Consider the following 48,637-nt stretch of genomic DNA (forward strand, 5'->3'; position numbering starts at 1 on the left):
GTAAACTCCTGCAACTTCTTTGCGGTCTCCGCACTAATCAGGTGCTCGGTCTTGCAGGCGTCGATCTCGGCCTGCTGTGGGCTGACCTTTAATATGTTCACGAGGAAGTTGTTAAGGATGTTTTTTCTCATGTGAATAGCACGCGCGATCACCTCGCCCTCTTCAGAGAGCACCAGAAACCTGTTCTCATCCTCGACCACAAGGTTCTTGGCCTTTAGCGCCTTCAGGTTAATGGAGGCGCTGCCGGTTGTGATGTTGAGGTCCCGAGCAACATCTGTCACGCGCGCATATCCACGCAGCTCCCGTAGCTCAAGGATCGCCTGGAGGTGGTGTGCGGCGCTATGGGTAATGTTGTTCTCTTCAAATTTCTTCCAGATATCCATCGAGATGTTCCTCGTAAGTAAGAGTCAGTGTTTGGTAGTAATACTAGTATTTTTTGCTCAACTACTGTTGCTAGACTACTAGCCCATGTTATGCATGTCAAACTTAAGTTTGTTTGGTCAAGTAAGTATATCTCGTAGGAAACATGCGTTATTTGCAAAGAGCACCATTTTAGCACATGCTTCTAGTAACGGAGCTTACCCAAACCTGCTATGTGGAATTTTAGTATTAGATATCAACTGGTTACGAGCGTCTGTCTAACTGCTATCTGCTTACTAGCGCCCCTGCATCAAGTTTACGCACTTGAAAAGCCCGGCGAGGTCCTTGAGAAGGATGTCGGAATATTTACCCAACTTGGTGTCAGGGTTGATCTAACTAGAGAATTTACCGATAGCTCCGGTGTTACCAAGAGCCTCAAGGAGTTTGCGCTCCCGGGCAAGCCGATTATAATAGCTCCTGTCTATTATAAATGTCCGCGACTGTGTGGTCTCCTGCTTGATGGGGTCTACAATCTGCTTAATGAGCTCACACTCAAGCTCTCGCTAGATTACACGCTATTGGTAATAGCGTTTGATCCATCGGAGAAACCGCAGGACGCCGTAAAGGTAATGGATAAGTTTAACTCACGCCTCGTTGGCGAGGCGGTCAGTAATACGAGTGGCGTGAAGTACTTGGTAGGGAGCGAGCAGAACGTTTCCGCCCTAATGGGGGAGCTTGGGTTTAAATATTTAAAAGAGGGGCAGGATTTTGCACATTCTGCCGCTCTTATGATATTGACGCCGGGTGGGGAGATCTCGCAATATTTCACCGGGATAATTTTTCCTGCATGGGATGTACGCCTCTCGCTGATTGAAGCCTCGCAAGGTGGGGTAGGAACTGCGATAGATCACCTACTACTATTTTGCTTCAGATTTGATTCGCTGCAAGGAAGATACACCTGGGCGGTGGTTACATTACTAAGGGTCGGCGGTGCGTTGACACTTCTAGGGCTCGGAGTGCTATTCTACTTTTACGGTAGAAAACGGACGCAGGCTGTATAGGTTATCTAGATAGATAGACGAAAGTTTTTAGGGTATTTGGGTTAGTAAAGTTATGTTGGGATTGCTAGGCGAACAGGGGTCAGATTTCGCGCATAAGATCGATTATGCCCACGACGTAGTTACCATCATCTCGGTGTTATGCACGGCTGCGATCTGCGGCGTGATGATCTATTTCGCCATCATCTATCGCCAAAGAGACGGCAAGGATCATGAGACCCCGGCCATTGAGGGTAATAACACCCTAGAGGTGATCTGGACCGTATTCCCTACGCTTGTGTGTATCTGGGTGGCGTGGCTTGGCTTTGACACCTTTGTTGATCTCCGTACACCACCAGCAGGTGCGATGGAGGTGAACGTGGTTGCCCAGAAATGGATCTGGAACTTCGAATACAAGAACGGCAAGCGCACAACGGGCGAGCTGGTTGTGCCGGTAGGCGAGCCGGTCAAGCTAATCATGACCTCAAAGGATGTTCTGCACTCATTCTTCGTTCCAGTGATGCGCACCAAGGCGGACGTTATTCCTGGGCGCTATACCTACGAGTGGTTCCGCCCGATCAAGACCGGAGACTTTCAGGTTTTCTGTACCGAGTATTGTGGAGATAGTCACTCCAAGATGCAGTCACGCTTGAAGGTTCTCCCGAAAGCTGAGTTCGAGCGTTGGCTCAATGATGACAGCGAGGCGCGCAAGCTTGCCTCACTTAAGCCATCCGACCTTGGTAAGGAGCTCTATGTTTCTAAGAACTGTATTGCCTGTCACAGTTTAGATGGTTCCCCGCGAGTTGGCCCGAGCTGGCTAAAGCTTTTCGGAAAAGAGGGCAAGCTTGCAGATGGCAGCAGCTACAAGGTTGATGAGAATTATATTAAGGAGTCTATCCTTCTTCCACAGGCCAAGAGCGTTGCAGGGTATCCAGCCATGGGCATGCCGAGCTACCAGGGGCAGATCTCAGATGACGAGATCTCAGGCATCATCGCCTTTATTAAAACCATCGATGGAACGAGTAAGGTTGATGTGGCACCAGCTATTGCTCCAAAAAAGAACGGAGCAGCGCTCGCTGGCCTAACTCCCGCTGAGCGTGGCAAGGCGATAGTTAACGACTCTAGCAACCTCTGCGCAACCTGTCACAGTATCGATGGCTCGAAGCTCGTCGGACCATCGTTCAAGGGGATCTGGGGACGCAAAGAGAAGATGGCTGATGGTAGTGAGGTTGTCGTTGATGCCGCATATATCAAGGAGTCGATCTTAAAGCCGCAGGCTAAGATTGTTGCGGGCTACGGCCCGGTGATGCCAGCTATGTATGAGGGCAAACTCAGCGAAGACAATATCAACGACATCATCGAATATTTAAAAACTTTGAACTAAGCGTAAGGGATAAGAAGTTATGGCGGCGCACGCTTCAGCAACTACAGGGCACGAAGAGGTAAATTACCTTAATTGGAAGACCGGTATATGGTCATGGCTTAGCTCCACAGATCATAAACGCATCTGCTTCCTCTATTTATTTGCGATCTCGATCTTCTTTTTAGCGGGCGGGACTGCCGCGCTCTTAATGCGTACGGAGCTTGCAACAGCTGGTCCGACTATCATTAAAGATCCGCACACCTATAACGTGCTCTTTACGATGCACGGGGTATTTATGATCTTTCTTTTCGTGGTGCCCGGTATTCCCGCGACCCTCGGAAACTTCCTTATCCCTCTTATGATTGGGGCCAAGGACGTAGCGTTTCCGCGCCTGAATCTGTTTAGTTTCTATCTATATGTTGTCGGAGCGCTGATCGGAGCCTATGCGATGCTACACCCCGTTGATACGGGCTGGACATTCTACGCCCCTTACAGCACTACTACCGACAGCTCTGTAAGTACGATGGTCTTTGCTGCCTTTGTGCTGGGGTTCTCCTCGATCGTTACTGGACTTAACTTCCTAGTTACTATTCATCAGTTGCGCGCCCCGGGCATGACCTGGATGAGGCTTCCTGTATTTATCTGGGCATCTTACGCAACTGCGGTCATTCAGACCGTTGCAACACCGGTAGTTGGGATGACGCTTCTGCTTATCATCGCGGAGCGCGTCTTTGGTGCTGGAATATTTGATCCAACCAAGGGCGGTGATCCGGTTCTGATGGAGCATCTTTTCTGGTTCTACTCGCACCCCGTAGTATACATCATGGTGCTTCCAGCGTTCGGAGTTGTGGGGGAGATTATCCCTGTTTTCTCCCGTAAGCCCCTATTTGGATATAGGATGGTTGTGCTCTCTACGATGATGATAGCAGCCGTTGGTTTCGTCGTATGGGCGCACCATCTCTTTCTAGCTGGTATCTCTGATTTTTCGGCGAAGCTATTCTCAATCATCACCTTCCTTGTGGCGGTACCAACAGCCATCAAGGTATTTAACTGGGTCAGCACGATGTACAAGGGGTCTATATCGTTTAGGACCCCGATGCTTTATGCCATGTCGTTCGTGTTTCTCTTTATGGTGGCTGGAACGACCGGTATATATCTCGCCATGCTAGGAGTTGATGTGTACTACCACGATACATATTTCGTAGTGGCGCACTTTCATTACACCATTCAGGGCGGAGCTGTAATCGGGCTTATTGCAGCGCTGCATATGTGGTTCCCAAAGATGACCGGTAAGATGTACAACGAAACCGTAGCCAAGAGCGCCTTTGCGTTTCTATTTATCGGCTTTAACCTGACCTTTATTCCACAGTTCATCTTAGGTATGAATGGAATGCCCCGTCGGTATTACGACTACCCACCGCAGTACGAGACCCTGCATTTCATCTCTACTATCGGAGCTTACACGAACGGACTGGGCTATCTGATGGTGATAGGAAGTCTGCTCTGGACTGCAAGGTATGGAAAGGTAAAGGCCCCACGTAATCCTTATAACTCGCTCAGTTTGGAGTGGCAGACAGCCTCACCTCCGATCCATGAGAACTTTGAGGAGACGCCGATAATCACTGAGGATCCGTATAACTACGGAGTTCACCGGCACACTTAGCTTTAATTTGAAGTAGATATCAGATAGGGACGTTATGAGTTCGAATGCAGCAGTAGCTGAGCACCACGTTGCTCCAGGGGATCCACCTCATATCCATCATATGGATAGCGCCACGGCTTACGGAGCTGCAAAGCTCGGTATGTGGCTCTTCCTTGCAACTGAGATCCTACTCTTTTCAGTGATGTTTTGTAGCTTCGCTGTCATGCGCTACTACCACTTAGCGGAGTTTGCTGATGCCAGTGAGCACTTAAACTGGAAGTTGGGCTGCTTGAATACAGCCGTGCTACTTATATCGAGTTGGACCGCGGCGGTTGCGGTAACGAAGGCTCAGCAGGGAGACAACAGGGCAGTTGCGCGCAACTTTGGATTCAGCATCTTTTGTGGTTTCTTGTTCCTTGTCATCAAGACCATTGAATACACCTCCAAGGCGCATCACGGCATGTTCCCAGTTGCTCCATGGAACCATGAGTTTTACGCATATAAGAACTTCCTTGGCATCTACTACTGCATGACCGGACTGCACGCACTGCACGTTATTATCGGAATGATTGTTATGTGGTGGGTTGTGTCCAAGGCGCGCCATAATCGCTTCTCTGCTCGCTACTATACGCCGGTTGAGCTTGGCGCTCTTTACTGGCACTTAGTCGACCTAATCTGGATCTACCTCTTCCCACTTCTATACCTAGTTGGATAATTTCGGAGCACCGTATGTCACATTCAGACTCAGCAGATCACGCGCAGCACGAGGCTCCTGGCCACGTAGTTCCTCTAGCTGTATTTAACAGGGTGTTGATAGCACTACTCGTACTGACTTTTTTAACGGTAGTGATATCCCGAATAGATCTTGGTCCTTGGAATATCGTGGGAGCGATGGTTATCGCCTCAATCAAGGCGAGTCTTGTGATCGCGTTCTTTATGCACGGCAAGTACGAGAATAGGATCATCTGGGCCTACATTATCCTGCCCTTTGTTCTGCTCGCTATCTTGATCGGCGGAGTGTTTACGGACGATCCGTTTAGAGGTGACTTACAGCCGATGCAGGTAGTGATCACCAAGTAAGAGCTGCCTCTGATATCAGGTAATGAGCAGGAGTTGCTAATCTGAAATCTCGACGAACTCAACTGTACCGCTCTCTGTTCTAAGAAAGGCGACAGTAAAGCGTTCTGCTGAGTAGAGCGCCCCTGGGTTTATCACCCTTGTTTTTCCGATAAGCTCGTTGCGCGCCTCGTGTGTATGTCCGTGTAGCACATAGTCGTAACGCTGAGATGCTGCTGCTTCAGTGATAATTCTAGCGCTTGTCCCATGATTAACAAAAAAACTCTTTCCGGCATGCGTAAAGGTCAGGGTGTCATCGATCTCGTTAAATCCTAGCTCCTGACACTTTTTCTTTAAGCCGGAGCGCTCGCCGTCGTTATTTCCGTAGACAGCACGCAGCGCTAGCCCGGCAAAACGCTCAAGCACAGGGGGAGAGATGATATCACCACAATGAATGACGAGCTCTGGGGCACGCTCTTTAAAGAGCGCAACTGCCCGCACGATCATCGGCACATCCTCATGGGTATCTGAAACTATTCCTATTAGGGCCATAATATTCTCGGTTCTCTGTAACTATTCACCCATAAGATAAGCGTCCCCGATTAGGAGACGGCAAGAAATGGTGTTTCCAGGTGGTTACCGCCGGACCAAATCTGTTTAACCAGTGGCAAGCTTATACTGGGCTGAATAGTTAGGACAATATGGGCAAAGACACCAAGGGACACCGACTAGAGTTCGTAGATCTAGTCGAATCCCTAGCTTCCTTGAAGCGCAAGTAATATAAGTGGGTACAGAGCGAAAGGAGTCACTAGCTTCCTATATACTAGGGAAGGTCGTGGCTGTTACGCATTCTTTTATGGGGCACCTTGATAAAGAATAGGATTCCGTACCTCTTGGTAATTATTGCGAGCTGTACAGGATGTGCGGTCGGCCCAGATTACGTCCCACCACAGACAACGGTGCCCGAGCAGTTTATGGGCTCAACCGTTCAGGGCATAAGCTCAGAGCAGGTACTTGAACGCTGGTGGTCTAACTTTAGCGACCAGCAGCTTAATAAACTCGTGAGCACAGCGGTTCATTCCAATATAGATCTACGCGCAGCAATCGCTAGGGTTAATCAGGCGCGCGCAATTCGGCAGGAGACCTTTCTGGATCTATTTCCAACCGTAGGCTCCGACGCAGTTTATACCCGTAACCGCACAGCGACCTCAACCTTTGCTGGAGGAGCGATTAAGAACGGTAGTAATTATATTAATAATGAATACTATGATGCCGGATTTGATGCGTTCTGGGAGCTCGATATATTTGGGCGTGTACGGCGCAGCGTTGAGGTAAAGGATGCAGAGAGTGAGGCCTCCGTCGCTGAGCTGCACGATGCTATCAGGATTCTGGTTAGCGAGGTTGCTAGAAATTATTTCGAACTACGTGGAACGCAGCTGCAAATATCCGTTAGCAACGAGAATGCAAGAACTCAGGAGCAGGTGGTAAGGGTCGCTACAGCGCTCTTTAAGGGTGGGCAGTCAACGGAGTTCGATCTTTTGCGCGCCCAGGCGCAACACTCCAGCACCCTTGCTACGATTCCGCCACTTGAGGCGCGTGCAAAGGCGGCCGTATACCGACTGGCGGTGCTGTGCGGCAAGCAGCCACAGGAGCTAGTGCTTGATGGGGCGCAGGCCTTTCCGATATATGTTGGCCCGGTCACCCTTGGAGACCCTGCCGGACTGTTGCAACGTAGACCCGATATTCGGGCGGTTGAAAGGCAGCTTGGTGCGGCAACCGCAGGGATAGGGGTAGCGCGGGGGGATCTCTTTCCCAAGGTTACGTTTATGGGTTCAGTTGGGTTTAAAGCCAACACCGTGCGCGAGCTCTCTTCAGGTAATAACGAAACCTACGGGATTGGCCCAAGTATCTCGTGGCCTGCGCTTAATATCGGCAGAGTGTTTGCCAATATCGACCAATCCGAAGCGGTTCAACAACAGGTGATTGCGCGCTATGAGCAGGCCGTTCTGCTGGCTCTTGAGGAGACGGAGCGAGCGCTGGTGCAGTTCTCGGCATCGAGACAACGGCGCGATTACCTTAAGGACGCAGTCGAGCATAGTAGTAAGGCCGTAGCGATAGCGCAAACTCAATACGAGAACGGACTGATTGATCTTCTACCGGTCCTTGACGCGCAGCGCAGCGCACTAACCTCACAACTGCAACTTGCAGAGAGTGAGACCGGGCTGCTTACAGCATTAGTAGCGCTCTTTAAGGCGCTAGGAGGTGGATGGGATGAGGCGATTACAGAGGCTAAGTTGGCAACGTAGCCTGAATCATAAACGGTGCTGCAAGGATCGATACACCGACAAAAACGAGCAGCACCACGACCATGTATGTGATAAAAAATGGGATACGTTGAGTAACAGGGATCTCAAGCATGCTTGGGAGGCCCTTGTAGAGAACGTATAATGCGTAGATTGAAAAGAGGATCGATAGTGGAGCTCCGATCGGTGGGAATATAGCGAGCATTGTCCCGACGAGCTGCGGAAGTGAGGCGTAAATAATCCAGCTATAGGCACTGTCGTAGTTAGCCTTGCCCTGAAAGAAGGGCGCTAGCTTTTCGATTAACCATGCCAATGCAAATGGCATAGCTGCTCCGATTATAATCTGAACCACCCCCTGACTAAGCGATCCAAAGAGGGATGGGCGCCATTGTCCTAGGAGCCCTGGCTGACCAAAGATCAGCAGCCCAAGTTGGCTACAAATGGTAGCAACCACCAAGGTTGGCAAGGCCAGGGAGATAAAGAGCTCTTTCGCCGTTTTATTCTCAGAGGAGATGGTGGTCCAACACTGCACTGGGGACGTAATTACAAGCTTGATGCGGTTGATGATTAAGTTAGGGCAGATCGTATTTGTGCTCATAACTTAAAGGCTACTGTAGGAGAGGTGGCTAATGGAAGTATATTTGTGCCATCAATATAACCATGGGTGTCGTAGATACGGCGTTATAAATCTGCGCCGTTGTGGTTTAAACAGTTATTCTAATCAGTTGAAGATAATAGAGCTAGTTTGGTAACTGGTCACCGTAGTTTAATGTTGCGATTCAAGCTACTCAGATTACGGCGAAGTTTCATAGGTAATTCGATTGGTCGTCCCCTGATTGGGGACGGCAGATTTTGTGACCAGTTAATGTTTTCACCCCCGATTTGCGGAGCAAATCGGCCCCTTAGGGGCTATTGAGTGTCATTACTGTATGCGAATATTTCTGAAATATGCTGACTAGTTACCTAGTTTGTATACCCATATACTAGGGTGTAAGTTCGTTCCTATATGAGATTTCTTTGTGCCTAGCCGATACTATGTTTATGGAACGACTCCTAGTCGCAACAGCGGCTTTAAATCAGACCCCGATCGATTGGGAGAATAACCTTCGTAATATTCGAGGGGCTATTGCGGCTGCGCGTAGAGCAGGGGCGCAGATCGTGTGTCTACCGGAGCTGTGCATTACGGGCTACGGCTGCGAAGATACCTTTCATTCCTCCGGGATCTTAGAGCAGGCGCTCCGCTATACCGTAGAGCTGGCCAAGGAGAGTAGGGGGATTGTCGTTAACGTTGGGTTACCCCTAGAGCTTAACGGTGCGGTGTACAACGTAGTCGCGCTGTTGGCCAATGGTGAGATAGCTGGTTTCGTTGCAAAGCAGCACCTAGCCGGCGATGGGATTCACTACGAGCCACGTTGGTTTAAGCCGTGGCCGCGCGGCGTTGTCTCGCATATTCAGCTTGGTAAACAAGCCGTGCCGGTTGGGGATATATTTTTTGAGGTTGATGGGGTCAGGATCGGATTTGAGATCTGCGAGGACGCGTGGGTCGCCGATCGACCGGGAATCGATCTCGCCCGTCACGGTGTGGATATCGTGCTTAATCCAAGCGCTAGTCACTTCTCATTCGGAAAACATGAGGTGAGAAAACGCTTCGTTCTTGAAGGCTCGCGCGCCTTCGGTGTTGCGTACCTCTATGCGAACCTGCTTGGGTGCGAGGCCGGACGGGTTATCTATGATGGAGACACCATAATCTGCTCACATGGAGAGATTGTAGCTCTGGGAGAGCGCTTCTCATTCGAGCAGCTACAGGTAGTAAGTGGCGTTATCGATCTGGAGCGCTCGCGCATGATTCGCCGCAGGCTCTCTAGCTTTCGTCCACAACACGACGCCGGAAACCGACTAGTTGTGATTACGGGGCTAAAGCTAAAACGGAGCACGAAAAGCTCTAAAGCCCAGAGTATAGCGTGGGAGGGATCTGAAACTATAAAGCATGAGGAGTTTACCCGTGCCGTATCGTTAGGGCTCCTTGACTACCTCCGTAAGAGTAGGAGCGAGGGTTTCGTTGTTTCATTAAGCGGCGGAGTTGATTCAAGTGCTGCGAGTTGTCTCGTTAGGCTGATGATAGAGGGCGCGCTTAAGGAGCTTGGACTGGCTGGGCTTAAAGCGAAGCTTTCATATATTCCCGGCATTAAGCGCATTAAGAACGTGAGGGAGCTCACAAAGCACTTACTAGCGTGTGTCTATCAGGGCAGCGATAATAGTTCAGAAACAACAGCTACCGCTGCTAGCACGCTTGCAAAGGAGCTTGGAGCAGAGTTCTTTAACCTCTCCATAGCGGAGCTAGTAGATAGTTATGAAAAGCTTATAAGCAAAGCAACTGGAGTGAAGCTCTCGTGGCAGGAGCACGATATCGCAAGGCAGAATATTCAGGCCCGTGTGCGATCGCCATCAGTCTGGCTTATTGCAAACCTGCGGCGGGCGTTATTATTAACTACCAGTAACCGCAGCGAGGCCGCGGTTGGATATACAACCATGGACGGCGATAGTAGTGGTGGGCTTAGCCCGTTAGGGGGCATTGATAAGGCTTTTTTACGGCAGTGGCTTAAGTGGCTTGAGCGCCAGGGTCCAGCTGGGCTTAGCTCTTTTCCCGCACTAGCACTTGTAAATGTGCAGGCCCCTACAGCGGAGCTTCGACCGGCACGCGATAAGCAAACCGATGAGAGAGATCTTATGCCCTATGAGGTGCTCGATATTATTGAGCGCTACGCAGTGCGGGATAAGCTTCTGCCACAGGGAGTTCTGGAGCTGCTACGGGAGGACTTCGCGGGGCGCTACTCATTAGCGGAGCTTAGCGCATGGACCGAGCGATTCTTTAAGCTCTGGAGCGCCAATCAATGGAAGCGCGAGCGCTATGCGCCATCCTTTCACCTCGATGATGAGAACCTAGATCCGAAGAGCTGGTGCCGATTTCCGATATTATCTGGTGGCTTTGCGCAGGAGCTTAAGGGGTTGCGTAGTAAGAAGGGGAGCAGATGAGTAGTGCGGCTGGTGGCCGAAGACGGCTAGCTCTTTATGGTGGGGCCTTTGATCCGATTCATAACGGGCACCTTGCAACGATAGCGCTAATCTTAAATAGCGGCGCGGCGGATGAGGTGCTCGTTATTCCTAGCGGCGACCGGCCCGATAAGCCCAACACAATAGCGGCGCAGCACCGCATGGAGCTCTCCCGTCTAGCCATTACCGAGGCCTTTGGCTCGGACTCAGCGATTACGGTCTCCGATCTTCAGGCCAGCGGCTCGCTTGGTTTTGCCTCGATAGAGCTCTTAGACTACTTTAAGAATAAGCAGCCAGATGCGGAGCTGCTACTGGTAGTTGGGGCCGAGCTGCTTAGGGACCTTGCGGGATGGGTAGAGGCCGAACGGCTTAAGCTTGAGGCGCACCTTCTTATAGTAGGGCGGCCGAGCGTTAAATCCTCTGCGCCGGAGCTGCAAGCAGAGTGGCAAACAGAGTGGCGATCTACGGTGCTCTCTGCCCCATACAAGGCTCAGGTGCTAGTGTCGAGCACAACCCTTAGGGAGCTAATACGAAGCGGGGCGCGCTGTGCTGGGCTAATGCCTAAATCGGTCTACGACTACTGCATTAAACATGCAGTTTATAGAGCATTTTAATATGAAGGATTTATCCTATGCAATCACTACCAACTATTCCGCAAATAACTCCAAGAGAGCTCAAGGCCAGACTCGATGCAGGTGACGCTCTCTTTCTGCTCGATGTGCGCGAGCTGCAGGAGCGCGAGATCTCTCATATTGGGGGCGAATTTATCCCGAAGGACACCGTAGTTCAGAACCTCGAGCGCATTCCACGCGACAGGGAGGTTATCGTCTACTGTCGAAGTGGGGGACGCAGTCAGTGGGTGGCGCAGGAGCTTAAGGGCAAGCACGGCTTTGAGCGGGTGCTAAACCTGTCCGGGGGCATGTTGGGGTGGGCTAAAGAGGTCGATGGCTCCGTTCGAGTGGGGTGAGCGGCATAGCCCAGACCAGGACACCAACATACCTGTCGGTATGAGTCGGTTTTAAAATATTATGCTAATCAGGCGCTAACTTTTCGTTGGACTTACTGAACATCTTCCTTTATTTTGGAATATAACGGTGAGGCTTTCATGTCTTTTCCTGCACAAAAAGGCAGGAGTTGGCCTGTATGCCACATCCCTTGCTCTTTTTCATTCTAATATGTGCATAAGCTGAGCTCTTATCGGAGTCTGGATAGATACGGATTGCGACGAGGGCTCACAAAGATCGAAATAATATGGTTTTCAAGGTAACTCCCTTGAGGTTGGCTCGTTAGAGCTGCTTCACGGGAGTTACCTTTGGATGGGTGATTCTAGTTTCATTTCTCAAGCAAGAGGAGAGACAGTATGTCTCAAACTGGAGTTCGTGTCGCGGCGTTGATCTCTGAGACCAACACCATCAGTACGACACAGCGCGAAGCCAAGCGGCTAGCCGAGAGGATCTTGTATCTTCTCGACAGGCCGAAGTACAGGGGCGGGCGCGAGTACAGTCAGGGTGGAAGTGGAATCAGGTTCTGTCGAGATAAGAACGGACTGCTCACCATTCGGTGTCAGCAGCAGGAAGTAACGGTTTCTCTGTCCCCGGACAAAGGAAACCGGCTCAAAAAGCGTACAAATATTTTACGCCTGAGTAAAAAGCTCCTGGTTAACGAACTCATCCTCAAATCGATGAGCTATCAGTTGTAAACCAAGGAAGGTAGGATGTCACAAATCGCGACACACTACCTTTTCCCAAAGGTTTTGTGTTTCGATCTTGTGATGTCCTCTTCTAAACTTTCCAATATCCGAGCGCCAATTTAGTTAACGGCCCTCTTCGTTGCCGCCCTCGTTATTGTCATCATCATTTGACGCATCATGCTCTGTATCTGGAGCTTTAGAGGGATCGGTTATCCCTCTGCGTAGCATCGAGGCCGCTCGCGGAGCTTCAAAACTAGCATTGCGCCACTGTATAGCCAGGACCGGAGCGATGCCCTCCCTAATCCATTTAATCGCCTCCTCTGGCGCAAAGTTAGCGCGGCGCCAGTTGGCGGCCAGTGGTGCGCCGCTAATTCCCAGTCTGCCCCACTCCATGTAGTCCTGCGGAGAGAATCCGTAGGCACGCCAGTATCCTGCGGCGACCGCTGGGATCTTATTATCGATCCACTGCTGAGCCTCATCACGTGGAATCTCTGCTAGCTCAAAGGTGAACTCCTTTGAGAAGACGTTGATTAGGATATTGGCATCATGCACATACGATCTTAAATCGCTCGGCACGAGTGAGGCCTCCTTGCGGAGTTTGTCGCACAGCTCAACGGAAAAGACGCTACCAGCTGAGAAGATCTCTACGATACTTTGGGCTATCGCCAGATACTCCTTAGCTCCATCGATTTCAAACGCGACGCGTTGCGCGTGGTCGTTAGCGCCTAGTCCTGAGAAGACGCCGTAGAGCGTTTCAATGTATGAGTTACGGGTAGCTGCCGAGCGAACTATCGAAGCAGCGAGTAGTTTTACAACGTCACGATTTTGAGAGAGGTTGGATGTTGAAAGAGCAGATTCGATCTGCGGCATGAGCCACAGGCAGTCACGTTTAAGCTCTCGCATAAAGCTCATGGCAGAGATCGCATCGAAGGTTTCAGGCGCAGACCAACTCGTTGCAAAGATAGGGAGCTCCTCAGAGAGGTCCTTCAACCAGCGGTCTAGCTTGTCGAAGGTCTTATGTGCGTTATCGAGGTATCCAGGGGGCAGGAGCGGACATTCAAGTTTAGTCATCGCCGCTTCAAAGAGGATCTGGCCGAAGAATCCAGCTTTAAGAAAGGTAAGGAACTCGGCTGAAAGGTGGAGGTCTTTATTTAGCTTAGCCATGCGTTCTCTTTGAATATACTAAAGTGGCACCACTAGTATCGGTTATGGAGTGATATTCCATTACTGTTGCATGCTAAAAAGTTGGCGGCAACTCAACTACTACGGAACTTAGGCAGGTTATACCCCCCGACTTGCTCCGCAAATCGGTTCCTGAATGGGTTAACTTATAGCTTAATTAAAGGAGCGTGTTTTGTGTGGCCAAGCTCTGCCCTGGCAGGGGGCATTACGAGCTCTCCAAATAGGGAGGGATCTCGACGATCTCGCTCGCGTAGTTCAGAGTGGATCTCGGCAGCGTGAGAGAGAGCATGCTTGAATTCATCCCTAAAAGTCTGCAGCGTCTCGCTCGAAAGATTATTAAAGGGGCGATCAAGCCCTTGCGTGGCTGCATCAAGGCCGATATCGGCACCAACCATAAGCGCGGTCTCAGGGACCTGCGGAGCGCCGCCCACTAGGGCAGAGATGACGGATTGTAGCGCCTGTCGAGCGGGTATAACCAGCTCCGACAGCGATCCCTCAATTGCGCTAGTCATGCTTTGAACCTGTTGGGCTATCTGAGGGAGGGTATTTAGTGAACTCATATCTCTTGTAAGTCTAGCATATTTAGAGCAACAACCGAGAGATTTCGGAGGCTAGTTAGGTGCTCGTTTTATAGCGATTTGCAACACCTCTGAGCGAAACAGATCGACCTAGTCTGACAGGCGCAAGCTGTCTAGCGCCGCAACGCACCAAGCTTGATAGTTACAGCGCGCTCCTCCCCGTTATTTATAAGCATTAGTTTGATCTTATCACCCGGTTGCTTATCATCTAAGACGCGGAAGAGGTCATCTCCATCCTCAACAGGGGTGTCATCTATCGATGTTATTATATCGCCTAGTTGGATAGCGCCGGTGGCGTCACGTTGCAGGGGAAGAATCCCAGCCTTATCAGCCGGGGAGCCAGGAAGTACGTTTGCAACTATAGCCCCAGGGATCCCCTCTGGGCGTAGGTATCTGCTCTCTAGTAATTGCACACCGAGCACCAGTTTCTTAACGGAGCCGAACTTAATAAGCTGCGGTACGATCCGATTAACCGTATCAACAGGGACCGCAAAGCCGAGTCCGGCATAGCTACCGGATGCGCTTACGATAGCCGTATTCATACCGATCAGATGCCCAGCGCTATCGAGAAGGGGGCCGCCGGAGTTGCCCGGATTGATCGCCGCATCGGTCTGAATAACTCCCTGAATAGGACGATCCGTTACGGCTGATTTAATCTCCCTTCCAAGCCCACTGATTACGCCAGTTGTGAGGGTGTGATCAAAACCAAACGGATTTCCGATCGCAAAAACCCCCTGTCCAACCCGCAAGTTTTTTGATGATCCCAGTAGAATTGGTGAAAGCTTTATATCTGGCGCGCTAATTTTAAGTACTGCGATATCCTTGTCCGGCTCAACACCTACAAGTTCAGCGTTATAGGTTGATTGATCTGATAGTGTAATACGAGCGACCTGCGCGTCCTTGAGCACATGAAAATTAGTGACGATATAACCCTGCTCATCCCAGATAAAACCGGAACCGGCGCCCTGCGGAACCTCAAAGGCGTTCATCGTAAATAGATCTCGCTCAACGGCGAGCGTTGTAATGTAGACAACCGAGGGGGCGGCTTGTTCAAAGAGGCGGATAGTTGCAAGTTCCTGCGGCGCCAGATCGCCGCGTGGAGTTATCTGGCGGGGCTGCGCCCTCTGTAGCGGAGCTGTGATGAAACGCTTGCCGAGCAAAAAGAGCGCTATAACCAAACCAGCCCCGATTAGAGCCGAGATTAGAATAGTAGGGAGAGCTCTTTTACCTGAATTAGATTGCATTGTACTACCATGCGATCCTCACAGGTTTTTTTCAAGGCTATCTGTTTTTTCAATGGTAGCTATTTTTAAAGCAGTGAGCGTTGCTTATTAAGCAGGCTCTGTAGCTCCTGATCTGAGAGTTTGATTAGATCTTCTACTCCTCGGTACGGATCTCCTGTAAGTCCAAGACACTGCGCCACAGCCGGCTCAGTCTTAACCCCAACTTCCTTAAGAGCCCGAATGGCGTTTCTAAATGGCGCGCCCCCGAATTGAAGGACACGTGAGGTTTGGCAGAGATGCAGGTAGGCGCATTGTTTTATAACAGGTAGTGGCTGGGCGTAGATCTCTATCTCCCACCCCGCAAAGCGGAAGAGGCAAACGGTGGCGCCTTCTAATGGAGTGATAGTAAAATCATCGAGATCTCGGTAGATAAGCGTAACCGCGCGGCAAAACTCAGCAGAGCAAGGCGCATGGCAGATGATATCTAGATCGCTCGTTGCGGTGTCGATATCGAGACAGACGGTGCTGACAAGGGTGGGTGAGAAGCTCTTAAGATCATCGAAGATGCCGAGCTTGTTAAGGCATAGAAATGCACTCTGTTGTGAAGGAGTGCCGTTTTTCAGGTATGAGATATCTTTCCATTCGTTCATGTTGGCGCTACTGAGTAGGATATGATCTCAATTAATGGTAGACCAGAGAGGGAATAACAAGCACGAAATATAAGGGGAATAGTAACTATTCACCTTAATCACCGACAAGTTTATACTGGGGTGAATAGTTAAGGGGAATATGCATGAATAGAATCAGAGCTGGTTTCATCAATGTGAGTTGCTTAGTTATTTTTAGCGCGGCAGGCTTATCTATAATTTCAGATAGTGTTGCTCAGGATGCTGATAATCCGGCCTTATTAGAGGCTGATGTTAATCGGAGTGAGGATCAGATCATTGATTCTATTGCAGAGGCTGGAGTTAATATTTCAAATGATGCAGAGCAGTCCGTTATAGGTGAGGGGAAAACAGATCTATCTTTGCTTGAAAAAGCACAGAGTCATACACCTCCAACAGCAACGCCAGATGATTCACTCGAGGCAATTAATGCAGAGGTTGAGCAATTAGAGGCGCAGAGTAGCGCTCTTAGATAGGGCGGCCCGTTACTCTCTTTCTCTTTTACTATCAAGATATTTTTGCAATGCGGGCTTTGTAGAACATCTCTTGAGAAACGAGATGCAAAAACAGACTATAATAAATTACATAATTATTTAAGCTAGTTACGGATTGCTGTTAAAGCGATTTTCGTTGAACCTGGCACTCGTTACTGCTATAGAAAGCCGTCTTGTTTTAGATCGCTTAGTTGTTCTTGGGTGTTAGCTAGCGAGCATTTTTTTTTTAATGCGTTGCGCACATTTCGTATAGACAACAACAAGCTATTGCTCGTACATATATATTGTAGTTGGTTGCTTTGGTTGCTACTACATATGGTAGTTATCTATCGGGTGATAGGTACCTACTAATAGGTAGATATAACGACCCAAATACTAATCTTCACATTAGGCGGTATGGCATAGGGTGTTTTTTGCGGTCGCTATAAAGCGAGCAGGACGAGTGTTGTCTGAAATCGGCGGCTAAAATGCTGCTTATGGGTATAGGGCTCAGTTATTAGGGGTTAAGTAGATTATGAGTAGCATCGCAGGCGAGCTGGAAGTAGCTAAAACAACAGCATTAAATGGAATACTTGCGGCGCAAGGAGCCCCGCACTCTCAAACTTACCCTCAAGCTACGGTAACCATAGATCTCGAGAACTTTGCGGTTGTTAAGCGCAACGGCACCCTGGTTCCATTTCGACGGGCCCGTATCTTCAGGGCGATTGAGCTCGCCATTCGCGCCACCCACACAGTCGCTCCAAGTGCCCCCCTACCGCAGGAGCTCTACAGTATCGCCCAGGGCATTACCGAAGAGGTCCTCCAGGCTGTCGCAGCCGAGGCCGCCAAGGGCGCCTGCGTTACGGTTGAAGGAATTCAGGATATCGTAGAGGTGCGCTTGATGCAGGGCGGCCACTACGAGGCGGCTCGTAACTATATTATCTACCGTGATGAGCATAAGAGTGCCCGTGATGACTCTCCCCGCAGCCTTAAGGTGACCCGACGCGACGGAAAGAGCGTTGTGCGCTTTAACCCGATGAAGATCGCCTCAGCTATTGAGCGCGCCTTCCGCGCATCCCTTAAGATCACCGGACAAACCTCGGATCATATCATAGCTTCCGTTAATCTACTGACAAATAAGGTAGTGGACCGCGCAGCACAGCTTTCACGCGAGGGCTCACAGCTACACGTTGAGTTTATCCAAGATGAAGTTGAGCGCCAGATGATGGCGGAGGGGTTCTATCAGGAAGCGAAGGATTTCATTATCTACCGCGCGCAGCGCGCCGCAAAGCGCGAGATGGAGGAGCCGCAGAGTGAAGAGGTTATAGAGACCAAGGTTGCAACCCAGGCTGAGACCCTAACCGCGAAAGGTAGCGGAGCGTCATTTAAGGCCGCAACTCCCGATGGCAAGAGCGTTACTGTAACTGAATTAGAGCTTAGAAAGAGGATTGAGCACGCCTGTAAGGGTCTTGAGAAGCTAGTTTCAAGCGAGATGGTGTTGGCGGAGTCTATCAAGAATTTCTACGAGGGGATTAAGCTCGAAGAGATCGACCAGGCCAATATAATGGCTGCGCGCTCCAAGATCGAGAAGGACCCGGCCTACTCAAGCGTAGCAGCACGCTTGCTCCTTGATGTTATTTACCGTGAGACGATGTCTGTAGCTGCCAATAGCAAGACCCTTGATAAGTCGCACCAGCAGTATTTTAAAGAGTGTCTTAAGAAGGGAGTGGAGACTGAGCACATGGAGCCTAAGCTGCTTGAGTTTGATCTCGAGAAGCTCGCCAAGGCTCTCAAGCTTGAGCGCGACCTTGAATTTGCCTACCTCGGGCTGCAAACTCTCTATGATCGTTACCTGATTCACCATGAAGATGTTCGTCTTGAGACTCCGCAGATCTTTTGGATGCGCGTTGCGATGGGGCTGAGCGTTAACGAGGGCCAGCATAAAAACGAGCGCGCGATTGAGTTCTATGACGTTCTTTCACAGTGTCTATTTACATCGAGCACGCCGACTCTCTTCAATGCCGGAACTCTGCATCCACAGCTTAGTTCCTGCTACCTAACAACGATTATGGACGACCTGCAGCATATCTTTAAGTGCGTATCTGATGATGCGCAGCTTTCAAAGTGGGCTGGTGGGCTCGGAAACGATTGGACCAATGTGCGCGCAACCGGCGCTCGCATTAAGGGCACTAATGGGCGTAGCCAGGGAGTTATACCGTTCCTTAAGGTCGCTAACGATACAGCCATAGCGGTCAATCAGGGTGGAAAGCGTAAGGGTGCGATGTGCGCCTACCTAGAGACATGGCATCTTGATATTGAGGACTTCCTTGAGCTGCGCAAGAATACTGGAGATGAGCGTCGCCGTACTCACGACATGAATACAGCTAACTGGATCCCAGATCTGTTCATGAAGCGCGTATCAGAGAGCGGTACTTGGACCCTCTTTAGTCCAAATGATGTGCCCGATCTGCACGATCTTTATGGAAAGAGGTTTGAACAACGCTACGTTGAATATGAGGGCAAGGTAGAGCGCGGCGAGATTAAGCTCTTTAAAAAGATCGAGGCAACCGTGCTTTGGCGCAAGATGCTTAGCCTATTATTTGAAACCGGACATCCATGGATCACATTTAAGGATCCATCGAACCTCCGCTCACCACAGGATCACGTTGGGGTTGTTCATAGCTCTAACCTCTGCACAGAGATCCTGCTTAACACCTCGGCCGAAGAGACCGCAGTTTGCAATCTCGGCTCGGTAAATCTTGTTAAGCACGTTGGCCCTAATGGAGTCAATCGTGAGCTGGTTGCCAAGACCGTAAAGACAGCCGTACGGATGTTAGATAACGTTATTGACATAAACTTCTATCCAACTATAGAGGCGAAAAACGCAAACTTAAGACACCGTCCGATCGGTCTCGGTATCATGGGATTCCAGGATGCTCTGTATGCGCAGAAGATAAGCTATGCAAGTCTAGAGGCGGTTAGGTTCGCCGATGAAAGCATGGAGATCATCTCGTACTATACGATCCTTGCATCGAGCGAGTTAGCGGCAGAGAAGGGGGCATACTCTACCTATAAGGGCTCGAAGTGGGATCGTGGATTATTGCCTATAGATACTTTGAAGATCTTGGCTGATGAGCGTGATGGCAATCTTGAGGTTGATACTACTACTACCCTTGATTGGGGTGTAGTTCGAGCAGCGCTTAAGAAGAACGGTATGCGCAACAGCAATACTATGGCGATTGCGCCGACAGCGACTATTTCGAACATAACGGGGGTCAGCCAGTCGATTGAGCCTAACTATAAGCACCTTTACGCAAAGTCCAATCTTTCAGGGGAGTTTATCGTGCACAATAACTACCTAGTTGATGACCTTAAGGGGCTCAATATCTGGGATGAGGATATGATCGACGATCTGAAGTACTTCGATGGGTCCATTCAGGAGATAGAGAGAATTCCTGAGAGTCTCAAGAAGATATATCTTACGGCGTTCGAGATTGAGCCTGCTTGGTTGATTGAGTGTGGAAGTCGTCGCCAGAAGTGGATCGACATGGGACAGTCGCTCAACCTCTATATCGCAGAGCCAAGCGGTAAGAAGCTGCATGATATGTACATGCATGCCTGGAGGAAGGGCCTTAAAACTACCTACTACCTCCGTTCACTAGGCGCTACGCAGATTGAGAAGTCCACGACCGATATTAACAAGCGTGGCCTACAGCCGCGATGGATGAAGAACGCATCAGCATCTAACGATATTGTAGTAGAACGCAACGTTGTAGTGGAGAGCACTCCTACAAACGCGGCTCTAAGCGAAAAGCCTGGCGTGCCGAAGGTCTGTGGACTAGATGGTGATTGTGAGAGTTGCCAGTAAAATTAGGCATGAAAAAATTAGGAATGAAAAAATTTAGTTATAGTGGGTTATAGGAGACATATAAAATGCTTACGTTTAATGATTTAGATGGTGCAGGTTCAACCGGTTCACAGGGAGATAACGATGATGGCAAGGAGAAGCGCGTAAGTGTTGCCGAAAAGCGCATCATCAACTGCGCTGCGGTTGACGTAAATCAACTTATGCCGCTCAAGTATAAGTGGGCCTGGGAGCACTATATCAATGGCTGCGCGAATAACTGGCTGCCAACCGAAGTGGCGATGGGCAAGGATATCGAACTTTGGAAGTCCGATCGCCTGAGCGCCGATGAGCGCCGCGTTATCATGCGTAACCTAGGATTCTTCAGTACGGCTGAGAGCCTCGTAGGTAACAACATCACACTCGCTATCTTTAAGCATGTGACCAATCCTGAGTGTCGTCAGTTCTTACTGCGACAGGCTTTTGAAGAGGCCGTTCACACCCACACCTTCCACTACATCGTTGAGTCCCTTTCGCTCGATCAGGGCGAGGTCTTCAATATGTACAACGAGGTGAACTCTATCAATGCTAAGGACATGTTCGAGATGAAGCTGACCGAAGAGGTGCTTGATCCGAACTTCTCAACGGCAAACTTTGAGGGCGCACAGAAGTTCCTTGAGAACCTGATCGGTTATTACGTAATCATGGAGGGCATCTTCTTCTATAGCGGATTCGTAATGATACTCTCATTCCACCGACAGAATAAGATGACTGGTGTCGGAGAGCAGTTCCAGTACATCCTGCGCGATGAGAGCATTCATCTTAACTTTGGTATCGACCTGATCAATACGATTAAGGCTGAGAATCCAGAGCTATGGACCCCTGAATTTCAGGAGCACATCACCAACAAGATTCGCCAAGCTGTAGAGCTTGAGTACAACTACGCGGCTGATTGTTTGCCACGTGGGATCCTTGGACTAACCGCTCCGATGTTCCGTGACTACGTGCAGTACGTAGCGGATCGTCGTCTTGAGCGCATCGGTTTAAAGACTCAGTACGGCTCTAAGAATCCCTTCCCATGGATGAGCGAGACGATAGATCTCGGCAAGGAGAAGAACTTCTTTGAGACCAGGGTTACTGAATATCAGACAGCGGCGTCGTTGACCTGGTAGTTAGATCGTAGGCGTCGAATCTGTCACGACCGGCCTCTTACGTTGAGGGGGGCTGGTCGGATTATCTAGATCGTTAGAGCTGAGAGCGTTAACCTCGCTTTCATACAGGGCCCTAAATTGGCCCGTCAGTATAGCTGTGCGCATACGGTGCATCAGGCGCCGGTAGAAGGTCAGGTTGTGAATACTTAACAGCGGCCCCGCCACCGACTCCTTTGACTTAATCAGGTGATGCAGGTACGCACGGCTAAAACGGAGGCAGGTAGAGCAGGGGCAAAGTGCGTCAAGCTGCATTTCCTGAAGCTTATAGATCCCGCGGCGCAGATCTATCTTGCCATGCGAGGTAAAGCACACACCCTGACTAGCTAGCGCAGTAGGAAGGATACAATCGAACATATCAATTCCGCGCCGTACCGCCTCCAGCAGGTCTATAGGTGTTCCAACCCCCATCAGATAGCGGGGCTTAGCGCTCGGCAGAAGCTGCGCCGCAAATTCGGTGGTATCTTCGCGCTCAGTTTTACTCTCACCTACGGCGAGTCCTCCAAGAGCGAAACCATCGAAGGGCATCTCAGTAATCTGTTCTGCGCTCTCACGCCGTAGCTGTTGAAAGCAACCACCCTGAACGATTCCAAAGAGCGCCTGCATTGAGTCTCCCCGCGCTAGTAGGCTACGCTTTGCCCAGCGGGTGGTTAGCTCTAGCGCCCCCCTCGTAGTTACTTCATCCGAGGTCGAACTTACGCAGTGGTCGAGTACCATCATAATATCGCTGCCGATAATACCTTGCATCTCAATGCTAAGCTCAGGGGTGAGGGCAATGCGCTTGCCGTCGGTATAGCTCCTGAAAGTTGCGCCCTCCTCACTTAGAGATAACTGCTTACTAAGCGAGAAGATCTGATAGCCCCCCGAGTCCGTCAGAACGCCCCTTTCCCACTGCATAAATGGGTGCAACCCCCCTACTTTAGATAAAACCTCGGCACCGGGACGCAGGAGTAGGTGGTAGGTATTGGCGAGTAGAACCTGGTAGTCCAGATCCTTAGCGACATTTAGGTCAACGTGACGCAGCGCGGCCTGTGTCGCCACCGGCATAAAGATCGGGGTCTCAACCGTCCCGTGTAGTGTACTTAAACGTAGCGCGCGGGCGTGTGACCACGGGTCGGTAGCTTCTAGTATGCAGGGGAGACGTTCTTTATCAGACATAGCTCGGATAGGTTACTGCAAGGGGATGGCGGGGTAAATGTTCTATAGGGTATCATAGCTCATGAGCTCTATTGGACAGGAACAGAAGCAGGAAGAGGTCGCGAACGAAAGAGCGCCGTTAGTGGGGTTTCTAGAGCGATTACGACGCTCTAAAGAGTTTGAAGCCGAGCGCCAGATGGTTCGAGTCGTGCCACACGGGCTCTTTGTAGATGAACGGGGGGTTTTATCAGTAATCAAGCAGTACCAGGACTGGATACTTGCTGAGAGCCAGGGGCTAGCCAATAAGAGTGTAGAGAAGGCGCACCAATGGCTCTTCGGGTTACATCCTGAGCGCCATTACCTCGTTGAGGGAAAAAACGTATTGGCTGGGTTCACTGTACCTATTCCGTTAAAGTCCCCCCAACAGTATGGGCTGCCCTATTATCTAGGCTCACTCCTTCCTACAGCAAATTATCTGCACCCAGGGGATGCGCAGCTTAAAGCTATTAAGGGAATTGAGATTAGGCCCGGACGGGCAGGAGTAGAGATACTCGTAGCTCGGCGAGATAAGCAGGTAGTTATCTCTGAGGTGGTGTTGCGTAGCTTCTTTAAATTAGCAGCTACCTCACGCTTCTTACAGAGGCGCTATCCAGAGGTCGATACGAGTCTCTCTGTTTGTTTAAAAGCTCTGGTCGCAATAACGCGACGTGCACGCGATGTGCCAAAAACATTTCCTATTATTGTTCCGCAAGGTGTTAAAACTTCAAAAACGAAACAGGTAAGAGCTGCAGGAAAATTTCTTTTTATAGAGGAGCGCGGAGAGCTTGTTAGGGTATATGAATTAAATGGGCGAAATTTAAGCACGCTACTGCGGGAGGAGCTGAATAGGGCCCCAAGCGAGAAATTAGGGTCGTTTAAACTAACCCCAAAACACAGAGATTTAATCGGGTTTTATCAGTCTTCTAGCCAGCATACGGCGGTCCATGCACGGGCCTTTAGTGAATTTGAGGAGTTAGTTCGGCGTGCGCGTGAGCCACGCGAAAAGTTTAATAGCTGGTTTACAGCAGCAGAGTGCTTTGAAAGATTCTCCTCGTTTTATCAACTCTCTCAGCCGATCGATCATAGTAAGATCTCAGGCGCGCTTGAGCGCTTCGGAGTTACAGGAGAGCGCTTTAGAATCTATGGCGGTTGGATCTTTGTGCTTTCACGCGACAGTGTTGTGTTACGCACGGTAGCAAAGCATATCAGGCTACCGGGGCATCAACGTACGCGTTAGGAAGGGGTGAATCCGAGGTAAAGAGGGGAGCTCTTTACGTCGGATCACATCATTTTAACCTTCTGTGGAGCTTTAAGTATTGCTACGACGTGCAATCCATAAGAGCTCTTGACGTGCCAACCTATCCTCAATCTGCACAATAAAGTTTTCCATGTCCTTTATTTGCATCTTAAAGATAGCCGCAATCTCCAATAGGCTGTACCGGTATCCATCCCCCAACCCGAAACGTAGCTTTGTTATCTCTCTTTCCTTATATGGAAGAGCGGCAACAAATTCGTTCAAGAGAGTTACTGGATCTGGAACGCCCATAGGGACATCGATATTGTCCATTACATAAACCTACCTTTCCCGTGGAAAAAACCTTGTGATATGTCACTCCCTGGGTAGAGGCTAGGGAAAATGCTGGGCATAATCAAGCTTTAAGTAGTCCTGCTTTAATAATTGGGCATGGTTATAGAGTGCAGTATAGTTGCAAAATCCTTGACTTAGTGGCTCTAGGGGCCATAGACTCTAAAGATATGTTGAGTTACAACTCCATCTTTACGCCACCAAGCTTATTGGATATCTCCTGGCGACACTCGATAGCTCTTTTCTGGGCATAGCCCAACCATACCCGCGCCTCTACTACTCTCGTTTTCCCAGTCCCGCATTCCTAATCCTTATACGCCAGCAATAATGGCTCTGCCTCAAGAGTTGTCATGAATAATACTTCCTTGAATATAAGAACAACCTGCCACACTGTTATAGCCGACCTTACATCCCCGATCGCGGTCTACGCTAGGCTACGTGATCGCTACTCTAGGGCGCTGTTACTTGAGAGCTCAGACTTCCATGGGGCGGATGATTGCAGGTCTTTTATCTGCTGCGATCCGCTAGCGGAGTTTAAGATAGAGAACGGAGAGCTACATCTTTCGTATCTTAACGAGAAGCAGCCCCCGAAGCCCATTAAGCATGCTACTGGATTTAGCGAAGAGCTCTCTATCTTTCTTAACTCATTTAAGATCGAATCCAGCGCCCTACCGAAGGGGGTAGTAAACGGAGCCTTTGGTTACGCTGCATGGGACTCTATAGAGCATATGGAGACCCTTACATTTACAAAAAAACCGGACCCAACTTACGCTATTCCAGCGGCAAGCTTCTCAGTTTATCGGTATGTGCTGGCCTTTAATCACTTTAGGAACGAGGTTCATATCCTTGAGAATATCGTAGGTGAGGAGGATACAGATGATAGCTATCAGGAGTTTGTTCGTGCAGCGTTTGATTCAAACGTACATCTACACCCATTTAGCATCGAAGGTGCTGAGGATTCGGTCTTATCTGATGAGGAATTTCTAAGCTTAGTTCGACTCTGCAAGGGACATATTGCGCGCGGAGATGTTTTTCAGATCGTTCCATCAAGGAGGTATCTACAAGCCTTTAAGGGCGATGATCTGCAGGTCTATCGGGCGCTGCGCTCGATTAATCCATCCCCCTATCTATTCTACGGAGATTTCGGCGGATATAATCTCTTTGGCTCATCGCCAGAGGCGCAGATAGTAGTACAGGAGAGAACCGCTGGAATATACCCTATCGCCGGAACCACCCCGCGTAGTGGTGATGCCAGCGAAGACAGAGTCAGGGTGGAGCGATTACTTGCGGATCCGAAGGAGAACGCAGAGCACTGTATGTTGGTCGACCTGGCGCGCAACCGTTATTCATCTGGTATCGAAAGTTGAAGGAACGCTCGCACAGGATGTAAGTGCAGCACAAATTATGAGCGATACATTTCCTGCGGGAACGCTCTCCGGTGCTCCTAAATATCGAGCGATGCAGATACTAGATGCACTTGAACCGATCCGGCGTGGGCACTACGGAGGAGCGATCGGATTCCTCGGTTTTAATGGGGATGCTGTGCTCGGCATAATGATTCGCTCCTTCCTTAGTATCAATAACACCCTGGTCTACCAGGCCGGGGGGGGAGTGGTATACGACTCCGATCCTGAGAATGAGATGCGAGAGGTTCATGCCAAGCTCGGGGCGTTACGGGCTGCCATTAAACGGGCCGAGGAGATATAGATGCAAATCCTGATGATCGATAACTACGACTCATTCACCTACAATCTGGTGCAGATCCTCGAGTCTTTTAGCGGAGTCTCGGTGACCGTTAAGAGAAACGACAAGCTTACCCTTAATGAGGTCTCTACATTTGAAAAGATAGTGCTTTCACCTGGCCCAGGCATCCCCTCAGAGGCTGGGATTATGATGGATATAGTGAGGAACTTTGCTGAAACAAAGAGCATCCTCGGCGTTTGTCTTGGACACCAATGCATCGGCGAGGTTTTCGGCTCACCGCTATTTAATATATTAACCCCTATTCACGGCAAGGCTACAGCACTGGAGGTAATAGACCCAGAGGAGCTGCTTTTTATGGGTCTCCCGAAGAGGTTCTCGGTTGGTAGGTATCACTCCTGGGTTGTGCAACGAACCGCAACGCCTAACGAGGAGCTTAAGATTACGGCAGTTGATGATAGCGGTGAGATTATGGCGCTTAGGCACTCGAGATTAAACGTGCGAGGTGTGCAGTTTCATCCCGAATCGATCCTCACGGAGCATGGCCGGACTATGATTGAAAACTGGGTGGCAGATGAAACAGCAGCTTGAAGAGATACTGAACGGAAAGAGGCTCTCTGTAGAAGAGGCGCGCGTCTTAATGCATCTAGCGCTACAGGAGAGCACTAATGGAGCACAGCTTGCCGCACTGCTTACGTTACTGCGTGCGCGCGCGGTCACATTAGATGAGCTAGATGGATTCTCACGAGCAGTGCTGGAGCTTGCAACGTTGCTAGACCTCTCGCCGTATAGCGTTATGGATCTATGCGGTACTGGGGGAGATAATCGTAATACCTTTAATATCTCAACCGCTACCGCGTTTGTATTAGCTGGAGCGGGGTATAAGGTTGCAAAACATGGCAACTACGGGGTCTCATCCATGTGCGGCTCCTCTAATGTACTTGAGGAGCTAGGGGTTAAGTTCTCAACGGACCGCGAGGTATTATTGCGTGCACTTGAGGCAACGAACGTCTGCTTTCTGCATGCACCGCTCTTTCATCCCATTCTAGGCAGGGCCCAAGCGGTACGGCGGGAGCTTGGATTTCGTACGGTCTTTAATATGCTAGGGCCCTTGGTGAATCCAGCGCAACCAGCCTTTCAGATAAATGGGGTCTATGACCGCCCGCTCTTAAGGCTATATGGATACCTCCTTGCGCGGCGCGGAGCGCACTTTGCAACTCTCTTTACTACGGATGGTTACGATGAGGTCACCCTAACAGCGCCCCTTGAAATAATAACCAGGGCAGGCAGACGACAATTGCAGCCAGAGGATTTTGGACTCTTTAAGGTAGCACACTCAGAGATTAAGGGGGGGGCATCTATCGCCGAATCGGCCAAGCTACTTGTGGCGATTCTTGAGGGGCGGGGCTCACCTGCGCAGCAGGCGGTTGTAACTGCAAGTGCGGGACTAGCTATGTGGTGCAGTGCGGAGCGGGGATTATTAATTGATCATGTTGAGCAGGCGCGCGAGACCATCAGCTCTGGCCGGGCGCTAAAAGTTTTAAAAGATAGCGTGGCATAAAGATATGAACATTTTAGGGGAGATAATAGCACATAAGCGCACCGAGGTAGCCGAGCGACGGGGGCTCTATCCAGCGAAGTTGCTGGAGAGTAGCCCATATTTTAAGGCTACGCCGCACTCCTTACGGAGCTGCCTTAAACGCGCAGAGGGGGTGGGAATTATCGCAGAGATTAAGCGCCGCTCCCCATCGAAGGGTGTCATAAATAATGAGATCTCAATAGAGCAACTCTCAAGGGGGTATATAGAGGCTGGGGCGTCAGCGCTCTCAATTCTAACGGATACGAGGTACTTTGGCGGTTCTCTTGAGGATCTAATAACAGCCCGTAGACTTAACTCCTGCCCAGTCCTGCGCAAGGATTTTATGATCGATCCGTATCAGGTAATCGAGGCAAAATCTGTTGGAGCTGACGTAGTACTTCTGATAGCTGCAGCTCTTAGTCCGGCAGAGGTAAGAAAACTTGGTAGCCTTGCCCGCTCACTGGGGCTTGAGGTGTTGCTTGAGGTGCATAATGAGCTAGAGCTTGAGTCGCATCTATGCCAAGAGGTCGATCTAGTTGGGGTTAATAACCGAGACCTGACAACCTTTGCGGTTGATATCGGCTGCTCAGAGCGGCTGGCCCCTAAGATTCCTAGTGAGTTTATTAAAATTACTGAGAGCGGCATCTCAGAGGCCGAGACGATTAGAGCGCTGAAGGGTTGCGGCTATCAGGGGTTTTTAATCGGGGAGGCCTTTATGAAGACATGCGCGCCTGATCTCGCCTGTCAAAAGTTAATCGAGCAGGTAAGAGAAGGATAGTTATGCGGCGACTTAAGTTAAAGGTTTGCGGGATGCAAGACCCGCACAATATTAGAGCTATCGGTGCGTTGCTACCTGATTTTATGGGCTTTATCTTCGCTCCAAGTTCACCACGCTGCGTTACGACGCAGCTAGATCTCTCACATCTGCCAGCCTCAATCTGTACGGTGGGTGTTTTTAGAGATCAATCAATTGAGTTTATTAAGGAGCGAGTTCAATCTTTTGGACTAAAAGCCGTACAGCTGCACGGCGTAGAGGATCTGCGCTACATGGAGCTGCTGCGCGCGGAGCTCCCCGATATTTTAATTATTAAGGCCGTTCAGGTCACAGGTATAAGAGATCTGGCTGAATTGAAAGCATTACAAGGAACGCCTAATGTGTATCTATTCGACAGCGCTAGCGCCGGGAGTGGTCAATCGTTTGAGTGGTCATGGCTCTCTTCGTATCGGGCCGGGGTGCCATTTATGCTTGCTGGTGGAGTAGGGGCGCACAATATAGATAAAGCTCTTAGTTTAGCGCAGGAGCTGCCAGATTTCTTTGCAATCGACGTTAACTCGAAGGTTGAGTCGGAGATCGGAGTTAAGGATGCAGCTAAGATTAACGAGCTGTTAGAGAGGATAGCGGTATGAAATTAGCGGTCAGTGAACGGGGATTTTTCGGTGAATTTGGTGGTGCCTATATCCCTGAGATGCTCTATCCCAACGTAAGAGAGCTACAGGAGAGGTATCTTGAGATATCGCAGGAGCCTGACTTTCAGATCGAATTAGATCAGTTGCTAAGGGATTTTGCTGGAAGGCCAACACCGCTCTTTAGGGCACAACGACTCTCAAAGGAGTATGGGTGTGAGGTGCTGCTTAAACGGGAGGACCTACTGCACACGGGCTCACACAAGATTAATAATACCTTAGGGCAGATCCTTATTGCTCGTAGACTTCGCAAGACGCGCATTATCGCAGAGACCGGAGCAGGGCAGCACGGCGTTGCCACAGCAACGGTCTGCGCTCTGATGGGGATCTCGTGTGTGGTCTATATGGGTGAGATCGATATGGAGCGCCAGTCTCTAAACGTAGCGCGCATGCGTCTACTAGGAGCTGAGGTGCGTAGCGTTACGAGTGGCAGTCGCACCCTTAAGGACGCAACGAACGAGGCGCTACGGGATTGGATCGCAAATCCCCATGATACTCACTATATTATCGGCTCGGTTGTTGGTCCGCACCCTTTTCCGGATATGGTAGCGCGATTTCAGTCGGTTATTAGCGCAGAGATTCGTGAGCAATGTTTAAAAGGTATTCAAGGAAAGCCGACACATATTATCGCCTGTGTTGGTGGTGGTAGTAACGCTATGGGGGCCTTTTTTCATTTTATAGAGGATAGCTCCGTTACTCTTATCGGAGTTGAAGCTGCTGGGTGTGGCGTTAGTAGTGGTCGATCGGCTGCTACAACGGCGCTAGGGAGCCCAGGAATTTTGCACGGTAGCCGCACCCTATTTATGCAGAGCGCAGATGGCCAGGTTGAGGAGGCGCACTCTATCTCAGCGGGGCTTGATTACCCAGGTATCGGGCCGCAACATGCGCATCTGCATAATGTAGGGAGGGTAGAGTACGTTAATGTAACTGACGATGAGGCGCTGCAGGCTGCCAAGCACCTGGCGCAAAGGGAGGGGATAATTCCGGCACTTGAGACGGCGCATGCTATGGCGCACCTAGAGCGCATAAAGTTTAAATCATCGGATAGAGTTGTTGTGGTTATATCCGGTCGTGGGGATAAGGATATGGGTACATATCTGAAGGCGTTTGCAGAGGAGATCGGCGATGATAGGTAATAGGTTCAAACAACTTCCAGAAAATCCAGCTCTTTCAATTTTCTTTACAGCTGGATACCCCCGCCTTAACGACACCATGCCTATTATTACAGCACTTCAGGCCAGCGGTGTTGATATGGTTGAGGTTGGATTTCCATTCTCTGATCCAGTAGCGGATGGCCCAACGATTCAGGAGAGTAACCTCGTAGCGCTCGCAAACGGCATGACTATTAAGCTGCTCTTTGAGCAGCTCTCCAAGCTCCGTAGCGGCTCAATTACGATGCCAGTACTTCTAATGGGGTACCTTAATCCCGTTGAGCGATACGGGTGTGAGCGCTTCTTTGAAGAGGCGGCACGCTGTGGTATAGATGCCCTGATACTTCCAGATATGCCCTTTGATGAATACCTTGCGCGTTATCGGCCGCTCTTTAAGAGAAATAGCATTCAGCCCGTATTCCTTATTACTACGCGTACGGAGGATGAGCGTATCAGGGAATTGGATGCCGAGGATCCAGCGTTTCTCTACGTAGTATCATCCGACGCTATTACTGGGGGCAGGGCTGAGGTCAGTCAGGAGCGCGAGAGATTCTTCAAGCATCTTATGGAGATGGGGCTTAAAAGCAGGCTTATTGTAGGCTTTGGAGTTTCCGATCAAGAGAGCTTTAACTTAGTAACAAAACACACGGATGGGGCCATTATCGGGAGCGCTTTTCTTCGCGCGATAGCCAAGATCGATCTAAAAACGACCGGTTCTACAAGCCCCAAGCAGGATATCTCAGGCTCCGTCTCCGATTTCATAAAACAGATTAGGCATGGCTAGACCCCGATAGAGCTGCGGCAGCAGAATTTTTTGAGTAGCGTAAAAAGCTTCGGTATACTATCTGATATAGTATTAACAGTTGTATCTCCGGAGAAAAAAATGGCAAGCATTACTAGCAATCAATTAGGACCCAATGCTCAGCTAGAGATCCTTAAAGACATTATAAAGCAGGGGGGGCGTGTCTACCTCTCGCTAGCGGGCCATGAGCTGATAGCCCAGGTGAAAATTGATAATGGGGAATACAAGCTTACAACTTCGCATAGAGAGCTTAACCCCCCGTACTGCTCAGAGCGCAAAAAGATCTTATTTTTAACAACCGGGGTGCTTGTTAGTGGTACAAAAATAGAGGGACACACTCCACCACAGAGGGACGAAAAATACGAAACTACTAGCAAAAGCTCAGAGCTTAGTTCCGCTGAGGTAAGAGATACTCTCCTAAATCTGAAAAAGATAATGAAGGACAACACTCCTACCACTAGAGATGGATTGGATAGCCTCCATTTGCCTAAGGCTTCTTAGCCTCCCTCAAGCTAGATTAGTCTTTATTCGCCTAACGGTGCCGCAACTGGATTCCTTAAGGCAGCAAGCTCTGGCACAAGGTATTCAATCTTTGCAGACTTACGGAGCTGGCTGATACGCTCCATTAGTAGTCTATCGTGCGCTTGAGCCATAACAAGGTAGCGCACCTTATCCTTAGATGTTTCGTAGTCAGGGCTGCCAGCAACCTGACGCTCCTCAACTTTAATAATATGGAATCCGTACTCCGATTGTACTGGGTCGCTGATATCACCTACTTTAAGTTCAAAGGCAGCTTGTTCAAATTCGGGTACCATCATGCCGCGCTGAAAGAAGCCGAGATCTCCACCCTCAAGTTTTGTGGCCTCATCGTCCGAACTTTCGCCAGCTAATTGTGCAAAATCAGCCCCTGGAGCAAGCGCCTTAGTGCGAATCTCAGAGATCTTTTTGCGGGCCGCTGCGATCTGTTCCGGTGTTGCTTTAGGATCGATCTTAATTAGGATATGACGGGCCTTAACCATCTCTGGTGTTGCATAGAGGTCGGGATTCTCTGTAAATGATTTTTTAAGGTCAGCCTCAGAAACCGTAAAGTTCTTGAGTATCTCCTGTTCAACGTAGCGTTCAATCAATAGCTTGTTGTTGATATCATCTGAGAATCGTTCCCAGGTGGTGCCATACGAAGAGAGCGTAGTATTAATGCTCTCTCGGCCACCCTGCTCAGCAACTAGTGCGTCAAAGGATTTTTGTAGCTCTGCAGGATCGTAACTTGGAGAGCTCTTGGCGGCCTTGACCAACAGATCCCTATCAATCTTAGAGGCGAGGATTGAGATCTTTAAGTTTATCAGGTTTGCAGGGTCATCCTTGATGGTCTCAACCATAGCTTGAAGCTCCGGTTGCTCAAGCTCGCGGTTAATATCTGCTACTGTAATCTTTTCTCCGTTGAGTGTAGCAACGATGGTGTTAGGATCGTTTAAGAGAGAGCTATTCTGCGCCGAAGAGAGCGGGGTAGCAGCGGCGATATGGATCACAGAGGCAGCGACAATTACGATCGTACAGGCGGCTTTAGATAGGTGCTTCATGGTATGTATCTCTTGGAACGTTAAAGCTAAATAGTTACTAGAGAGTAGTTTTCAATGCCGGGCGAAGCAAGGCTTTTTCCCTTCGAAATATTAGGGTGCAGGGCTCTATCTCTTGTGCAAAGCCAGCAGTTAGGACTAGTTTTATGCATGGCGGATATGTAGGAGGGGAGGAGATTGGACGAACAAATAAAGGCCTTACGCAAGGAGTATAAAAGCGGCACCCTCGATCAGTGGATCGTGGATTCCTCGCCGTATCTGCAGTTTCAGGCTTGGTTCGAAGCAGCGAAGCTCTCTGAGTCATCTGAAGCAAATGCCTGCGCGCTAGCAACCGTAGGCGTTGATCTAAAGCCATCGGTAAGGATGGTACTACTAAAGGGGTTAGACGAGCGGGGCTTTGTTTTCTTCACTAATTACGAGAGTAAAAAAGGGGTGCAGTTAGCGCAGAACTCGCAGGCGGCACTTCTTTTTTATTGGCCCTCCCTGGAGCGGCAGGTACGGATAGAGGGCACCGTAGAGCAGATTAGTGAGCAGGATTCAGACGCATACTTCCAAACGCGACCACGCAATGCCCAGCTGAGCGCCGCAGTATCACAGCAGAGCCGCGTGGCGGACTCCAGGGCCCAGATTGAGGGTGCCTATATAGATCTAGAACTTGCGACCGCAGGGGCTATCCTAGAGCGCCCCACGCAGTGGGGTGGATATCGAACTCTTCCGGCTACCTTTGAGTTCTGGCAGGGCAGGGAGGGTAGGCTACACGATCGAATTTTGTACTCCCTTAGCGCAGGTATCTGGAGGATAGATCGCTTATGGCCATAGAAGCCCCATACATAGCCCTTATGGGTGGGGGGTATACCCTGACTAAGGTAGCCCAGAGGTTAAAACCTGGTAGCTTTGTTATCACCTCGCGCTCTGCTGCGCAGTGCGCCGAGTGGCAAGCGCTGGGATGGGCCTCTCAGAGGCTCTCTCTGGAGGAGAGCGAGAGTGTGGTTAGTTTTTTTAAAGCATATCCGGAGCTCACTGTTCTAGTTGATAGTGTTCCGCCGCTACGAGAAGCAGTTGACCGGACAATGGGTGTAAAACGTGTTGTGCACGCCCTAGCGACCACTAAGATTACGAGGGTAATTTACCTAAGCACTACCGGAGTTTTTGGCGTAAGGGACGGCTCAATAGTTGATGAATCCACGGTGCCTGCGCCCTGGAATCCACAGGGCGAGGCGCGCTATCTCTCAGAGTTGGCGTACCGCAGTAGTGGTAAAATGGTAACCGCCCTAAGGTTGCCAGCGATCTATGGCCCCGGCCGTAGTATGGTAGATTCAGTTATAAACGGCACCTATCGCATGGTTGGAGACGGGGATAGTTGGAGCAACCGAATCCATGTTGAGGATCTAGTTTCGATTATTATTAGCGCAGTAGAAGCTTTGGAGCTTCCAGAGGTTCTGTGCGTTAGCGATGATCATCCCGCTCGAGTAAGGGATGTTCTCTCCTTTATCTGTGCACGGGAGGGGGTGCCGTTTCCCGCTTATATATCAGAGCAGGAGGCGCTGCGCGCAGGATCATATACACGGCTATCTAATCAGATTATAAAAAACGACTTAATGAAAAAGCTACTTGCGATTACTCTACGGTATCCCTCCTATCGTGAGGGGCTATAAGCTATGAAAGCTATCTCATACGATCATAAGCCCTATAAAACCTACGCGCGCAAAGAGTGCGATCCTAACCGCATGGGCGCTATAGCGCGGTTGTATGGAGTTGAAGCGGCCGCTCCTAATAGTTGCCGCTTGCTTGAGATCGGATGTGGAACTGGTGGAAATATTATCCCCCTTGCTGAGCGCTATCCAGGCAGTACCTTTCTCGGAATTGATCTCTCTTTAAGACATATCACAGAGGCCCGGCAGGTAACGGAATTACTCGGTTTGAAAAATATTGAATGGATCTGTGCTGACATTAAAGAGTACCGCCCTGAGCGTGCAGGCTTTGATTATATCGTTGCACACGGCATCTACTCCTGGATTTCAGATGAGCTACAGGGCAAGCTACTTGAGCTATGCAGTAGCGCCCTCTCTAAGAGCGGCGTGGCATTTGTAAGTTACAACGTACTTCCCGGCTGGAGACAGCGGGGCGCTGTAAGAGATGTAATGATGTTCGGCGCTAGTATCGCCGGGGGGCTCGACCCGGATGAGCAGCTCCGAGGGGGGCTTAAATTCCTTGAGCTTGTAGCTTCAACCCGTAACGATCCGAACGACCCCTACGGCAGCTACCTACAAGAGGCCCTCTGCCGTCTTAAGGGCTCTGAGAGCTCGTACCTGATGCATGAGTTCCTTGCAGAGTATAATTTACCCTGTCTCTTCTCTGATTTTATAAAACGCGCCGAGGGGGCGGGCGTACAGTTTCTTTCAGAGGCGCGGGTCTCGCTTATGTCGAGCGACGATCTAGGTCCAGATGTCGCCGATTTTTTTAGGGAGATAAGCTCAGATATTATCGCGCGCGAACAGGCCCTCGATATCTTTAGAAATAGGACGTTTAGAGAGAGCCTACTCTGTCATACGGGGCAGAGCTTGCAGCGCGATCTTAAAGCTAGCGTCTTTAGGCAGCTCTTCTTTAGCACAACCTACAGGCAAATAGGCGCTAATGGTGCTAACGAGAGCCGCTTTGTGGAGCTCGTTTCAGGGAGAGAGGTGCAAACTCCTTCTGGAATAATAGCGGAGATCCTGGGGGTTGTTGGAACTTATGGTAGTGTGGGCGCTACTCCAGAGGAGATTAGATTAAAAGCCGTTGCCGATCTTTCTGCAACATTAAACGAGGCCGATATTATAAGCTCCCTGGTAAGCCTATGGCGTTCCGGATTTATTGAGGTAACGTGCGATCGCCCTTTACTGGCGCTAGCCAGTGTAGGTAAGCCACGCGCACCTGAATACTCCCGCATGCAAGCACAGACCGGCGAGCTCGCCACATCACTAAGACACGAAGCACTGCAGCTCTCCCCTATCGAGCGCGAGATAATTATCCGCAGTAACGGCGAACAGGAGGCTACGGCAATTATTAACGAGCTCTCACGCGATCATCCCCGCGACACCGTTAAAGCCGCCTACGACCGGCTTGTTCAGCTTGGATTCCTACTCCTATAACTGCAAGCACTCCTAACCAACAGCTTCAATGGACTTGGCCGAATTAGCGTAGCGCTCCCACAAGCGAGAGAACTCTCCTTTCTTGCGCAGTAGCTCCATAAGTGATCCGCTCTCAGTAATCCTACCCTGCTCCATAACGATTATCTCGTCAAAGAGATCTAGTAGGTTAAACTTATGCACAGCCGATATAATTATGCGTGCGCCAAAGTGCTTTAGGATCGTTTCATAGATACGCCTTTCGTTCACGATATCAACGCTACTAGTTGATTCATCCAGTAAAACGATCTCGGAGTCCCGGTCTGCTGCAAAAAATATCCCCCTTGCTAGTGCAAGGCGCTGCTTCTCGCCCCCACTTAAGGAGACCCCCTTCTCTGCGATATTGGTCTCAAGCCCACGGGGCAAGCGCTCCAGCACGTTCGAGAACTGCGCCATAGAGAGCGCCCTATATACTGCCTCCGGCTCCTGTGGGATCAGGGTCGTATGGTGGGTAATTGCGGCCAGTCCCTCTGGCTGTAGCTCGCCGTCACAGATCACCGTGCCGTTGCTTGGCTGCTGTAACCCACGCAGAATAGCTAGCAGGGTTGATTTTCCGCTACCACTCTCTCCTACGATTGCGTAGCTCCTACCTTGAGTAAGCTTGAGATCCACACCGAAGAGACCGGCTGTTATACGGCCCTCACCCTGGTGCTGAAAGCAAACGTTATTTAGCTCAATGCTACGCCAGTCGTTCGGCAATTTAAGGAGTGCTGTGGGCCCCACCTCACGCAGGTGATCTGTGTGGATGTACTCTACAGCACGCAGCTTTGCGGCCGACTGCACGTAGTTTCCGTAGTGCGAGGTAAAGCTAAAAAAAGCCTGACCGATCGTTGATAGATACTCGTTAAGGGCATAGAGCGTTCCTATCTCTATTATCGCCTTGGTCTTAAAGACTGAGATGATGTAACACAGGAGCACCACAGCCCTCATCAGATCGATAAGTAAGCTGGCGCTAAACCACTTACTCTCCTGCATAACAGAGGTCCGTAGCGCAAGTGGGCGTATACGATCCATCTTGGCGTTTACCTCGCGCACCACACGATCCTCAAGTCTAAGGCTGATGACCGTAGTAATGTTAGTTAGGTAGTCCTGCACTGCGGCGGCAACCTTGCTTATCTTGCTGTTCGACTCGTCGTAGAGCGGGATTAACCACCTATCAAAGAGCAATATAGCAACGAGTATGACGCAGGTTGCTATGCCGATATAAAATCCAGCCACAGGCATAAAGAGGCTCAACATTATTATCGCGCCAACGTAGCGTGTAATAAGACCGAGTGCCTCAAAGCTCCCCTCGGCAAAGCTCCCGAGCGCAGCACTGGCGCGGGTAATACGGTCTATAGTCTCGCCGGAGTGGTGCGCCTTATGCCACGAGAGCGGCAGCTGCGAGACCTTTGTAAGGAGCTCTGATTGCAGATTTCTGCGAATACAGAACGCGCTCACCAATTCAATAACCCGGCTTGGTCCGTGAAAACACCATCCGATAACTCCCATAGTAACCATGGCGGCGAGTAGCCAGGCGCACTCTGCAAGTTGGCCAGCATATGCGGCGGCCTGTGCCGCGTTCATAAAACGAGCGATAATAAGGGGGGTCGAAAGCCAGAAGCCCATCGAGATGACTGAGAGTGTCAGGTGCAGCACTATCTGCGGGCGACGCCCTGCGCCACTACGCCACATCATGCATGCTAGGTATATCAGGGGATTTTTTAGTAACTTATCTTTCATACTGTTCTCTGTAATATTGAGCTTAGCGTGCCCCACGCATAGCGCAGAGCGGCCACAATTAGATTGGAAAAGCGGCGCGACACCCTTTCTGGGTGCTGGTAGAGCTTCTTGTATTGTTTATACGGAGGAAGTTTTGCCAGCCCAGAAAGGGTTGGCAACGCTGAGGCCAACCCTAATGCGATACGTAGGAGCTATCGAACGCAGCAGTGACTGCGTCCAAAATTCCTAGATCGATTATGTTCTCAAGCATTCTCATTTGAAGGATCTCCAAAGGTTAGTTTGTTAACTCTATAGAGCAGCTCTGCGGTAGTCAAACATAAAATGGAGCGATGATTCAGAAAAGGATTCAGAAGCCGCCAGCGTTTGAAGGGGGCGGAGAGTTTCTAGTAAGATCACGCAGTTCGGCGCTAATCTGGCCAGATAGCCTTAAAAGCTATCTGAGCATCCTGATCGTTAATCTCAGTGTTGGGCCCCGCTAGAAGGAGGTGATCCGGATATCCGGGTGAAATAAAGATAACCACTACCTCTAATTCTTTAACAGAAAAGATGATTCTCCAAGGACCGCATCCCATCTGAAGGAGTTCTTCGCTCCACCTCCGAATCCTTCTTGTGCGGTGAATACTTGGATCGCGTTGCAACACCTCAGCAGCTTTCTCAATGAAATCTACCCCACAGCTATTTCTAAGCCATTCGAGCTGCGTAGATGCCAGGGGTGAATAGCTGATTGAATATTTGGGTGGCTGCAAGAGCTGCTCCTCAACCTTTGCAAGCCATCCGAGGGAGGCCTCAGGAAAGGCATCCACCGTTGCAATGTAAGGCTTAATGTCGAGGATCGGTGTGCCATCAACGAGGTCTGTATTTCCAACGATAAGATTTAACCTCTCAATTCCTAGGAGCGGTACGGAGGTAATTCCGATCGGATTCGGTCGGTGCGGAGAGCGGGTCGCAAACACCCCGCGCTTTATCGCCTCTCCCCGTGGAGGAAGAACGAGGGGACGCCAGGTTGAATTTCTATGAAACCACCAAACGAGCCAGATCCTATCGAACTCAGCTAAGTTTCTCAGCGCAACGTGAAAGCCGTGGCCTGGATAAAGCTGAATAATATTTCTCTCCTCCTCTGAGTTCTTGGGTTGGTGAGGAGAGTCAAATTTAGTCCGCATCTTGGTGCGGATAACACCGATAGGCTGTAATGATAGGGTCGGGAGCGTAGGTACTGGCTGTGTCATAATATTAGGGGCATAATGTTATGTTGGAAGCATATTTACTAGATCGGCAGATATGGGGGCATATACTTATAGAAAGCCCCTATGTCAGCACAGCAGATATCAAATATAACCAAGGCCATTAATAGGTTAGATGCCGCCGTAGAGTCAGCCACAAGCTCACTTGGAACGGTATTACAGGGTGGTCAGGCTCTTACAGATCGAATGCTATCGTACAAAGAGGTAGTACGCCGCCAACGTATCCTGCTAGAGATGTTTTCAAAGGCTACCCTTTACGGCGAGGCGCTAGAGGCGGCTCGTCTTATAAGGCTCGTTCACGATGCCTCAATCATGATTAAACTCGATGCACACCATATCCTAAGCTCGCTCAGAGATCTTAAAGCGATGCATTCCTCTGTGACGTTTTAGATGTGCCGGGTCTCTTAAATTGCATAATCAAGCCAATTGAGATCGTTAGCAGCGCCATAAAGGCCCACTCATAAACATAGCCTAGATGTATATCCGGCGGTGGCGTTGTATCGAAGGTTGGAATCGGATAAGCGGCATCCGGAGAGTCCATTCCAAAGTTCTCTACATTAGACTTTCCGCTTAAATTCAAGATATCGTCCCGTCCAGCATCGCCCTTGCGTACGATCTTTGACACCAGTAGCGGATCGTTTGGGTTCTCCATCGTTTCTAGATAGACTGGAAGCAGCTCGTAGGGGAGCTGCTTCTTAATATTTGGAATATCAATTCTAAGCCATCCATCAACCCAGGGCTTGCCAGGAGCAACCTCAGGATCCTGCGGCGCAAAGAGCTTCTGTGGCATCGACCCCTTAATAAGCGCAAAGATCTCCGTGTGCTCGGGGTGTTGATATATTAGGCGTTGCTCGGCTTCTTCCCGTCCAAGTGGAAGGAAGCCGCGATCCACTAACACATAAAGCTCGCCAGGCCCGTCAAGTTTTAGAGGGGTGATAACATGGCTACCGGCACGCTTATTAAGGCTACGATTACGTAGCAGGATCTCGTGCTTAAAATCGAAAGTTCCGGAGAGACTTACCCGCCTAAAGGTAAGGTTAGCCCAATCCGGTTTCTGATTAACAAGCTCTCTAAGCGGAATCGGCTCAAGAAGCAGGATCCGTTCGAGCTCTTGTATCAGCTCCTGCTTCTGGAGGTGCCGCCCCCATTGCCAGATAGATAGGCTAGTCATGCCGGTAGCGAGGACTAGGCAGCTAATTGTAACTTTTAAGGAGAATCTGAAGTTCATGTCTAACAATGGTACGCTCCATATGCAGTACTGACCAGAGCGTGTAGCCTCTTAGGAGTTGCGCGGAGCTAAAAAGTTTTTATAACCCATTGATTTTAGGTTGTTAAGCGGGTTTTACTCTCCATAACCTAGAGTGCTATTATCGCTAAAATTAAAGCGGACGATAGAGCCGCTTAGATAGTTATATCCATGTTCAAAGAGCTGCTGAGATGTTTATAGTAGGTGCAGGTGCTGCGTATCCGAACGAACTATTATCGGATGAACTGCTCGCTTCATTGGGACTTAACCCGAACGAAGCTGAGAGGCGGATACTTGATCGTTTCGGAGTTCGTAGTCGGCGCACATCCCTTCCACTCGATTATATTAAAAATACCAGGAACGTAGAGATCCTAGAGGCGCGCGCAGTTGCAACCGCTACCCCAACCTCGCTCGGTATTGAAGCTGCTCGACAGGCGATGGAGCGGGCCGGGATCGCACCCGAACAGCTCGGGCTAATTATCGCAGATACCGCGACTCCCTATCAGACCTGCCCCTCCGAGGCCCAGAGAATAGGTGGAGGGCTCGGGCTAAAGGTTCCAGCGTTTGATGTTATCGGTGGTATTGGTGCACTTTCGCTTCATATTGAGATGCTCTCCTCTTGGAAACCTGAACGGGTGCCAGATTACGTACTCTGCGTTTCAACGAACACGCCCACACAACAGGTTGATTTCTCAGGGCCCGTGCTTCCTGCGTATTTATTCGGCGATGCTGCCGCAGCGTTCGTTATATCTACAAGGCATCAAGGGAAGCTTCAGGCACAAAATTTCTATCTTGGTAGAGATGGTCGTTTTAAATCGGCTATCACTGTGCAACGTTCGATCTCTTTGGCGTGCGAGCACATGATCTCTTATGGGGAGCTGGGTGAGATAGTAGCGCAGGGATTTAAGAAACTCTCAGTTTCAGTTGATATGCCTAGCCGCGCACCATATCTTGTTGCTCCACAGCTCTTCGGAGGTGATATGCGCCGCTGCGGAGCAAAGTTTAATATTCCATCCGAAAGGCTTCTAAGCTCAACGTTACAGGGGGGCTATGCTCTAGGGGCTAGTGCCGGAGTAGCTGTTACATCACTTTGGGACACCCTGCAGGCCGGCGAGAAGATCGTTATTTTGCACGGCGGGGATGGCCTGCTGAGTGGTGGTATTTTATCGGTATCTTTCTAGGAGAGTAACATGCTGCACATTCTGGGCATGGGAGTATGCCACCCGAAGGTCTCTATAGATAATCACTTTCTTGAAGCGCTAGATATCGGCACCACTGCGCAGTGGATTGAGGAGAAGATCGGCATTCTGGAGCGAGTTACGACGTTGCCCCTTGAGTATATCAAGACAACACGCAATCAGGACCCACGCATGGCGCTTGAGGTTGCCTCGATGACCGCAACCGATATGGGGGTAAAGGCGGCAGAGGCCGCTCTTGCTCAGGCGGGCATTACCGCCAAAGATATCGGGCTACTGATCGTTAACGGCTGTTCGCCGAGGCAGACCATTCCGAGTGAAGCAACGCGCATCGCTGAACGCCTTGATTGTCCAGCAGTTGCCTTTGATGTCTATACAGCCTGCCCAGCGTTTGCGCTTCACATCGATTTTTTAAAAAGCTACAACGAGAGTGCACTACCGGAATTTGTGCTCTGTATATCAACGGCAGCCATGACCGTGCATGTGGACTATAACGATCGCTCAGATGGTGCAATCTGGGGCGACGGCGCCGCTGCTTGGGTCGTTTCGCTGCGACACCCCGGTAAATTAGAGATTATTGATTCGACCTTTACCGCCGATCCAACTCGTTGCAAGGCGGTTACCGTCGATAGCTATGGGTTCTTTAGGCAGGATGGGCGCGCGGTTCGAGATTTTTCCGTTCGTCAGACGGTGCGTCTTGTTAAAGCGATTGAAGAGAAGCACCCGATCGATTGGCAACGTGATATCTTTATCGGCCACCAGGCTAATCGTACCATGCTAGAACAGATCGCAAGAAATCGTGAGATTCCTGACCTTAATCATTGGCATAACGTTACATACCTAGGCAATCAGGCTGGGGCTGGAGCGCCCTCTACCCTCTCGATGAATTGGGATAAGATCACACCTGGCCAGCATATCGTGGTTGCGGTTGTTGGAGCGGGGCTCTCGTGGGGCTCTATAGTTATGAGAGCTAGGTAGTAGGAGTAGGAGCGGGCTGTAACGCAGACCGCCGGCGAGAGTAGAGTAAGCTGCCGAGCAGCATCCACACCAGAATCAGTATCTCGCTATCCCCGACATTATACTCAACTAGTCCAGCGACCTGCCATGAGATGATTGCACAGCCGGTAGCAACAAATAGGATCTGACGCCGATCGGTAAAGCACGTCCTGAGAAGCCCGTAGATAAACCAGATAAAGAGCCCTGCGCCGATCCAGCCTGTCTCTGCCACGATATTGAGCAGGTTGTTATGGAAATGTTTAAGTTCTTGCGGGATCTCTGGAGCGAGCGCTCTAATAATACCGCTATTATGGTAGCCAATTCCCATCGGATATTCGGCCACCAGATCGGCTGCAATTCTCCAAATCGTGCTGCGACCACCAGAGATCGTAAAGTGCTCATATGAAGCAGCTAGGCGGTCTCTGATCGGAGCTATGATGGCAACGATTACGATCGTTGTTGCGATAAGAACTGCTAGCGCCCTGCGCGCATACCAGGCAAAAAAGAGCACAACACCCGATAGCACACCAAGCCACGGCCCGCGCTTTAGATTAACCAAAAGCGCACACACAAGTAGGGGTAGTTGAAGAGCGCTGAGTAGGGCGATCCTTTGCGCTGTTCCACGAGCGATAAGGGAGGTACGCACCGAGAGCGCGGCAAGGAGAAATGTAGCGATACCTAAGCTGCATGTGATAGCTGGTGTAAATCCAGCCTCGTTACGAAACCCGATAGCCGTGAAAAGGATCGCAAGAAAAGCACCAATGATAGCGCGCTGCGCTGAAAATCTTCTCGTAGCCCCAATAGATACGAAGTACCAGAGCAGCCCCGTTGCAAGAGGGATAGTAAGTGCGAGTTGCCCTGACTCCGTTACCTTTCCCAGGAATAAGCGTGGCAGGGCGTCAGGAAAGGTCGCCTCAAAAAATGAATGAAGCGCCGCCAGCGATTGTCCGGCAATCATTGCCGCCGACGTCTGCAGGAGCGGAGCATTTTGCAGAAAGATCATAATAGTGCATGCAAAAAAGACTAGTGAGATTAGCGAGGGCAGGCTATCGATAAGGCTAATGCCCAGAATTGAGGAGCAGGTGATAGTAAGAAAGAGAAGCCCGAGCGGAACTAAGATCCTTCTTTCATCTGAGGTTAGTTTAAGGGTGTGTGGGTTAACGAACGCCGAAACAAGGCAGATAAGGATTAACGGCACAAGAATAATATAGGCTAGGGAGAGTTTAAGTGGAATTAGAAAGGCCGCAAGCGGGCAGCCTATAGAGAATATAGTTAAACGGGGAGTTGAATCGAAGATCGATAACGATGGTGTTTGAATCGCGATCCGTTCCTGACTAGGTGCGTGGTGCTTTGTCATGCGCTAACTATCTTGGAGGATCTGCCTTTTGCTAGCTCTGGCGTTGCGAGTTGGTAACTAGTCAGCATATTTCAGAAATATTCGCATACGGTAATGACACTCAATAGCCCCTAAGGGGCCGATTTGCGGAGCAAATCGGGGGTGAAAACATTAACTGGTCACAAAATATGCCGTCCCCGATTAGGGGACGACCAATCGAATTACCTATGAAACTTCGCGTTAATCTCAATAGCTTGAATCGCAACATTAAACTACGGTGACCAGTTACGCGAGTTGAGTGCAGGCCAATCAAGCCCTTATTGCGCTATCGATTGAGCTCCCTCGTCCTCCTGTTGATTAAACTCCTCCTGAATCTTCTTAGCAAGTTTGACGGCTTCCTCTGACTTGTTACGGGCGATCACCGATGAGGTTAGCTCCATAAGTCCATCCTCTAAGTTAATGTGGTCGATAGCATCCTTAACTAGCGCGCCATCGGTCGCTGGATTAGGTGAGTTTTCAAGCTCATCGAATACTATTCTAAGTCCAGGAATACCCGCGTTCATAGCTGACTTTACCCACAGGTGTGAGTATGCATTGCGCCGCTCAATAAGCTCTTGAACGTAAGGAAGAGCCTCCTCATCAGGAATAAGCTCAGCAGGTCCGATACCGCTTGCATAATAGCCATCCGGGTCTCCGCGCTCCTCAACATGCTTGCTTAGTAGCTCGACGGCCGTGAGGGTTCCCTGATTCGTTATTGCAGCAACTGATGCCTCACGTAGGGTGTCGTTTGGTGAGACCATCTGATTGGCGAGGTACTTGGTAATTTCAACGTCACCAAGGGCTAGCTCAATAGCCTCAGCATAAATGTCCGCCTCCTCATTTGTGCGCGCCATCTTAATCGATTCTACGAGGGTCTCTATGTTTTCAGGACGACCGCTGATTGCGAGGATCTCAGCAAGGTAAGCACGTTGCTCCTGTGATGTTGCTGGATTGGTCGCCTTCTCTCGAACTGAGGTATAGAACTCTGCGCACCAGGAGCACTCTGCTCCTGGCAGGGTAAACTGTTCAAGGATAGAGTCATTATAGTCCTTGCTTCCATTTAGTACGGCAGCCAGAGCCTCCTCGGCTGATGCATAGGCTTCTGTAGCGGATCTGACCTCTTCAACAGTTTGGGTCTGATCAGTCTGTAGCTGTCCTGCAAGAGGAGCATCTCCTGGCTCTGAGTTACTATCGTTAAGGGCTGTTTTTTGTAGGCCGGGCTGAGTTGTTGAAGCAGAGCTCTCTGTGAGCGTAGATCCCTGAGCACCTGGAGAGGGGGTGAGGCCATCTTCCTGCTTAGAGCGTAAAACCAAAAAACTGGCGACAATAGCAACAAGAACGACGAGTGATATTAGCTTCTTCATAGCTCAACCCTTACTGAACAGATTACAGGATCTTTGAGGACCCTTACGCATACTTAATTAGTTTGGCGTAGATGCTACTATAAAGGAAAGATAGGGGGGAGGGAAAGCCGATATTACATCCTATTTCTCTTGCTATTACATTGGTATGGCTAGACTTTTACTGGAATAGCCCCCTAAAATGGCAACTATTAACCTCACCCCCCTGTATTGAAAGCTGAGGAAAGCGATGGCGCAGGATTTAGGAGCGATATAATGCCGATTAAGGATCCATTCTTACGACGACTGCGAGAGAAGGTTATTATCGCCGATGGTGCCATGGGCACTATGATCCAGCTAGCCGATCCAAGCCCAGATGATTTTGGTGGGCTTGATGGTTGTAATGAATACCTGATCTGCAAGCGGCCCGACATTATCAGGTCAATCCATACGAAGTATCTTGAGGCTGGTGCTGATCTAGTTGAAACCAACACCTTCGGCTCTGCGCGGCTCGTACTAGCCGAGTACGATATCGGAGAGCAGGCGTACGAGATCTCAAAGCTTAATGCGGCAGCAGCTAGGGCTGCTGTTAATGAGTTCTCCTCAACAGCATGGCCCCGCTTTGTTTCGGGCTCCATCGGGCCAGGAACTAAACTACCAACCCTTGGACATATCTCATTTGATGATATGTTTGAGTCGTACCTGCCCCAGATGATAGGCCTCCTTGATGGCGGTGTTGATCTGTTTCAGATCGAAACGTGTCAGGACCTACTACAGGTAAAATGCGCAGTATCTGCGGCGGTCGAGGCTATGAAACGGTGTAAGCGCCGAGTACCTATCTGCGTCACCATTACCATAGAAACAACAGGAACGATGCTTGTTGGTTCAGAGGTTGCCGCTGCCCTGGTAGTGCTCGAAAGCTTGCCGGTCGATATGATCGGATTTAACTGCGCTACCGGACCCGATATGATGCAGGAGAACGTTCGCTACCTCTGCGCATCTGGTAGGTTCCCTGTGGCGGTAATTCCGAACGCCGGACTGCCCCGTAACGATGGTGGCAGGGCCGTCTACGATCTCTCTCCAGAGGTCTTGGCTGATTACCACGAGGTCTTCGTTAAGGACTTCGGAGCGGCGATGGTAGGTGGTTGCTGCGGCACAACACCGGCACATATTAAAGCGCTCTATGATCGGGTTGGAAGCCTAGCTCCAAAGCCACCGCAGGGCCGGCTTGAACCGCATGTAACTTCAAATTATATGGCTGTGGCGCTCGATCAGCCCGGTAGCTCTCCGCTAATTATCGGAGAACGGTGCAACTCAAACGGCTCTAAGCTCTTTAAGGAGCACCTTCTGGCAGAGAACTGGGAGGCGATCGTAGAGATGGGTCGACGCGAGGTCGAGGAGGGGGCGCACGTACTTGATATATGCACCGCCTACGTTGGTCGTAACGAAGTAAAAGACATGACCGAGATCGTTTCGCGCTTCGTTGGACAGGTAACGGCGCCGCTAACGATCGATTCAACGCAGCTTGATGTGCTCGAAGTAGCGCTTAAGCTAATCGGTGGGCGCGCGATCATTAACTCAATTAATCTTGAGGATGGCGAGGATAAGTTCGACAAGATCTGTGACCTTGCTAATCGTTTCGGTGCGGCGCTTATAGCCCTAACTATCGATGAAGAGGGTATGGCGAAAACAGCCGAGAGGAAGCTCTCCGTTGCAGAACGTATCTATAGCCTCTGTACGGAGCGGCACGGCATTCCGGGTGAGGCGCTGATCTTTGATCCGCTCACATTTACGCTCGGGTCCGGTGATGAGGATAGTAGAAAGGCTGGAATAGAGACTTTAAACGGAATTCGCTTGATTAAGGAGCGCTTTCCGAACGTTCGTACTGTCCTAGGATTATCGAATATCTCGTTTGGACTTAAGCCCTTCCCCAGACAGATCCTTAACTCGGTATTTCTGGCGGAGGCTATTAAGCAGGGGCTTGATGCAGCCATCGTTCATCAGGGCAAGATCCTGCCGATGCATAAAATCCCGGCTGAGATACTCCAAATTACCCTTGATATTATCTACGATCGCCGAACAGAGGGATACGATCCGCTCTTTGTATTTCTCGAAAAGCTACAGGGCGCGGTTGCCGAGAAGAATCAGGAGGTAGCGGTTGATGGGCCGATAGAAGAGCGGCTTAAAAATGCTATTATCGACGGGCGCAAGCAGGGGATCGATCTGCTGCTAAATACAGCGCTTGAGAGCTACACAGCCCTTGAGATCGTCAACAAAATACTGCTCGATGGTATGAAGGTTGTGGGAGATCTCTTCGGTCGGGGTGATATGCAGCTGCCCTTCGTTCTGCAATCAGCCGAGACGATGAAGAAAGCGGTTGCGCACCTTGAGCAGTTCATGGAGAAGAGCGGCGATAACTCTAAGGGCTGCATGGTTATAGCAACGGTCAAGGGTGACGTGCACGATATAGGCAAGAACCTAGTTGATATTATCCTCAGCAATAACGGCTATAAGGTTGTTAATCTAGGCATTAAGCAACCCCTTGAATCGATTCTAGCTGCCTCAGCTGAGCACAAACCTGACGCCATCGGTATGTCGGGGCTCCTGGTTAAATCAACGCTCGTTATGAAGGAAAACCTTGAGGAGATGAGCCGCAGGGGGATCTCAACTCCGGTCATCTGCGGAGGCGCGGCGCTTAATCGCGCTTATGTTGAGGTTGATCTGAGTGCTGCATACACCACGGGACGGGTTTTTTACGGCGCGGACGCCTTTACCGGACTCAAGCTGATGGATGAGCTAACCGGACGGGTTGCAGAGAAAGTGCTAACGGCCGATATCGATCATACCCGTGAGCGCAAAGGGGAGATGCGCGTTGAGCGCGAGGAGCGCGTTGCCATTAAAGCTGAGGAGTATGTCGATACAAACACCCCGCAGGTTTTGAATATTCCCAAACCGCCCTTCTGGGGTGTGCGGTATGTGGAACGCTCTGATATTAACCTTCGGGAGCTATTTGCTTTTATCAATAAAAAGGCGCTCTACGCGAATCAGTGGATGTATCGGCGCGGCAACCGCTCAACTAAGGAGTACAAGGAGTTTATCCAAAGCCATGTAGATCCGCTCTTTTATCAGTGGTGTGAGCGGGCTCTAGAGCGTGATTGGATTCAGCCACGGGCTGTTTATGGATATTTCCCCTGTAACAGCGAGAGGAACGAGCTTATCATCTATAAGCCCGATGATCATTCAAAGGAGCACTGCCGCATTAAATTCCCTAGACAGATTAGCGATAAACGACGGTGTATTGCGGACTTCTTCCTGCCGCTATCATCGGGACGCCAAGATGTAGTTGCCTTTCACGTTGTAACATCGGGGGCGCTAGCTTCGGAGAAGTGTGCAGAGCTTTTTGCTGCTGACCTGTACACCGACTACCTGCATTTTTACGGACTCTCGGTTGAAACGGCAGAAGCCTTGGCCGAGTTCTGGCACCGTCATATTCGACATGAGCTCGGTATTGCAGGCGAGGATGCCGCTACTATCGAGGCGCTCTTTAGGCAGACCTATCACGGGGAGCGCTATAGCTTTGGCTATCCAGCCTGTCCGAACCTTGAGGATCAAAAATATATCTTTGAGCTGCTTAAGCCTGAAAATAT

At 50.1% G+C, this 48,637-nt stretch carries 43 protein-coding genes and 1 pseudogene; 29 read left to right on the forward strand and 15 right to left on the reverse strand.

The genetic code is table 11. The annotated features are described in order from the left end of the window. The coding region (locus tag NTV65_06410) for a metal-dependent transcriptional regulator (protein ID MCX6114828.1) at window positions 1-383 on the reverse strand (383 nt) is incomplete at its 3' end. Between the two features lie 210 nt (window positions 384-593). Between NTV65_06410 and NTV65_06415 the strand changes: the two genes are divergently transcribed. The 5 genes from NTV65_06415 to NTV65_06435 are packed head-to-tail and all read left to right on the forward strand — an operon-like array spanning window position 594 to window position 5,482. Next, window positions 594-1,421: an SCO family protein gene (locus tag NTV65_06415; protein ID MCX6114829.1), complete on the forward strand. Its 828-nt coding sequence runs from the start codon at window positions 594-596 to the stop codon at window positions 1,419-1,421. 52 nt (window positions 1,422-1,473) lie between these two features. After that, window positions 1,474-2,781, forward strand: a complete 1,308-nt coding sequence (gene coxB / locus NTV65_06420; protein MCX6114830.1) for a cytochrome c oxidase subunit II — start codon at window positions 1,474-1,476, stop codon at window positions 2,779-2,781. Between the two features lie 19 nt (window positions 2,782-2,800). Then, window positions 2,801-4,423: a cbb3-type cytochrome c oxidase subunit I gene (locus NTV65_06425; GenBank protein ID MCX6114831.1), complete on the forward strand. Its 1,623-nt coding sequence runs from the start codon at window positions 2,801-2,803 to the stop codon at window positions 4,421-4,423. A gap of 34 nt (window positions 4,424-4,457) precedes the next feature. Continuing rightward, complete coding sequence (locus tag NTV65_06430) at window positions 4,458-5,117, forward strand: cytochrome c oxidase subunit 3 family protein (GenBank protein ID MCX6114832.1); 660 nt, start codon at window positions 4,458-4,460, stop codon at window positions 5,115-5,117. Window positions 5,118-5,131: 14 nt separating this feature from the next. Then, window positions 5,132-5,482, forward strand: coding sequence for a cytochrome C oxidase subunit IV family protein (locus tag NTV65_06435; GenBank protein MCX6114833.1), 351 nt, complete (start codon window positions 5,132-5,134; stop codon window positions 5,480-5,482). Between the two features lie 36 nt (window positions 5,483-5,518). On the opposite strand, the gene NTV65_06440 is transcribed toward NTV65_06435, so the two are convergent. Next, window positions 5,519-6,010 (reverse strand): metallophosphoesterase, encoded by a 492-nt coding sequence (locus tag NTV65_06440; GenBank protein ID MCX6114834.1) that lies wholly within the window; start codon window positions 6,008-6,010, stop codon window positions 5,519-5,521. A gap of 314 nt (window positions 6,011-6,324) precedes the next feature. Between NTV65_06440 and NTV65_06445 the strand changes: the two genes are divergently transcribed. After that, window positions 6,325-7,764, forward strand: coding sequence for an efflux transporter outer membrane subunit (locus NTV65_06445; GenBank protein MCX6114835.1), 1,440 nt, complete (start codon window positions 6,325-6,327; stop codon window positions 7,762-7,764). Here the strand turns inward: NTV65_06445 and NTV65_06450 are convergent. Next, window positions 7,748-8,359 carry a Yip1 family protein gene (locus NTV65_06450; protein MCX6114836.1) on the reverse strand — a complete coding sequence of 204 codons (612 nt, stop codon included), beginning with the start codon at window positions 8,357-8,359 and terminating at the stop codon, window positions 7,748-7,750. The genes NTV65_06445 and NTV65_06450 overlap by 17 nt on opposite strands. A 443-nt stretch (window positions 8,360-8,802) precedes the next feature. Between NTV65_06450 and nadE the strand changes: the two genes are divergently transcribed. The 4 genes from nadE to NTV65_06470 all read left to right on the forward strand — a co-directional run bounded on the left by nadE (window position 8,803) and on the right by NTV65_06470 (window position 12,511). Further along, window positions 8,803-10,794: an NAD(+) synthase gene (gene nadE, locus NTV65_06455; protein MCX6114837.1), complete on the forward strand. Its 1,992-nt coding sequence runs from the start codon at window positions 8,803-8,805 to the stop codon at window positions 10,792-10,794. Continuing rightward, the gene (gene nadD, locus NTV65_06460) at window positions 10,791-11,426 is read left to right on the forward strand and encodes a nicotinate (nicotinamide) nucleotide adenylyltransferase (protein ID MCX6114838.1); all 636 of its coding nucleotides are present in this window, start codon (window positions 10,791-10,793) and stop codon (window positions 11,424-11,426) included. The genes nadE and nadD overlap by 4 nt, the downstream gene beginning before the upstream one ends. A 17-nt stretch (window positions 11,427-11,443) precedes the next feature. Then, on the forward strand, window positions 11,444-11,779 hold the full coding sequence (locus tag NTV65_06465) for a rhodanese-like domain-containing protein (GenBank protein MCX6114839.1): 336 nt from the start codon (window positions 11,444-11,446) through the stop codon (window positions 11,777-11,779). Window positions 11,780-12,172: 393 nt separating this feature from the next. Next, window positions 12,173-12,511, forward strand: coding sequence for a hypothetical protein (locus NTV65_06470; GenBank protein ID MCX6114840.1), 339 nt, complete (start codon window positions 12,173-12,175; stop codon window positions 12,509-12,511). Window positions 12,512-12,625: 114 nt separating this feature from the next. Here NTV65_06470 and NTV65_06475 read toward each other — a convergent pair whose 3' ends face one another. The 4 genes from NTV65_06475 to NTV65_06490 form a co-directional block, all read right to left on the reverse strand. Further along, window positions 12,626-13,666 carry a hypothetical protein gene (locus NTV65_06475; protein MCX6114841.1) on the reverse strand — a complete coding sequence of 347 codons (1,041 nt, stop codon included), beginning with the start codon at window positions 13,664-13,666 and terminating at the stop codon, window positions 12,626-12,628. 164 nt (window positions 13,667-13,830) lie between these two features. After that, window positions 13,831-14,244 carry a hypothetical protein gene (locus NTV65_06480; GenBank protein MCX6114842.1) on the reverse strand — a complete coding sequence of 138 codons (414 nt, stop codon included), beginning with the start codon at window positions 14,242-14,244 and terminating at the stop codon, window positions 13,831-13,833. A gap of 131 nt (window positions 14,245-14,375) precedes the next feature. After that, a complete protein-coding gene (locus tag NTV65_06485) occupies window positions 14,376-15,506 on the reverse strand; it encodes a trypsin-like peptidase domain-containing protein (protein ID MCX6114843.1) in 1,131 nt (376 codons plus the stop codon). A gap of 65 nt (window positions 15,507-15,571) precedes the next feature. After that, window positions 15,572-16,135 carry a DUF4269 domain-containing protein gene (locus NTV65_06490; protein MCX6114844.1) on the reverse strand — a complete coding sequence of 188 codons (564 nt, stop codon included), beginning with the start codon at window positions 16,133-16,135 and terminating at the stop codon, window positions 15,572-15,574. 143 nt (window positions 16,136-16,278) lie between these two features. Here NTV65_06490 and NTV65_06495 point away from each other — a divergent pair, with 143 nt between their 5' ends. The 3 genes from NTV65_06495 (at window position 16,279) to NTV65_06505 (ending at window position 21,639) form a co-directional block, all read left to right on the forward strand. Then, window positions 16,279-16,626, forward strand: a complete 348-nt coding sequence (locus NTV65_06495) for a hypothetical protein (GenBank protein MCX6114845.1) — start codon at window positions 16,279-16,281, stop codon at window positions 16,624-16,626. A 532-nt stretch (window positions 16,627-17,158) separates the two neighbouring features. Continuing rightward, a complete protein-coding gene (locus tag NTV65_06500) occupies window positions 17,159-20,491 on the forward strand; it encodes a ribonucleoside-diphosphate reductase subunit alpha (protein MCX6114846.1) in 3,333 nt (1,110 codons plus the stop codon). A 65-nt stretch (window positions 20,492-20,556) separates the two neighbouring features. Next, entirely contained in the window at window positions 20,557-21,639 is a 1,083-nt protein-coding gene (locus tag NTV65_06505) for a ribonucleotide-diphosphate reductase subunit beta (protein ID MCX6114847.1), read from the forward strand. Here NTV65_06505 and tgt read toward each other — a convergent pair whose 3' ends face one another. Beyond that, complete coding sequence (tgt, locus tag NTV65_06510; protein ID MCX6114848.1) at window positions 21,640-22,833, reverse strand: tRNA guanosine(34) transglycosylase Tgt; 1,194 nt, start codon at window positions 22,831-22,833, stop codon at window positions 21,640-21,642. 61 nt (window positions 22,834-22,894) lie between these two features. Between tgt and NTV65_06515 the strand changes: the two genes are divergently transcribed. Then, the gene (locus tag NTV65_06515; protein ID MCX6114849.1) at window positions 22,895-24,088 is read left to right on the forward strand and encodes a hypothetical protein; all 1,194 of its coding nucleotides are present in this window, start codon (window positions 22,895-22,897) and stop codon (window positions 24,086-24,088) included. 72 nt (window positions 24,089-24,160) lie between these two features. On the opposite strand, the gene NTV65_06520 is transcribed toward NTV65_06515, so the two are convergent. Further along, the gene (locus tag NTV65_06520) at window positions 24,161-24,418 is read right to left on the reverse strand and encodes a hypothetical protein (GenBank protein MCX6114850.1); all 258 of its coding nucleotides are present in this window, start codon (window positions 24,416-24,418) and stop codon (window positions 24,161-24,163) included. A 368-nt stretch (window positions 24,419-24,786) separates the two neighbouring features. Between NTV65_06520 and NTV65_06525 the strand changes: the two are divergent. The 8 genes and pseudogenes from NTV65_06525 (at window position 24,787) to NTV65_06560 (ending at window position 31,634) form a co-directional block, all read left to right on the forward strand. Then, a pseudogene (locus NTV65_06525) lies at window positions 24,787-26,143 on the forward strand (anthranilate synthase component I family protein). Next, window positions 26,144-26,728, forward strand: a complete 585-nt coding sequence (locus NTV65_06530; GenBank protein ID MCX6114851.1) for an aminodeoxychorismate/anthranilate synthase component II — start codon at window positions 26,144-26,146, stop codon at window positions 26,726-26,728. It abuts the pseudogene before it with no gap. Then, window positions 26,712-27,698 carry an anthranilate phosphoribosyltransferase gene (trpD, locus tag NTV65_06535; protein MCX6114852.1) on the forward strand — a complete coding sequence of 329 codons (987 nt, stop codon included), beginning with the start codon at window positions 26,712-26,714 and terminating at the stop codon, window positions 27,696-27,698. Before NTV65_06530 ends, trpD begins: the two co-directional genes overlap by 17 nt. Before the next feature lie 4 nt (window positions 27,699-27,702). After that, the gene (gene trpC / locus NTV65_06540) at window positions 27,703-28,494 is read left to right on the forward strand and encodes an indole-3-glycerol phosphate synthase TrpC (GenBank protein ID MCX6114853.1); all 792 of its coding nucleotides are present in this window, start codon (window positions 27,703-27,705) and stop codon (window positions 28,492-28,494) included. Between the two features lie 2 nt (window positions 28,495-28,496). Beyond that, window positions 28,497-29,123: a phosphoribosylanthranilate isomerase gene (locus tag NTV65_06545; protein ID MCX6114854.1), complete on the forward strand. Its 627-nt coding sequence runs from the start codon at window positions 28,497-28,499 to the stop codon at window positions 29,121-29,123. Then, entirely contained in the window at window positions 29,120-30,316 is a 1,197-nt protein-coding gene (gene trpB, locus NTV65_06550) for a tryptophan synthase subunit beta (GenBank protein MCX6114855.1), read from the forward strand. The genes NTV65_06545 and trpB overlap by 4 nt, the downstream gene beginning before the upstream one ends. Continuing rightward, complete coding sequence (gene trpA, locus NTV65_06555) at window positions 30,306-31,115, forward strand: tryptophan synthase subunit alpha (GenBank protein MCX6114856.1); 810 nt, start codon at window positions 30,306-30,308, stop codon at window positions 31,113-31,115. Before trpB ends, trpA begins: the two co-directional genes overlap by 11 nt. Window positions 31,116-31,214: 99 nt before the next feature. Continuing rightward, a complete protein-coding gene (locus NTV65_06560) occupies window positions 31,215-31,634 on the forward strand; it encodes a hypothetical protein (protein ID MCX6114857.1) in 420 nt (139 codons plus the stop codon). A gap of 23 nt (window positions 31,635-31,657) precedes the next feature. On the opposite strand, the gene NTV65_06565 is transcribed toward NTV65_06560, so the two are convergent. Further along, the gene (locus NTV65_06565; GenBank protein ID MCX6114858.1) at window positions 31,658-32,710 is read right to left on the reverse strand and encodes a peptidylprolyl isomerase; all 1,053 of its coding nucleotides are present in this window, start codon (window positions 32,708-32,710) and stop codon (window positions 31,658-31,660) included. Window positions 32,711-32,884: 174 nt separating this feature from the next. On the opposite strand from NTV65_06565, the gene pdxH reads away from it, so the two are divergent. From pdxH to NTV65_06580, 3 genes are read left to right on the forward strand one after another with little or no spacing between them, the layout of a single operon-like run. Next, complete coding sequence (pdxH, locus tag NTV65_06570; GenBank protein ID MCX6114859.1) at window positions 32,885-33,526, forward strand: pyridoxamine 5'-phosphate oxidase; 642 nt, start codon at window positions 32,885-32,887, stop codon at window positions 33,524-33,526. After that, entirely contained in the window at window positions 33,517-34,362 is an 846-nt protein-coding gene (locus NTV65_06575) for an NAD-dependent epimerase/dehydratase family protein (GenBank protein ID MCX6114860.1), read from the forward strand. The genes pdxH and NTV65_06575 overlap by 10 nt, the downstream gene beginning before the upstream one ends. Window positions 34,363-34,365: 3 nt before the next feature. Beyond that, the gene (locus NTV65_06580; protein ID MCX6114861.1) at window positions 34,366-35,838 is read left to right on the forward strand and encodes a class I SAM-dependent methyltransferase; all 1,473 of its coding nucleotides are present in this window, start codon (window positions 34,366-34,368) and stop codon (window positions 35,836-35,838) included. 12 nt (window positions 35,839-35,850) lie between these two features. Here the strand turns inward: NTV65_06580 and NTV65_06585 are convergent, their stop codons facing one another. Both NTV65_06585 and tsaA read right to left on the reverse strand, forming a co-directional pair. After that, window positions 35,851-37,596 (reverse strand): ABC transporter ATP-binding protein, encoded by a 1,746-nt coding sequence (locus tag NTV65_06585; protein MCX6114862.1) that lies wholly within the window; start codon window positions 37,594-37,596, stop codon window positions 35,851-35,853. 407 nt (window positions 37,597-38,003) lie between these two features. Further along, window positions 38,004-38,822, reverse strand: coding sequence for a tRNA (N6-threonylcarbamoyladenosine(37)-N6)-methyltransferase TrmO (gene tsaA / locus NTV65_06590; protein MCX6114863.1), 819 nt, complete (start codon window positions 38,820-38,822; stop codon window positions 38,004-38,006). A gap of 81 nt (window positions 38,823-38,903) precedes the next feature. On the opposite strand from tsaA, the gene NTV65_06595 reads away from it, so the two are divergent. Further along, on the forward strand, window positions 38,904-39,227 hold the full coding sequence (locus NTV65_06595) for a hypothetical protein (protein ID MCX6114864.1): 324 nt from the start codon (window positions 38,904-38,906) through the stop codon (window positions 39,225-39,227). Here the strand turns inward: NTV65_06595 and NTV65_06600 are convergent. Then, window positions 39,196-40,065 (reverse strand): SURF1 family protein, encoded by an 870-nt coding sequence (locus tag NTV65_06600; GenBank protein MCX6114865.1) that lies wholly within the window; start codon window positions 40,063-40,065, stop codon window positions 39,196-39,198. The two genes, NTV65_06595 and NTV65_06600, sit on opposite strands and share 32 nt — an antisense overlap. A gap of 209 nt (window positions 40,066-40,274) precedes the next feature. Between NTV65_06600 and NTV65_06605 the strand changes: the two genes are divergently transcribed. Further along, a complete protein-coding gene (locus NTV65_06605; GenBank protein MCX6114866.1) occupies window positions 40,275-41,264 on the forward strand; it encodes a hypothetical protein in 990 nt (329 codons plus the stop codon). Window positions 41,265-41,273: 9 nt separating this feature from the next. After that, a complete protein-coding gene (locus NTV65_06610) occupies window positions 41,274-42,257 on the forward strand; it encodes a ketoacyl-ACP synthase III (GenBank protein ID MCX6114867.1) in 984 nt (327 codons plus the stop codon). Here the strand turns inward: NTV65_06610 and NTV65_06615 are convergent. Together NTV65_06615 and NTV65_06620 are read right to left on the reverse strand one after the other, a co-directional pair. Further along, window positions 42,250-43,632, reverse strand: a complete 1,383-nt coding sequence (locus NTV65_06615) for an O-antigen ligase family protein (GenBank protein ID MCX6114868.1) — start codon at window positions 43,630-43,632, stop codon at window positions 42,250-42,252. The genes NTV65_06610 and NTV65_06615 overlap by 8 nt on opposite strands. 296 nt (window positions 43,633-43,928) lie before the next feature. After that, a complete protein-coding gene (locus tag NTV65_06620; GenBank protein ID MCX6114869.1) occupies window positions 43,929-45,014 on the reverse strand; it encodes a hypothetical protein in 1,086 nt (361 codons plus the stop codon). 252 nt (window positions 45,015-45,266) lie between these two features. On the opposite strand from NTV65_06620, the gene metH reads away from it, so the two are divergent. Then, window positions 45,267-48,637 (forward strand): methionine synthase (gene metH, locus NTV65_06625; GenBank protein ID MCX6114870.1); only part of this gene is annotated, 3,371 nt, incomplete at its 3' end.

This window comes from Pseudomonadota bacterium (genome assembly GCA_026390555.1).
GTDB lineage: Bacteria > Bdellovibrionota_C > UBA2361 > UBA2361 > OMII01 > OMII01.

Excerpts from the sequence above, each read along its gene's own strand:
- NTV65_06415 (MCX6114829.1), top strand. The coding sequence starts at position 594 with ATGTGGAATTTTAGTATTAGATATCAACTGGTTACGAGCGTCTGTCTA.
- coxB (MCX6114830.1), top strand. The coding sequence starts at position 1,474 with ATGTTGGGATTGCTAGGCGAACAGGGGTCAGATTTCGCGCATAAGATC.
- NTV65_06425 (MCX6114831.1), top strand. The coding sequence starts at position 2,801 with ATGGCGGCGCACGCTTCAGCAACTACAGGGCACGAAGAGGTAAATTAC.
- NTV65_06430 (MCX6114832.1), top strand. The coding sequence starts at position 4,458 with ATGAGTTCGAATGCAGCAGTAGCTGAGCACCACGTTGCTCCAGGGGAT.
- NTV65_06435 (MCX6114833.1), top strand. The coding sequence starts at position 5,132 with ATGTCACATTCAGACTCAGCAGATCACGCGCAGCACGAGGCTCCTGGC.
- NTV65_06440 (MCX6114834.1), bottom strand. The coding sequence starts at position 6,010 with ATGGCCCTAATAGGAATAGTTTCAGATACCCATGAGGATGTGCCGATG.
- NTV65_06450 (MCX6114836.1), bottom strand. The coding sequence starts at position 8,359 with ATGAGCACAAATACGATCTGCCCTAACTTAATCATCAACCGCATCAAG.
- nadE (MCX6114837.1), top strand. The coding sequence starts at position 8,803 with ATGGAACGACTCCTAGTCGCAACAGCGGCTTTAAATCAGACCCCGATC.
- nadD (MCX6114838.1), top strand. The coding sequence starts at position 10,791 with ATGAGTAGTGCGGCTGGTGGCCGAAGACGGCTAGCTCTTTATGGTGGG.
- NTV65_06465 (MCX6114839.1), top strand. The coding sequence starts at position 11,444 with ATGCAATCACTACCAACTATTCCGCAAATAACTCCAAGAGAGCTCAAG.
- NTV65_06470 (MCX6114840.1), top strand. The coding sequence starts at position 12,173 with ATGTCTCAAACTGGAGTTCGTGTCGCGGCGTTGATCTCTGAGACCAAC.
- NTV65_06475 (MCX6114841.1), bottom strand. The coding sequence starts at position 13,666 with ATGGCTAAGCTAAATAAAGACCTCCACCTTTCAGCCGAGTTCCTTACC.
- NTV65_06480 (MCX6114842.1), bottom strand. The coding sequence starts at position 14,244 with ATGAGTTCACTAAATACCCTCCCTCAGATAGCCCAACAGGTTCAAAGC.
- NTV65_06485 (MCX6114843.1), bottom strand. The coding sequence starts at position 15,506 with ATGCAATCTAATTCAGGTAAAAGAGCTCTCCCTACTATTCTAATCTCG.
- NTV65_06490 (MCX6114844.1), bottom strand. The coding sequence starts at position 16,135 with ATGAACGAATGGAAAGATATCTCATACCTGAAAAACGGCACTCCTTCA.
- NTV65_06495 (MCX6114845.1), top strand. The coding sequence starts at position 16,279 with ATGAATAGAATCAGAGCTGGTTTCATCAATGTGAGTTGCTTAGTTATT.
- NTV65_06500 (MCX6114846.1), top strand. The coding sequence starts at position 17,159 with ATGAGTAGCATCGCAGGCGAGCTGGAAGTAGCTAAAACAACAGCATTA.
- NTV65_06505 (MCX6114847.1), top strand. The coding sequence starts at position 20,557 with ATGCTTACGTTTAATGATTTAGATGGTGCAGGTTCAACCGGTTCACAG.
- tgt (MCX6114848.1), bottom strand. The coding sequence starts at position 22,833 with ATGTCTGATAAAGAACGTCTCCCCTGCATACTAGAAGCTACCGACCCG.
- NTV65_06515 (MCX6114849.1), top strand. The coding sequence starts at position 22,895 with ATGAGCTCTATTGGACAGGAACAGAAGCAGGAAGAGGTCGCGAACGAA.
- NTV65_06520 (MCX6114850.1), bottom strand. The coding sequence starts at position 24,418 with ATGGACAATATCGATGTCCCTATGGGCGTTCCAGATCCAGTAACTCTC.
- NTV65_06530 (MCX6114851.1), top strand. The coding sequence starts at position 26,144 with ATGCAAATCCTGATGATCGATAACTACGACTCATTCACCTACAATCTG.
- trpD (MCX6114852.1), top strand. The coding sequence starts at position 26,712 with ATGAAACAGCAGCTTGAAGAGATACTGAACGGAAAGAGGCTCTCTGTA.
- trpC (MCX6114853.1), top strand. The coding sequence starts at position 27,703 with ATGAACATTTTAGGGGAGATAATAGCACATAAGCGCACCGAGGTAGCC.
- NTV65_06545 (MCX6114854.1), top strand. The coding sequence starts at position 28,497 with ATGCGGCGACTTAAGTTAAAGGTTTGCGGGATGCAAGACCCGCACAAT.
- trpB (MCX6114855.1), top strand. The coding sequence starts at position 29,120 with ATGAAATTAGCGGTCAGTGAACGGGGATTTTTCGGTGAATTTGGTGGT.
- trpA (MCX6114856.1), top strand. The coding sequence starts at position 30,306 with ATGATAGGTAATAGGTTCAAACAACTTCCAGAAAATCCAGCTCTTTCA.
- NTV65_06560 (MCX6114857.1), top strand. The coding sequence starts at position 31,215 with ATGGCAAGCATTACTAGCAATCAATTAGGACCCAATGCTCAGCTAGAG.
- NTV65_06565 (MCX6114858.1), bottom strand. The coding sequence starts at position 32,710 with ATGAAGCACCTATCTAAAGCCGCCTGTACGATCGTAATTGTCGCTGCC.
- NTV65_06575 (MCX6114860.1), top strand. The coding sequence starts at position 33,517 with ATGGCCATAGAAGCCCCATACATAGCCCTTATGGGTGGGGGGTATACC.
- NTV65_06580 (MCX6114861.1), top strand. The coding sequence starts at position 34,366 with ATGAAAGCTATCTCATACGATCATAAGCCCTATAAAACCTACGCGCGC.
- NTV65_06585 (MCX6114862.1), bottom strand. The coding sequence starts at position 37,596 with ATGAAAGATAAGTTACTAAAAAATCCCCTGATATACCTAGCATGCATG.
- tsaA (MCX6114863.1), bottom strand. The coding sequence starts at position 38,822 with ATGACACAGCCAGTACCTACGCTCCCGACCCTATCATTACAGCCTATC.
- NTV65_06595 (MCX6114864.1), top strand. The coding sequence starts at position 38,904 with ATGTCAGCACAGCAGATATCAAATATAACCAAGGCCATTAATAGGTTA.
- NTV65_06600 (MCX6114865.1), bottom strand. The coding sequence starts at position 40,065 with ATGAACTTCAGATTCTCCTTAAAAGTTACAATTAGCTGCCTAGTCCTC.
- NTV65_06605 (MCX6114866.1), top strand. The coding sequence starts at position 40,275 with ATGTTTATAGTAGGTGCAGGTGCTGCGTATCCGAACGAACTATTATCG.
- NTV65_06610 (MCX6114867.1), top strand. The coding sequence starts at position 41,274 with ATGCTGCACATTCTGGGCATGGGAGTATGCCACCCGAAGGTCTCTATA.
- NTV65_06615 (MCX6114868.1), bottom strand. The coding sequence starts at position 43,632 with ATGACAAAGCACCACGCACCTAGTCAGGAACGGATCGCGATTCAAACA.
- NTV65_06620 (MCX6114869.1), bottom strand. The coding sequence starts at position 45,014 with ATGAAGAAGCTAATATCACTCGTCGTTCTTGTTGCTATTGTCGCCAGT.